The sequence below is a fragment of the Streptomyces rectiverticillatus genome (genome assembly GCF_013394065.1).
Taxonomy (GTDB): domain Bacteria; phylum Actinomycetota; class Actinomycetes; order Streptomycetales; family Streptomycetaceae; genus Streptomyces; species Streptomyces rectiverticillatus.
The window spans coordinates 5,019,594-5,075,336 of sequence record NZ_CP040752.1 but is presented as its reverse complement, the minus strand read 5'-3'; the positions used below and the strand labels follow the sequence as shown (position 1 = coordinate 5,075,336).

Sequence of the window (55,743 nt, the reverse complement as noted above, 5' to 3'; positions counted from 1 at the left end):
GTGGTGCCGGCCCAGATGGAGACGACCTGGTCCTCGGTGGAGTACGGGGCGTACTGGGCCTGCTTCAGCAGCTCGACCATGCGCTTGCCGCGCTCCAGCGAGGCCTTCGACGCGGCGTCCAGGTCGGAACCGAAGGCGGCGAACGCCTCCAGCTCACGGAACTGGGCGAGGTCCACGCGGAGCCGGCCGGAGACCTGCTTCATGGCCTTGTGCTGGGCGGAGCCACCGACTCGGGAGACCGAGATACCGACGTTCAGGGCCGGGCGCTGGCCGGCGTTGAACAGGTCGGACTCCAGGAAGCACTGGCCGTCGGTGATGGAGATGACGTTGGTCGGGATGAACGCCGAGACGTCGTTGGCCTTGGTCTCGACGATCGGCAGACCGGTCATGGAACCGGAGCCCATGTCGTCGGAGAGCTTGGCGCAGCGCTCCAGCAGACGCGAGTGCAGGTAGAAGACGTCACCCGGGTAGGCCTCACGGCCCGGCGGGCGGCGCAGCAGCAGGGACACGGCGCGGTAGGCGTCGGCCTGCTTCGACAGGTCGTCGAAGACGATCAGGACGTGCTTGCCCTGGTACATCCAGTGCTGACCGATGGCCGAGCCGGTGTAGGGGGCGAGGAACTTGAAGCCCGCCGGGTCGGACGCGGGGGCCGCGACGATCGTCGTGTACTCCAGCGCACCGGCCTCCTCCAGCGCGGCGCGCACGGAGGCGATGGTCGAGCCCTTCTGGCCGATGGCGACGTAGATGCAGCGGACCTGCTTCTTCGGGTCGCCGGTGCGCCAGTTGTCGCGCTGGTTGATGATCGTGTCGACGGCCAGCGCGGTCTTGCCGGTCTGGCGGTCACCGATGATCAGCTGACGCTGGCCGCGGCCGACCGGGGTCATCGCGTCGACGGCCTTGTAGCCGGTCTCCATCGGCTCGTGGACCGACTTGCGCTGCATGACCGTGGGGGCCTGCAGCTCAAGGGCGCGCCGGCCCTCGGTCGCGATCTCGCCGAGGCCGTCGATCGGGTTGCCCAGCGGGTCGACGACGCGGCCGAGGTAGCCCTCGCCGACCGCGACGGAGAGCACCTCACCGGTGCGCTGCACCGGCTGGCCCTCCTCGATGCCGCTGAACTCGCCGAGGACGACCGCACCGATCTCGCGCTCCTCGAGGTTGAGGGCGAGACCGAGGGTTCCGTCCTCGAACCGCAGCAGCTCGTTCGCCATGGCCGAGGGAAGGCCCTCGACCTTAGCGATGCCGTCGCCGGCAACGCTGACCGTACCGACCTCCTCGCGCGAGGCCGCGTCCGGCTTGTACGCCTGGACAAAGTTCTCCAGCGCGTCCCGGATCTCCTCCGGCCGGATCGTGAGCTCCGCCATCTGGGTTCCCTGCTCTCCTTGTTGGGCCCGAAGTATTTCTTCTCCGGAGGCTGGGTTCCGCAGCGGTGCTGCGGGCCCCCGGAGGACACCGTCGGCCCAACTCGGGCCGTCAGTCATGCTCTTGAGTTGGTGGCTGTCAGCCGGCCATCCGCCGGTCCGCCTCGGCGAGACGGTCCGCGATGCTGCCGTTGATGACCTCGTCGCCGATCCGCACCTGCACACCACCGATGAGCTCGGGGTCGATGTCCAGGTTGAGGTGGACACGGCGCCCGTACAGCTTGGCGAGCGCGTCGCCGAGGCGCTGCTTCTGGGCGTCGCTCATCGGCACCGCGGACGTGACCACTGCGACCACACGGTCCCGGCGGTCCGCGGCCAGCTTGGAGAGGGCGTTGAGCCCCGCCTCCAGGCTACGGCCCCGCGGCTGTGCCACAAGACGGACGACAAGACGCTCGGTGACCGGATTGGCCCGGCCCCCCAGCAGCTCCCGCACCAGCGCGGCCTTGGCCGAGCGGTTCGCGACCTTGTCCGTCAGCGCGGCCCGCAGCTCGGAGCTGGAGGCGACGATGCGGCCGAAGCGGAACAGCTCGTCCTCGACGTCGTCCAGGACACCGGCGCGCTCGGCGGCGATGAACTCGGCGCCGGAGGCCAGCTCCTCGATCGCGTCCACCAGGTCGCGCGAGCGCGACCAGCGGGAACGGACCATCCCGGAGACCAGGTCGGCGCACTCGCCGCCCACCTGGCCGCCGAGCAGACGCCCGGCCAGCTGGGACTTGGCCTCGCCCGGCTGGGCGGGGTCGGTCAGGACCCGGCGCAGCGACACCTCGCGGTCCAGCAGCGAGGTGACCGCGGCGAGGTCCTCGGCGAGCTTCACCGCGTCCACGGCGGTGTTGTCCGCCAGCGCGTCGAGGCGCTCACGTGCGGAGGCCTGTGCCTCCCGGCTCGCTCCGCTCATCGGTTCGCCTCTGCCTTCGTCGCACCGGCCGCCGCCTTGGCCTCGAGGTCGTCGAGGAAGCGGTCGATGGTCCGGCTCTGCCGGGCCGCGTCGGCGAGGGACTCACCGACGATCCGGCCGGCCAGGTCGCCGGCGAGCTTGCCCACGTCCTGGCGGAGCGAGGCCGAAGCGGCCTTGCGGTCGGCCTCGATCTGGGCGTGACCGGCAGCGATGATCTCCTCGCGCTGACGCTCACCCTCGGACCGCATCTCTGCGATCATCGACGCACCCTGCTCCTGCGCCTCCTGGCGCATGCGGGCGGCCTCATGGCGGGCGTCGGCGAGCTGGGCCCGGTAGTCCTCGAGCACCTGCTGCGCCTCGGCCTGGGCGGCCTCGGCCTTCTCCATGCCGCCTTCGATGGCCTCGCGGCGCTCGTCCAGAGTCGAGTTGATCTTCGGGAGGAGCTTCTTGCCGAGGAAGATGAAGACGATGGCGAAGGCGATCAGGCCGATGACGAGCTCTGGGAGCGGGGGCAGGAGCGGGCTTTCCAGCTCCCCCTCGCTCGCCAGGACTGCCAGGGGATTCACATCAATGCCTTCCGTCGAAAACAGTGGTCGTCAGGCTGTGATCAGGCGGACGGGTAGACGAACGGCATGACCAGACCGATCAGGGCGAGCGCCTCACAGAAGGCGAAGCCGAGGATCTGGTTGGCGCGGATCAGGCCGGCGGCCTCGGGCTGGCGGGCCAGGGCCTGGGTGCCGTTACCGAAGACGATGCCGACGCCGACGCCGGGGCCGATCGCGGCGAGGCCGTAGCCGATCGAGCCGAGGTTGCCCTTGATCTCGACACCAGCGGCGATGGTCTGGAGAGCAGCAGACATGCTCGTTCTTCCTTCTCTTTCACGGACCGGTGGGGGTTGGCCACCGGACGACTGTTGGTCTGGGGAGCGGGGGTGCTCAGTGGTGCTCTGCGAGCGCGCCCTGGACGTAGTTGGTGGCCAGCAGCACGAAGACGTACGCCTGGACGGCCTGGATGAACAGCTCGAAGGCGGTCATCACGACGGTCATCACGAAGGAGACGCCGGCGTAGGCGATGCCGATCCCGTTCAGCAGGTACCAGCTGGCGATGGTGAACATCAGGATCAGCAGGTGACCGGCGAACATGTTGGCGAAGAGCCGCACCGCGTGGGTGAAGGGCCGGATGATCACGTTCGAGAAGAACTCGAGGACCACGGCGAGCGGGAGGATCGGGCCGAGCGACTTGTCGTAGCCGACGATGTTCTTCAGGCCGCCGACGAAACCGTGCTTCTTGAACGTCAGGTACATCCACAGGACGTAGACGATCAGGGCGAGCGCCGCCGGGAAGGCGATGATCGACGTCACCGGGAACTGGGCGACCGGAATGATCGACCAGAGGTTCATGATCCAGACGAAGAAGAACAGCGAGACCATGAAGGGGACGTACTTCTCGCCCTCCTTCTTGCCGAGCGAGTCGTAGACGATGCCGCGGCGCACGAAGTCGTAGCCCGCCTCACCGACCATCTGCAGCTTGCCGGGGACCACCTTGGCCCGGCCGAAGGCCGCCCAGAAGAAGCCGATGACGATGACCGTGGTCAGCACGGCCAGCAGCATGGGCTTGTTGAACTCGATGCCGCCGACGGTGAAGAGCGGCTCGAACAGGAACGAGTGGAGGCCCGGGGCTGGGAAGCCGCACCCATCGAAGATGTGGCAATCGGTCTCGAAGGCGAGCATCTGGTCAGCACTCACCGCGAGCTCCTTCAGCGTGGCGCATAGGTACGGCAACCTCGTTGTGTCGGCGCGGCGCACAGCCGCGGAACGGCACTGGACTGGTCTTGCGGATGGGGGGGCGGGTGATCGGCGCGGGGCCGGTCGCGGGCATCAGCTGCATGGACTGCCGATTCCGTCCCGGGAAACTCGGGTGTTCAGCTGCCTGCGCCCACTGTGCCTCAGATGGCACCGGACGATAGCAGGTGAGCGTCGGCACCTTTATCGCGGCCCTACCGGTCACGTCGGAGACCCGGCGGGCGCGGACTTCTTCGCCTCGGCGGATTCCGGATCGACATAAAGGATCTTGGCCTTCAGATACGCCCGGGTCTGCGCGGCAGTCCACACGAGGACCGCGCCGAGCAGCGCGAAGGCGAACGCCCGGGTGTTGAACAGCGACGTGTCCCGGAAGACCGCGAGAACGACCGCGGAGATCAGGAACTGCGTCACGTAGAGCACCAGACCCATGGCCTGGAACAAGTGCGGGAAGGACTTCGCCGTGCGCTGGAGAACGAACAGGCCCAAGGCCATCACGCCGCCCGCCACGAGGGTGCCGACGACGGCGCCGACCGCACCCTTGCCGCCGGCGAGCACACCGCTCACGGCGGCGGCGACGATGCCGGCCACGGCGGTCGGGACGGCGCACTGGAAGAGTGTTCGGGCGTCGTTGGACTGCATGAAGGGTTTCTCCGGCGATGAGGTCGGAAGCAACGATTCGTCGTGGACGAGCGTATCCCCGGAAATGCTCGTGACTTGCGACGGAGGACCGCCGCACTACGGTCCTTCGGCTCCAGCACCGGGTTTCGTGAACGGTATCACAAACTATTTGATGAGGTCTTTACCTACATCGTGTGCCCGACGTCACACGCAAGGGTCACGTCGCTGGTCATAGCGCTGACGAGCCGAAAGATCTCTGATAGAGACACCGGCTCGCATTTTCGCCCGGATGCTTCTCCCGACCCCCGGAATGGATGCCTCCGGATGGGCTCAGCGGTTGCTGCTGATCCTCCGGGCGTGCGCGAAGCGCGAGCGGTCGCCGATGGCCGTGGCCCCGTGCACCCCGGCCGGCACGGGCTCGCGCCCCGCCCCTTCCTCCACGGGTTCCGCATCGGCCGGCACGGCCTCCGCCGCCGGCTCCGCCCCGGCCGCCTCCGCACCGGCCGCCTCCGGCTCCGCGGCGGTCACCTTGCGGCGGCGGTAGCGCGGCGGCACGAACGCCTCGGCCCAGCGGGGGGCGCGCGGCTTGAAGCGCGGCAGCAGCAGGAGGACGAGTCCGGCCGCGCTCAGCGCGACGATCAGCAGCAGGATCCAGGTGCTGGCCGAGTGCACGGAATAGGCGACCGTGCCGAAGGCGATGAGCCCCGACCAGAAATACATGATCAATACCGCACGGCTGTGCGAATGGCCGATTTCCAGCAGCCGGTGGTGCAGGTGGCCGCGGTCCGCGGCGAACGGCGACTGCCCGTTCCAGGTGCGCCGCACGATGGCGAGCAGCAGATCCGCCACCGGCACCGCGATCACCGTCAGCGGCAGCAGCAGCGGGATGTAGACCGGCACCGTGGCGTGCACGACCGCACGCTCCGAACCGCCCGTGAACGCATTGAGCACATCGGGGTCGACCTGGCCGGTGATGGAGATGGCGCCCGCGGCGAGCACGAGCCCGATGAGCATCGAGCCCGAATCACCCATAAAGATACGTGCAGGGTGCATATTGTGCGGGAGGAATCCCAGGCACATGCCCATCAGGATCGCGGCGAACAGCGTCGCGGGCGCGGCCGCCTCCACGTTGTGGCCGAACCACAGGCGGTAGGCGTAGAGGAAGAACGCGGCGGCGGCGATGCACACCATTCCGGAGGCCAGGCCGTCCAGGCCGTCGACGAAATTGACCGCGTTGATGGTGATGACCACGAGGGCGACCGTCAGCAGCGTGCCCTGCATGGGGGTGAGCCCGACCGTGCCCACGCCGGGCACCGGGATCCACAGGATCGTCAGGCCCTGGAGCACCATCACACCGGCGGCGATCATCTGCCCGCCCAGCTTGACCAGGGCGTCCACGCCCCACTTGTCGTCCAGCACGCCGAGGATCCAGATCAGCCCGGCGCCGGACAGCAGCGCCCGCGGCTCGCTGTGCAGCTCGAAGACCTTGCCCAGGTTCGACAGGTGGGCCGCCACCAGCAGGCCCGCGCACAGGCCGCCGAACATCGCGATACCGCCGAGCCGCGGCGTCGGTTCCCGGTGCACGTCGCGCGCGCGGATCTCCGGCATCGCGCCGGCCACGATCGCGAACTTCCGCACCGGTCCCGTCAGCAGATAGGTGACTGCCGCGGTGACGCACAGCGTCAGCAGGTATTCACGCACGGGCTGCCCCAGAGGTCGCGCTGGACATCACAGCCCCACACCATATTCGGGTCCGCCCCCGATCCGTGAATACAGCTGTAGACGTACGGCCACCCGCGATGGTTGCAGCCGTCAGATGTGCGCGGGATAAGGAGCGTAGAGCGGGAAGCTCCCCGCGAGCCGGGCGACCTCCCCGCGCAGGCCCCCGCCCGGCCCCGCGCCCCGCAGCGCCGCCCCGATCAGCGCGCCGATCCGGGCCATCTCCGGCTCCCGCATGCCCTGCGTCGTCACGGCCGCGGTGCCCAGCCGCAGGCCGTGCGCCGTGCCGTGGGGCAGCCCGCAGACGTCCAGGACGATGCCGGCGGACGCGAGCCTGCCGCGGGCCGTGGCGGCCTCCTGAGCGAGCCCGGAGACATCGGCGGTGATGATGTGCGTGTCGGTGCCGCCCGTGGTCACAGCGAGGCCCTCAGCGGCCAGGACGGCGGCAAGGGCGCGGGCGTTGGCCACCACCTGATGGGTGTACGCGGTGAAGGCCGGCGTCGCCGCCTCCCCGAAGGCCACCGCCTTCGCCGCGACGGTGTGCATCTGCGCGCCGCCCTGGGAGAAGGGGAAGACCGCGCGGTCGACCCGGCCCGCGAGCTCGGCGCGGCAGAGGATCAGGCCGCCGCGGGGGCCGCGCAGCACCTTGTGGGTGGTCGCGCACACCACGTCGGCGTACGGCACGGGGTTCGGCGCCGCTCCCCCGGCGACCAGGCCGATGGGGTGGGCGGCGTCCACGATCAGGTGGGCGCCCGTCTCGTCGGCGATCTCCCGGAAGGCCGCGTAGTCGGGGTGGCGCGGATACGAGATCGAGCCGCAGACGATCGCCCTGGGCCGGTGCTCGCGCGCCAGCGCCCGGACCTCGTCGTAGTCGATCAGGCCGGTGTCGCGGCGCACGCCGTAGCCGGTGAAGTCGAACCAGCGGCCGGAGAAGTTCGCGGGCGAGCCGTGTGTGAGGTGCCCGCCGTGCCGCAGGCCCATGGCCAGCACCTTGTCGCCCGGCCGCAGCAGGGCGGCGTAGGCGGCGAGCACCGCGGCGGAGCCGGAGTGGGGCTGGACGTTGGCGTGCGCGGCGCCGAAGAGGGCCTTGGCGCGGTCGACGGCGATGCGCTCGGCGAGGTCGACCAGCTCGCAGCCGCCGTGGTGGCGGGCGCCGGGATAGCCCTCGGCGTACTTGTTGGCGAGCGGGGAGCCGAGGGCCGCGAGGACGGCGGGCGAGGTGAAGTTCTCGGCGGCGATCAGCTGGAGGCCCGTGGACTGCCGCTCGATCTCGGCGAGCACCAGGCCCGCCAGCTCCGGGTCCTGACGGCGCAGCGCGTCGAAGTCGGGACTCCAGTGGGTGTGGGGTGCTGCTGCGGTGACCGGCATGGCGCGCGCTCCGGACCTCGGTGGTGCACAGGGCATCGGAAGATGCGGTGTGTCACCCAATGTAGGCCCGCGCCCGCGCCGGCGCAGGCGGTCAGGACCGGGCGGAGCGCCCGGTGAGTGCGGTGAGGACCGGGTCGAGGGCCTGGTTGATCTCGTCGCCGATGGAGCGGAAGAAGGTGATCGGGGCGCCGTAGGGGTCGTGGACCTCGTCGGCCTCCGCGTTCGGGGCGAGCAGCCAGCCGCGCAGGGCGGCGGCGGCCTGCACCAGGGCGCGGGCCCGCTCGACCACGCCGCCGGCCCGCTCGGGGTCCGGGAGGGTCGCGGGGTCTATGGCCCGCACCAGCCGGGTGAACTCCTTCAGCGTGAAGGTGCGCAGCCCGGCCGAGTGGCCCATGGAGATGACCTGGGCGCGGTGGTCGCGGGTGGCGGTCAGGACGAGGTCGGCGCGGATGACGTGCTCGTCGAGCAGCTCGCGGCCGGTGAACCCGTCCGGGTCGGCGCCGAGGTCGGCGAGGACCGTGGCGGCGTGCGCCTCCATCGGGGCCCCCTCGTGGCCCCAGGTGCCGGCGCTCTCCACCACCAGGCCGCCCCCGAAGGGGTCGCCGAGCCGGTCGGTGAGGGCATGGCGGGTCAGCCGCTCGGTGATGGGCGAGCGGCAGACGTTGCCGGTGCTGACGTGGAGGATGCGGAAGGTGTCGGCCTTGGCCGCCGTGTCCGGTCCCGCTATGCCACGCCCCTGCGGGGCGATCAATTCGCCACCTCGAGGTCGGGTACCACCTCGCGCAGCTGCTCGGCGCTGATCGCACCGGCGCGCAGCAGCACGGGGACCTTGCCGGTGACGTCCACGATGGAGGACGGCACGTCGGCGGGGGTGGGGCCGCCGTCGAGGTAGACGGAGACGGAGTCGCCGAGCATCTCCTGGGCGGCGTCGCAGTCCTGCGGCGCCGGGTGGCCGGTGAGGTTGGCGCTGGAGACGGCCATCGGGCCGAACTCGGTGAGCAGCTCGATGGCGACCGGGTGCAGCGGCATCCGGACGGCGACGGTGCCGTGGGTCTCGCCCAGGTCCCAGGTCAGGGACGGCTGGTGGTTGGCGACGAGGGTGAGCGCGCCGGGCCAGAAGGCGTCGACGAGCTCCCAGGCCTGCTCGGAGAAGTCCGTGACGAGGCCGTGCAGGGTGTTCGGGGAGCCGACGAGGACGGGCGAGGGCATGCCGCGGCCGCGGCCCTTGGCCTGCAGGAGATCGCCGACGGCCTCGCGGCTGAAGGCGTCCGCACCGATGCCGTACACGGTGTCGGTGGGCAGCACGACCAGCTCACCGCGGCGCACCGCGGCGACGGCCTCGCGCAGGCCGGTCTTGCGGTCGGTCGCGTCGCTGCAGTCGTATCGCCGTGCCATTAACGGACCTCCTCGAACGGGGTGAACAGGGCAGATGTCAGGGGTGCCGTCGTCACGGCATGGCCTTCCGCGCGGTGGCGAAGCGGGGGCGGTTGTTCAGGTCGGGGTGGTCGGCGGCGTCGGCCCAGCCGCGCTCCTCGGTGAAGATCCACGGGACCTGGCCGCCCTGGGTGTCGGCGTGCTCGATGACGACGACGCCGCCCGGGCGCAGCAGCCGGTGGGCGGTGCGCTCGATGCCGCGGATGGTGTCGAGGCCGTCCTCGCCGGAGAAGAGGGCGAGCTGCGGGTCGTGGTCGCGGGCCTCGGGGGCGACGTACTCCCATTCGGTGAGCGGGATGTACGGGGGGTTGCTGACGACGAGGTCGACCTGGCCGTCGAGCTCGGGCAGCGCGGTGAGGGCGTCGCCGTGGTGGAGGGTCACGCGGGAGCCCTCGGTGTTCTTGCGGGCCCAGCCGAGGGCGGTCTCGTCCAGCTCGACGGCGTGCACGCGCGAGCGGGGCACCTCCTGGGCGAGGGCGAGGGCGATGGCGCCGGAGCCGGTGCACAGGTCGACGATCAGGGGCTCGACGACGTCCATGGCCCGTACGGCGTCTATGGCCCAGCCGACGACCGACTCGGTCTCGGGGCGGGGGACGAAGACGCCGGGGCCGACCTGGAGCTCCAGGTAGCGGAAGAAGGCGCGGCCGGTGATGTGCTGGAGCGGCTCCCGGGCCTCGCGGCGGGCGACGGCCTCCCAGTAGCGGGCGTCGAAGTCGGCGTCCGCGACCTGGTGCAGCTCACCCCGCTTGACGCCGTGCACGAAGGCGGCGAGCTCCTCCGCGTCGAAGCGCGGAGAAGGTACGCCGGCGTCGGCCAGCCGCTGAGTGGCTTGCGCCACTTCGGCGAGCAGCAGATTCACAGTGGTCCTCTCGCGTCTTCGTATCGTCGTCCCCGGCCCGTGGGCGGCCCCGGGCGGGGCCGTTCCGGCGGTCGCGGACGGGCTTGCGGTCTGCGGTCAGCCCGCGGCGGCGAGCTTGGCGGCGGAGTCGGCGTCCACGCACGCCTGGATCACCGGGTCCAGCTCGCCGTCGAGCACCTGGTCCAAGTTGTACGCCTTGAAGCCGACGCGGTGGTCCGAGATGCGGTTTTCCGGGAAGTTGTACGTCCGGATCTTCTCGGAGCGGTCGACGGTGCGCACCTGGCTGCGGCGGGCGTCGGCGGCCTCGGCCTCGGCCTTCTCCTGGGCCGCGGCGAGCAGCCGCGAGCGCAGGATGCGCAGGGCCTGCTCCTTGTTCTGGAGCTGGCTCTTCTCGTTCTGGCAGGAGGCGACGACGCCGGTCGGCAGGTGGGTGATGCGGACGGCGGAGTCGGTGGTGTTGACGGACTGGCCGCCGGGGCCGGAGGAGCGGTAGACGTCGATGCGCAGATCGTTCATGTTGATCTCGACGTCGACCTCCTCGGCCTCGGGCGTGACGAGCACGCCGGCGGCGGAGGTGTGGATGCGGCCCTGGGACTCGGTGGCCGGCACGCGCTGGACGCGGTGGACGCCGCCCTCGTACTTCAGCCGGGCCCACACACCCTGGCCGGGCTCGGTGGCGCCGTTGCCGCCCTTGGTCTTCACCGCGACCTGGACGTCCTTGTAGCCGCCGAGCTCGGACTCGGTGGTGTCGATGATCTCGGTCTTCCAGCCGACGCGCTCGGCGTAGCGCAGGTACATCCGCAGCAGGTCACCGGCGAACAGCGCGGACTCGTCGCCGCCCGCACCGGCCTTGATCTCGAGGATGACGTCCTTGTCGTCGCTGGGGTCGCGCGGGACGAGGAGCAGGCGGAGCTTCTCGGTGAGCTCCTCGCGCTGCTTCTCCAGGTCCTTGACCTCGGCGGCGAAGTCGGGGTCGTCGGCGGCGAACTCGCGAGCGGTCTCGATGTCGTCCCCGGCCTGCTTCCAGGAGCGGTAGGTCCCGACGATCGGCGTCAGCTCGGCGTAGCGCTTGTTGAGCTTGCGGGCGTTGGCCTGATCCGCGTGCACGGCGGGGTCGGCGAGCCGCTTCTCGAGGTCGGCGTGCTCGCCGATCAGTTCCTCGACTGCCTCGAACATGGGGTTTCCCTAGCTGCTGGAAGTGACGGGCCTGCTGGACGACAAAGCGCCGGTCCGGTCGCCCTCGCACGCGGAGGGCGACCGAGGACCGGCGCCTGCGGGTCGCTACTTCTTGGCAGCGGCGGCCTTGCCGAAGCGGGCCTCGAAGCGGGCCACGCGGCCACCGGTGTCGAGGATCTTCTGCTTGCCCGTGTAGAACGGGTGGCACTCGGAGCACACGTCGGCACGGATGGTGCCGTCGGCGACGGTGCTACGGGTGGTGAACGAGGCGCCACAGGTGCAGCTGACCTGCGTCTCGACGTACTCCGGGTGGATGTCGCGCTTCAAGGGGTCTCCTAGGTTCGGGAGGGCTCCGGGTCGTAGAGGCGGGATTGCCTTACGTGAACCGGGGCCGACGGACCAGTTTGCCAGTACTGGCCGCATCCCCCAAAACGGGAGGTCGCGGCCGGTTATTCCCAAGGGGTCCGGTGCCTGGTCAGCGGGGGTCCGGCGGCCGGACGGCTCGGGTGCCGTGCGGCCGCAGGGCTCACTTGACGACGTCCTCGGCGCCCGTCTTCGCGCCCGCGCCGTCCTGGAGCGCGGACTGCGGGATGGGCCGGTCGGAGCGGAGCGCGGTCCAGATCTGCTCGCTCGCCTCCGTCAGCGGGATCACCCGGTTGCGGTCGGCGGGGTCGTCGCCCACCGGCAGCGTCACCATGTGCATGTCGCCGGAGCCGATCCCCTTGAGACCGCTTGCGAAGGAGTACAGCTTGTCGACCGAGGCCAGCTCGCGGTCGGTGGTGAGCGCCTTGGTGGCGGTGTCGGCGATCCCGTAGAGCTTGGTGGGGCTGGTGAACAGCCCGACCTGCTTGACCTGGTCCAGCAGCGCCTTGATGAACGCCTGCTGGAGCTTGATCCGGCCGAGGTCGCTGCCGTCGCCGACGGCCTTGCGGGTACGGACGAGGCCGAGGGACTGCTCGCCGTTCAGCTTGTGACTGCCGGCGTCGAGGTCGAGGTGGCTCGACTTGTCGTGGATGGCCTTGGTGGTGGTGACCTCCACGCCGCCCAGCTTGTCGATGAGCTTCTGGAAGCCGGCGAAGTCGACCTCGAGGTAGTGATCCATGCGGATCTTGGTCATCGTCTCGACGGTCTTGACCGCGCACACCGCCCCGCCGATGGAGTACGCCTCATTGAACTGGCCGCGCTGGACCGCCGGGCTGGTCTTGCCGTCGGGGGTGGTGCACGCGGGGCGGGCGACGATGGTGTCGCGCGGGATCGAGACGACGCTGGCCTTCTTGTGACCCGCGTAGACGTGCACGATCATCGCCGTGTCGGAGCGGGAGCTGCCCTCGTCCCTGCCGTACTTGCCGTTGTCGCCGGCCCGGGAGTCGGAGCCGAGGACGAGGATGTCCTGCGAGCCGTTGTCGACGTTCTGCGGCCGGTTCTTGCCCAGGGCCGCGTTGATGTCGACGCTGCTGAGGTTCCCGTTGAACTTGTAGTAGAGGAACCCCGCTCCGGCACCGCCGGCGAGGACCACACCGGTGGCCGTCCAGGCAGCTATTCGCCAGCCCTTGCGGCGGGGGCGGGCCTTGCGGCGCCGGCCGCGGGTCCCCCCGGCACGGCGGCGGTGCGAACCCGCTGACGTGCCCCTGCTCTCGTCGGCCATGCGCTCCTCAGTCCTCCACGGTCCCCGGGCCTCGCCCCGGCTTGTCCCCCCTGCGCTGATTGACGGGGAAGTCTGCGACAGGGTTGCACAGCGTTTTCTGAGGACCGTCTTAGAAATGCTCCTCCGGGCGGAGCGGCCGGCGATCACTACTACCCCTCGCCACCTGCGATTTCGGCCAAATGTGAGGCGATGATTCCGGCCAGTGCGGAGCCGTAGGGCTGTGGCGCAGATCTCAGAATGTCACAGGAAGATCACGGCGGAGGCCCCCCGCCACCGAGGTGACGAGGGGCCTCCTGGAGCCGCTGGGATGCGGATCAGTCGTTGCCGTTGCCCGAGGAGGGCGTGGTCTTCGCGATCTGCATCAGGAACTCGGCGTTCGACTTGGTCTGCTTCATCTTGTCGAGAAGCAGCTCGATGGCCTGCTGCGAGTCGAGCGCGTGCAGCACCCGGCGCAGCTTCCAGACGATCGCCAGCTCCTCGCCGCCCAGGAGGATCTCCTCCTTGCGCGTACCCGAGGGGTCCACGTCGACGGCGGGGAAGATGCGCTTGTCGGCGAGCTTCCGGTCGAGCTTGAGCTCCATGTTGCCGGTGCCCTTGAACTCCTCGAAGATCACCTCGTCCATGCGCGAGCCGGTCTCGACCAGCGCGGTGGCCAGGATGGTCAGCGAGCCGCCGTCCTCGATGTTGCGCGCGGCACCGAAGAACTTCTTCGGCGGGTAGAGCGCAGTCGAGTCGACACCACCGGAGAGGATGCGGCCCGAGGCCGGGGCGGCCAGGTTGTAGGCGCGGCCCAGACGGGTGATCGAGTCCAGCAGGACGACCACGTCGTGACCCAGCTCCACGAGGCGCTTGGCGCGCTCGATGGCCAGCTCGGCGACGGTGGTGTGGTCCTCGGCCGGGCGGTCGAAGGTCGAGGAGATGACCTCGCCCTTGACCGACCGCTGCATGTCGGTGACCTCTTCCGGACGCTCGTCGACCAGGACGACCATCAGGTGGCACTCGGGGTTGTTGGTGGTGATCGCGTTGGCGATCGCCTGCATGATCATGGTCTTACCGGTCTTCGGCGGGGCCACGATCAGACCGCGCTGGCCCTTGCCGATGGGGGCGACCAGATCGATGATCCGGGTCGTCAGCACGCCCGGGTCGGTCTCCAACCGCAGGCGGTCCTGCGGGTAGAGCGGGGTGAGCTTGTTGAACTCGGGGCGGCCGCGGCCGGTTTCGGGCGCCATGCCGTTCACCGAGTCGAGGCGGACGAGGGCGTTGAACTTCTCGCGGCGCTCGCCGTCCTTCGGCTGACGCACGGCACCGGTGACGTGGTCACCCTTGCGCAGGCCGTTCTTGCGGACCTGGGCGAGGGAGACGTAGACGTCGTTCGGGCCCGGCAGGTAACCGGAGGTACGGATGAACGCGTAGTTGTCGAGGATGTCCAGGATGCCCGCGACGGGGATCAGGACGTCGTCGTCGGAGACCTGCGGCTCGTTGCCGAAGTCGTCGCGGCCACGGCGGCCACGGCGGTCGCGGTAGCGGCCACGGCGGCCACGGCGGCCGCCCTCGAAGTCGTCCTCGTCCTGCGGGCCGCCCTGGGGGCCCTGGGGCGCGCCGCGGCCGTCGCGCTGCTGGCGGCCGGCGCCCTGCTGGCCGGCGTCGTCGCGGTTGCCGCGCTCACGGCGGTCGCGCTGACCGCGCTCGCCGCGCTCGCCACGCTCGCCGCGCTCACGGCGGTCGCCCTTCTGGCCGCGCTCGGCGCGGTCCTGGCGGTCGCCCTTGGCGGCCTTGCCCTCGGCGGTGTCCAGCGCGGTCTCGGCCTTGGCCTCGGTGCGCTCCTCGGCGCGGGCCTCGGTCTTGACCTCGGCGCCCTCGGGGCTGCCGGCGGGCGCGGTGGCCCGGCGGCGGCGGCGCTCGGCGGCCGGCTGCTCGTCACTGCTCGGCTGGCCCGGGATCTCGATCTGCTGCTGCGCGGCAGCAGCCTTCTCGGCGGGCTTGGCCTCGGCCTTCTCGGCCACCTCACCCGTACGGGCCTTGGAGGTGGCGCGGCGCTTCGGCTTGGTCTCGGCATCCGCGGAGGATGCCGCCGCCTCGGTCTTGGCGGGCGCGGCGGAAGAGCCGGCCTGCCTCTCCTTGATGACCTCGATCAGCTGGCCTTTACGCATCCGCGCGGTGCCCTTGATACCGAGGCTCGAGGCGAGCTGCTGGAGCTCGGCCAGGACCATGGCGTCGAGGCCCGTGCCCGAGCGGCGCCGCTTGGGGGCGGTGGCAGCACCGGTGGCAGGCGCGGCGGGAGCGTCCGTAGCGGGCGCGGAGGCATTGCCGGTGGCGCCGGCGTTCACGCCCATCAGATCGGTGGTGTCGCTCACGAAGGGGTCCTTCCCTGGAGCGGGCGTCGGCCTGTCTGGCTCGGCGACCGGTTGTGCTGTCCGGCTACGGTCTGGCGGTTTGCGGACCGGGCCGGGGCGGTGGTCCGCCGGTACGGCTGGTACGGCGGAAGAATCAGTTCATTGGTCCGGCGTGAAGAATGAGGTGAAGACATGGAGTATCGGCTTCACTCATGTCACCCACGCCGATTCCGGAGCGTGCTCGAAGCTGCTCAGGCAGGCTGCTCAGGCAGTTTGGGAGGCTCCCGGAAGAAAAGCGGCCCCTGATCGGGACACAGAGCACCGAGCCGATGTGGCGTCGAGTGCAGACTTGAGGTTAACACTACCGGATCCCACAAACATTCCCCCTCTCCAAGACCGGCAACCGCTATTTTTCGCGGGGCCGGGTTTCGCCCGGATTCCGCTGTCAGGCGAGCGGCAGCACGCTCGTCCCCCCGGCGTCGAGAGCCAGCCGGTTGGCCGCCCACCCCTCGCCCGCCAGTCGTGCGACCTTGTCGGCCGCACCGCTCTCGGCCAGCGCGAGGACCGTGGGTCCCGCGCCGGAGATGACCGCGGGGACGCCGTCCGCGCGCAGTCGGTTGACCAGGGCCACGCTCTCCGGCATCGCCGGGGCGCGGTATTCCTGGTGGAGCCGGTCCTCGGTGGCCGCCAGCAGCAGCTCGGGGCGCCTGGTGAGCGCCTCGACCAGCAGGGCGGCCCGGCCGGCGTTGGCCGCGGCGTCCACATGGGGGACGCTGCGCGGCAGCAGCCCGCGGGCGGTCTCGGTCAGCACCGGCCGGGACGGCACGAAGACCACCGGAACGATGGAATCCGCAGGGTCCATCCGAATGGCCCGCGCCACTCCGGCGTCCATCCACGCCAGGGTGAAACCGCCCATCAGACACGCGGCGACGTTGTCGGGGTGTCCCTCGATCTCGGTGGCCAGCTCGAGCAGCGCCGCGTCGTCGAGCTTTTCGGCCCCGCCTATGGTCACGGCGCGGGCCGCGACTATCCCCGCGCAGATGGCGGCCGAGGAGGAGCCGAGGCCTCTCCCGTGCGGGATGCGGTTGGCACAGACGACCTCCAGGCCGCGCGGCTGGCCGCCGAGCAGGTCGAAGGCCGTGCGCAGGGCCCGTACGAGGAGATGGCTCTCATCGCGCGGGAGGGTGTCGGCGCCCTCCCCGGCGATGTCGATGTGCAGCCCGGATTCGGCCACCCGGACCACGACGTCGTCGTACAGCCCCAGCGCGAGGCCCAGGGCGTCGAAGCCGGGGCCGAGGTTTGCGCTGGTGGCAGGGGTGCGCACGCGGACAGCGGCGGCGCGGAACGCGGGACCGGCCATCGCTCGATGACTCTCCTTGGTCTGGCCTTGGTGGGCGTGCAACATCCGCAAGGGCCGCGACGGCGATGCCGTGGGTCACGGCAGCGGTCTGCGACGGGGCGGAGTGAGTACAGCCTATCGAAGGAAGGTTCTGCGGCGACATAGGGCGCACGGGAGGCGCACGATGCGTGTCGCCTGCGGCGGGCTTGCGGGCGGTGGGGCAGGCGGGCTCGGGGCCGCCCGGTCCCCCGCACCCGGTTGTGGGCAATCGTCCCGCAGGGCGGGACGGGTGGGCACAACCTGACGGCGTACCCGCACCCGTCCCGCCCCACTGGCGGACGCCTGGAAGGTCAGGCGAGCCCGAGCTGCTGCGCGGCAGCGACCGCGTCCACCGGAACGGTAATCGGCTGGGGCGCACCCGCCACCGCCCAGTCCGGGTCCTTGAGGCCGTTGCCGGTGACCGTACAGACGATGCGCTGCCCGGGGTCGACCAGGCCGAGTTCGGCGGCCTTGAGGAGACCGGCCACGCTCGCGGCCGAGGCCGGCTCGACGAAGACGCCCTCCTGCGAGGCCAACAGACGGTACGCGGCGAGGATCTGGCGGTCGGTCACCTCGTCGATGAGGCCGCCCGATTCGTCGCGCGCCTGCTCGGCGAACCGCCACGAGGCCGGGTTGCCGATGCGGATGGCGGTGGCGATGGTGTGCGGGTCCTTGACCGGCTCGCCGCGCACGATCGGCGCCGAACCGGAGGCCTGGAAGCCCCACATGCGGGGCGTGCGGGAGGCGATCCCGTCCCCGGCGTACTCTCGGTAACCGCGCCAGTAGGCGGTGATGTTGCCGGCGTTGCCGACGGGGAGGACGTGGATGTCGGGCGCGTCGCCGAGCGCGTCGACGATCTCGAACGCGGCGGTCTTCTGGCCCTCGATGCGCACCGGGTTGACCGAGTTGACCAGCGCCACGGGGTACTGCTCGGACAGGCCTCGGGCCAGCGTCAGGCAGTCGTCGAAGTTGCCGTCGACCTGCAGGATGCGGGCGCCGTGGACCAGGGCCTGGCCCATCTTGCCCAGCGCGATCTTGCCCTGCGGGACCAGGACGGCGCAGACCATGCCGGCGCGCACGGCGTAGGCCGCGGCGGAGGCGGAGGTGTTGCCGGTGGAGGCGCAGATGACGGCCTTGGCGCCCTCCTCCTTCGCCCGGGTGATGGCCATGGTCATGCCACGGTCCTTGAAGGAGCCGGTGGGGTTCGCGCCCTCGACCTTGAGGTGGACCTCACAGCCCGTGCGCTCGGAGAGCACCTGTGCGGGGACGAGCGGCGTGCCGCCCTCGCGGAGGGTGACCACCGGGGTGTCCGCGGTGACCGGGAGCCGGTCGCGGTACTCCTCGATGATGCCGCGCCACTGGTGGGTACGGGAGGCCGGACGGCCGTTGTTGTCGGACATTGCTTTTGTTACTCCCCTTCAACCCGCATGATGCTCGCGACACCGCGGACCGTATCCAGCTTGCGCAGCGCCTCGACCGTCGCCGTGAGGGCGGCGTCGGCGGCGCGGTGGGTGACCACGACGAGGGAGGCCTCGCCGTCCTTGCCCGTCTGGCGGACGGTGTCGATCGACACCCCGTGCGCGGCGAAGACCGTGGCGACCTGGGCGAGGACGCCCGGCTTGTCGGCCACGTCGAGGCTGATGTGGTAGCGCGTGACCACCTCGCCCATCGGGCTCACGGGCAGTCGCGTGTAGGCGGACTCACCGGGGCCGGTGGACCCGGCGAGCTTGTTGCGGCAGACGGCGACGAGGTCGCCGAGGACCGCCGAGGCGGTGGGCGAGCCGCCCGCGCCGGGGCCGTAGAACATCAGCTGCCCGGCCGCCTCGGCCTCCACGAAGACCGCGTTGTACGCCTCGCGCACCGAGGCCAGCGGGTGGCTGAGCGGGATCATCGCCGGGTGCACCCGGGCGGTGACCGACTGCCCGTCCGCGGCCCGCTCGCAGATGGCCAGCAGCTTGATCGTGCAGCCCATCTGTTTTGCGGAAGCAAAGTCCGCCGCGGTGACCTCCGTCATGCCCTCGCGATAGACGTCGTCGAGGCGGACGCGGGTGTGGAAGGCGATCCCGGCGAGGATCGCGGCCTTCGCCGCGGCGTCGAAGCCCTCGACGTCGGCGGTCGGGTCGGCCTCGGCGTAGCCCAGCGCGGTGGCCTCGTCCAGCGCCTCGGAGTAGCCGGCGCCGCTGGAGTCCATCTTGTCGAGGATGAAGTTGGTCGTGCCGTTGACGATGCCCAGCACCCGGTTGACCTTGTCACCGGCGAGCGATTCGCGCAGCGGCCGGACCAGCGGGATGGCACCGGCGACGGCGGCCTCGTAGTAGAGGTCCGCGCCGTACTTCTCGGCGGCGGCGTGCAGGGCCGCGCCGTCATCCGCGAGCAGCGCCTTGTTGGCCGAAACGACGCTTGCGCCGTGCTCGAAGGCCGTGGTGATCAGGGAGCGGGCGGGCTCGATGCCGCCGATGACCTCGATGATCACGTCGATGTCACCGCGCTTGACCAGTGCGGTGGCGTCGGTGGTGATGAGCTCCTCGGGCACCCCCGCGCGGACCCGGCCGGGCCGGCGGACGGCGATGCCGGCGAGCTCGACGGGCGCACCGATGCGGGCCGCGAGGTCGTCGGCGTGCGTCGTCATGATGCGCGTCACCTCAGAGCCGACGACTCCACAGCCCAGCAGCGCCACCTTCAGCGGACGCGTACGCATCATCCGACCCCTGCTTCTCATCGATACAGCCTCATACATCTTGGGTTGTGCACCAGTCTCACTCACTGGACGAGGGATTCCGCCCCCCGTCCAGTATCCGAGACTTATGTTTCCGTTGTTTCCGTCAGCCGACGTCGAGACGAAGAAGGTCCTCTTCGGTCTCGCGCCGGACGATCACACGGGCCGCGCCGTCGGCCACCGCCACCACCGGCGGCCGCAGCGCGTGGTTGTAGTTGCTGGCCATCGAGCGGCAGTAGGCGCCGGTGGCGGGCACCGCGAGCAGGTCGCCCGGCGCCACGTCGGCGGGGAGGAAGGCGTCCCGGACGACGATGTCGCCGGACTCGCAGTGCTTGCCGACCACGCGCGAGAGCATCGGCGCGGCGGTGGACGCCCGGGAGACCAGCGCGACGGTGTACTCGGCGTCGTAGAGGGCGGTGCGGATGTTGTCCGACATACCGCCGTCGACGCTGACGTACGTGCGCAGGCCCGGCAGCTCCTTGACCGTGCCCACCTCGTAGAGCGTGAAGGCGGTCGGGCCGACGATGGCGCGCCCCGGCTCGACGGAGATGCGCGGCACGGCGAGACCGGCGGCCGCGCACTCGCGCGTGACGATCTCGCGCAGGCCCGTGGCGATCTCCTGCGGCTCGCGCGGGTCGTCGTCGGCGGTGTAGGCGATGCCGAGGCCGCCGCCGAGGTCGATCTCGGGCAGTTCGACGCCGTGTTCGTCGCGGATCTCCTTGAGCAGGCCGACGACGCGGTGGGCGGCGACCTCGAAGCCGGAGGTGTCGAAGATCTGCGAACCGATGTGGGAGTGGATGCCGACGAGCTCCAGGCCGTCGAGCTTCAGCGCCCGGCGGACGGCCTCGGCGGCCTGCCCGCCGGCGAGCGCGAGGCCGAACTTCTGGTCCTCGTGAGCGGTGGCGATGAACTCGTGGGTGTGGGCCTCGACGCCGACGGTGACCCGGATCTGGACGCGCTGGCGCTTGCCGAGCCGCTCGGCGACGTGCGCGACGCGCACGATCTCCTGGAAGGAGTCGAGGACGATCCGTCCGACGCCGGCCTCGACGGCGCGGGTGATCTCCTCGGTGGACTTGTTGTTGCCGTGCAGGGCGATGCGCTCGGCGGGCATCCCGGCGTCCAGCGCGGTGGCGAGCTCACCGGCGGAGCAGACGTCGAGGTTCAGCCCCTCCTCGTGCAGCCAGCGCACGACGGCCCGCGAGAGGAACGCCTTCCCCGCGTAGAAGACGTCGGCGTCGGCCCCGAAGGCGTCGCGCCAGGCGCGGCAGCGGGCCCGGAAGTCGCTCTCGTCGAGGAAGTAGGCGGGGGTGCCGAACTCTTCGGCGAGGCGGGTGACGGGGATGCCGCCGACGGTGACGACCCCGTCCTCGCCGCGGCCGGCCGTGCGCGACCACACCTTCGGTTCGAGGGCGTTGAGGTCGGCCGGCGGGGCGGTGTAGTGCCCCTCGGGAAGGACGTCGGCGTAGCGGGGCCCGGCGGGGTGGGCGGAACGGCTCATGGTCTCTGATCCCCTCAGAGGTGTGCAGGTGCGGTGATGCCGAGCTGGTGGAGGCCGTCGGCCAGCACGTTGCCCGTGGCCTCGGCGAGGGCCAGGCGGGCGCGGTGGACGGCCGAGGGTTTCTCGTCACCGCGGGGCAGGACGGCGCAGCCGGTCTGCCACGTCAGGAAGGCGCCGGCGGTCCGGTCGAGGTGCCGGGCGAGGCGCTCGGGGTCACGGGCGGCCGTGATGCGGGAGTGGTCGGCGAGGGCGGCGAGCAGCGGGGCGGCGCCGTCGAGGCCGGCGTCGGCGGGCTCGGCACCGAACCCGAGATCCCGTGCGTTGCGGAGCAGCCCCTGCGTACGGGCGTGGGCGTAGCGCACCCGGAAGAGGGGGTTGCTGTCGCGCTGGGCGAGGAGCTCGGCGCGGTCGAAGCCGGCGGGCCACAGCAGGCTCCAGCGGGCGGCGTCGGGGCCGAGACGGGCGAGGAGGCCGGGGTCGGGGGCGGGCAGGGGGAGCGGCGCGGCGGCGGGGGGCGCGCGCAGCACGTCCCGCACGAGCCGGACGTACGAGGTCCCCTCAAGAGTGATGTTGAGGAATCCGGGCCCGGCGATGTCGACCCGGGCGACCCCCGGCTCCGCGGCCAGCCGCTTGCGGAGCACCTCGGCGACCTCGCGGGCGGGCCGGCCGGTGTCCTGGGCCACGCGCAGGGCGACGTTGGTGGCGTAGTCACCGCACCCCGGGCGGGGCGGGACCCGCACGGTGACCCGCGTGGGCACGGCGGCGGGCAGCTCGTCGGCCTCGACGGCGCAGTGCACGGCGTGCAGCACGGTGCGGGAGAGATCGGCCGGGGTCACGGGGCCAAGCCTAGGGGAGAGGGGTGGGGCCGGGGCGAATGGGTTTCGCCGACCGAGACGGCGCGGCGTCACCGGAACCCGGATGCGGCCCGGGCGACGGAGGCGCGCGCACGAGGCCTGGGCGGATCACCAGCAGCTCGGGGGCGGACTACTCACGCCCCTGGAAGGCCTCCGCCCCGCAGACGGACTGGATCCCGCGCACGACCCCTGCATCCCCGGGGGCCGAGGCCCCCGGAACCCCGTCGCCCCGCTCCCCCTTGCGGCGCCGCATGAGCCTGCGCACGAGCCGCACCATCTCGACCGGCTCGAACGGCTTCGCCAAAAACGCATCGACCCCGGCGGAACGGCCGCTCTCGACCTCCAGCTGGGTGCAGGCGCTGATGATCGCGATCGGTATGTCGTGCGTACGGGCGTCGGCGCGCAGCCGGGCGGCCGTGTTCAGCCCGTCGAGCCGGGGCATGACGACATCCAGCGTCACCACATCAGGACGCACGCGGTGCACGATCTCCAGACACTCGGCACCATCGGCCGCGGTCACGACCTCGAAGCCTTCGAGCTCGAGGTTGACCCTGATCAGCTGCCGGATGACCTTGTTGTCGTCGACGACAAGGACCCGGCCGGACAAGCCAGGCACACCCCGAGAGTAAGCGCGCCCGCCACGCTGCGTCCGGGTTTTCCCCACTTCCACCCCGTGCGGGCGAGCTTTCCCCGACCGCCCCGCACTCCCCCACCCGGTGCGCTACCCCCGCCCGGCCCCGGCGCCCGGAACCCCGCCGAACGACGTTGCGGATCACCCTACGGAAGCTGGTAATGTTCTACCCGTCACCGCGCCACGCGGACGACACGCCCCCGTAGCTCAGGGGATAGAGCAACGGCCTCCGGAGCCGTGTGCGCAGGTTCGAATCCTGCCGGGGGCACTCGCCAAGGAGCAGCAGAGATAGTGCGCTGATCAGGGCGGATGCCGACATTAGAGGGCGAGGGACAGTCTCACTGTCCCTCGCCCTCTCTCGTTGTCGCTCGCTGTTTGCGACACACCTCCGACACACTCATCAGCCGTAAGCCGCGGCCACGCCGCGCTCAACCGCGGGATGAGGATGGTGCGATGGATGAAGGGCTGGCGGTCCTGATCGCCGGAGGCTGTGGACTGCTCGGCGCTTTGGCTGCAGCTGTCGGCGCCATGCGGGGTGCCCGCCTAGGCGCTACGAAGGCACTCGAAACCACCCTCGCTCAGGTTGCGGGACAAGAGTCGGCCGAGCATCGCCATTGGGCCCGTGAGCAACGCATGTCGACCTTGATGGACGCCGTTGATCAACTCACAACCATGGATCGAGCCCTGGGGGCCGCTGGCGTAAAGCTCGCCCTCGGAAATATGCCGTCGGCTTCATTGCACGAAGAGTTCATGACATCGAACGAAACGTTCGTTCGAGCTATCTTTCGCCTGGGAGTCTGGGGGCCTGATCAAGCCCGGGTCCTCGGCCAGCGCATCCATGATCTGATCAGGCATGTCTACGAATCATGGGCCATGTGGGAGGCAGCGGTGAATTCTGGGACTCCAACAGACATTCACCAGGAGACATTTCGCGCTCGCCGGGCAGAGCTTCATGCGCCCTGGTCAGATTTCCTGAACCTTGCTGCACGAGCCCTCAGAGAACCTGAGCAGGCCTCCTAGGGAAGCGTCTTTTAGGGCCGCCCCAGGAGGCCACCTCTATCGCTAGGTCGTATCGCCCTCCTCCTCCAACGCTTTTGTGATCTTTACGTTGGCCGCTTCCTCATGGCCGTCGATGCAGCCGTGGTACCGGCGATGGATCACCTCCGGGGAGTTACCGACCCGCCGGGCCACTTCGGCGATCGGGACGCCAGCATTCAGCCACCGTGTGATGCACGCGTGCCGCAGGTCGTACGGGCGGCCGGCCAACGGCGAATCGACACGGTCCGGCGGCAGCGCGTAAACCCGTGCTTCCTCCCACACACGCCAATAGGTCGACGAGCCGACCACTCCCCCGCGCTCATTGCCGAAGACGCGCCCCTCTTTGGCCGTCCCGAACGTCTCCAGATGCGCTTGAAGGATCGTGACCAGGACGGGCGGGATGGGGACGGGCCGGTCGGTAGATGCCTCGCGGGCCTTCAGGCCCCGGCGGTCGTGCCGCTCCCCGGAGTCGGTCCATTGCTTGCCGGAGACGGGGCGTGTCTCCCGCAGCGTCAGCGTGCCCCAGCCTGTTTCCGGAAGGTGGCAGTCCGACAACCGGAGTCCTACGGCCTCGGCAGGCCGCAGCCCGGCGTAGTACTGGACCGCGTAGAACGCCACCAGGCGGCGCCCACGGCTGCGGTCCCATGAGCCGACATAGGAGACGGCGGTGAGTAACTGCCGGCCCTGGACGGCGTTCACGAGAACCCTCGGGTCCACCACGTCGCTGGAGCCCACCTGCTTCTTGCGGATCTTCTGGAGTGGGTTCTCCGAAAGCTCTCCCGTGGCCACCGCGTGTTCGAGAGCGGTGTTCAGGGCACGGCGGCGCCGCTTGTACGTCTCTCGGGCCGCCGGCTTTCCGTCCAGCAAGTAGCCGAGGCGATATGCCACGCCCTCGAAGACCTCGGGATCAAGCAGGTCAGTGACGGGCCGATCCGCCGTGAGGCACTCGTAGGCGGACTTCAGTTCCGCCGGCGGGTCCTGCCCTGCGTTCGCGGGCACGATGCCCCATCGGAAGGCCAGTCGCAGGCGTGCGTCCTCGGGAGTGTCTGACCCGCGGATCACCATGGCCAGCGCCACGGCTGCAAGACCGTCTGCCATGCCCTCGCGGGTCTTGGCCGCGCTGGTACGCCACCGCCCAGCAACGTACTTCCGGCAGAATTCGAACCACCGCAACGCCGGCTTGACCGCAGCCGCTTCAGCCACTTCAGCCGCTGCCCGCACCTCGGACTCAGGCAGACCCGAGGCGATCTCAAATGCCTCACCCCGCCGCATGGCCTGTCGTAGCTCAGCTCGCCGGCTGTCAGCGAGCGCGGACGTGGTGAACGTGCCGCCATGCACCTGTCCGCCGACCACCCAACGCAGGCGGTAGGGGCTCGACTTCCGGCCTGTCTTGGTGACCTTCCACAGCTTGATGTCGAAGGAGTACCCCGGTCGGGCGGATCCACGAGCCCGCCCAACCGGAGTGCCGTTCTCCCCGCTCACGCAGCGTCCTCCCGCTCCGCGAGCCACCGGTCGTACTCGGACCGCCGAATTCGGACATCTCCGTTCGGCAGCTTGATCGCGCGAGGGGCCTTGCCGAGTTGGCGCCACCGGTAGAAAGTCGACGGGGCTATCTTGAGGTCAACGATGACCTCCTTGACGGTCAGCTTCTCGTCCCGCACTCGGGCCGCCGTACCGTCGTCCTCTCTCCTATTACGGGGCCCGGGCAGCGGGCGCGTGTCGCCGTGGTGCATGCTGATGGCACCTCCTGGATCCTGTACGGGATGGGGAGGCCGGGGCAGCGGGACTCTTTGCCGGATGACCGCTGCCCCGGGCGAAGTCAGAGGAGCTGGGTGCGGCTCCACTCGCGGTACTGGCGGCGGACGTACCTGCGGCAGTCCTCGTCGGTGACCACGTCGGAGCCCCTGAGGCTCAGTCCGGTGTGCGTGACGTCGTACTCGACCAGCTGCCGCGCGGCGTTGGCTGCGGCATCAACCGCGGGAGCAGCAACGTCCGGCGCGTACGTCGCCGCTTCCTCGATCGCGATGCGGTCGAAGACGGCGGCTTTGCGCAGCCAGAACTCCCGGCCCTGCTCCGTGCCGAAGCGTCGGCGGCTCTGAGCCTGCCTGAGCACGCAGACGATCTCCGAGAGAATGCGGGGAGCTCCTGCGTACGCGGCGGCGGGATCCGTGGTGTGTGCTGCGTCCGTCACTGCTCCCCCTCCGGCTCCTGGTCCGCCCGGGCGGTGAGGAGTACGTGGTGGAGGGCCATCTCGGCTTGCTCGCCGTATGCGTATGCGCAGTCCGCCAGGCCGAGCAGGGCGCCTTCGCTGCGTCCCGTGAACCGTGCCACCCGGCGTGCGCCGACGTGTGAGCGCAGCAGGGCCAAACGCCGTTGCCCGGGCCAGTGCCCGAGGTCGCCGCGGAAGTCAGGCAGCGGCTCGTCGGGGAGTTCGTAGTGGTCGGTCTGGTCGCGCTGGAGCTCGACGTACCGGGGGCGGTATCCCTTGATGACCGTCAGCAGGGCGCCTGCCGTCCCGTAGGCGTACGCGAGAGCGAGGTTCTCGTACAGGTCAGTGGTCACGTGCTGGTGGGCCCTGCTCAGGGCGCGGATCTGGCTCAGGACGACGTCACGGGGGCTGATCTTGTACTCCCCGCTGATGTTCACGTCACCGCTCACCGTCTGCAGACGTGCCGGCTCGATCTGCCACGCGGCGACCGCGGCGGCCTGGTGCGCGAGCCGGCCCTCCCGGGCCGCGGCGCCGAGGGCGAACACGCTCGCCGTTAAGTCGTCGAACCACGCGATGGTGGGGTTGGGCATGGGCTTCCTCCACTGTCGGAGTTCGGACCGGGCTGTCCGGCCCTCCGCACGCCTCCACGCTCCTCACGGAGCTGGAGCCGCACGGGGAGCCGTCAGACGATGGCCGACGCTGCCGAGCCGCCCTCGCGGCACTGGAATAAGAGCGCGCGGAGATCGCTGCCCACCACCGCCTTCAACCGCTGCTCGATCGCCTGCCAGGAAACGGGGTCGATGGCCATCAGCGCGGCAATGGCCGCCGGCCCTTCGCCCTCCTCGATGGCCGTGAGCGCATCGCGGAGTTCGCCCGAGGCCATCAGCGAGATGGGCTGCGGGGCGGAGCAGTTCTGCTCGGTCATGGGTGATCCCTTCGAGTTACTTGCCGATTACTTGCCGATGCTGGGAATCGCGTGGCCGATGGACGACATGACTTGGTCGATGGAGCCGGCAGCGCCGGTGCGGCTGAGGTAGTAGCCGAAGAGGATGGCGACCGTGGCGCCGCCGATGCCGACGGACTTCGAGCGGATGAACATCGCCAGGAGAAGGCCGAACAGCACGAGCGCGGAGATGGAGAAGGACATGGTGAGGCTCCTCGGATAAGTCAGCGTCGGGCTTTGCCGGTGCCATCGCGGTGGAGCTCGACGATGGAGTTGTAGAGGCGCCGCCCGACACGCAGACGCATGCCGTATCCCTCGCAACGGCGGCATGCGCGGCCTCGCTTGAGCCGGCCGCTGCGGGTCCGCCGGATCATGGCGCCCCAGCCCTCGCACTTGCGGCACGCGCCGAACGGGCTGGCGAGGCAGAGAAGGGCATAGCAGAGCGTGATGAATATGAGGCCGGGCATAGCGTTGAGCAGAGAACTCATCAGACCTCTCCAGATGGATTTCGGGCAGCCCTCGGCGAGCACCGCTAGGCGCTAGGGCGCAGGTCGTTGGCACTTTCGTGCGCTAGTGGGGGTGCTAGACCTAGCGGGGCTGCCGCTAGGTCTAGCGGCGCGGCCGGCTAGGCGGCTGAGGCCGTTCCGTCACGTTCAGCAATCGCTTTGAGGACGTCGGCTCGCTTGATCCCGCGGCGGCTGGAGCCCTTACCGTGCTCGGTGATCCCCCACACCTGGTCCGTACGGACGCCGTAGGGCTTCAGTGCGGAGGTGAGCTGCTCCCCCGCCCATGCCCCGTACACATCCGGCCGGAGTTCCGCGAGCCGGGAGACGATGACTTCGTTCCACAGCTTCGGCTTATCGGCGGAAAGAACGGCCAGAACGTCCGCGAGCAGGTCGTACGACGCGGTGGTGACGCTTTCCGGCTGCTCGCCGAGCGCATGCCCGGCGAGTGTGCCGAGGCGCTCGCGCGCCTTCCGGGCTCGCTGGGCGATGCGTTCGGCCGCCACGGCATCGATCTCGACCGCGCGGACGATCCGGGCGTCCGCGCCTTCGCCGAGGAAGTAGCAGATGCCCTTGTCCGTCCAAGCGAGCATCGTTGCGCGGACGCCCCGCTTGTACGCCCCGGTGCCGAGGACCATGTCGTTTTCGACGTGGCTCATGACCTTCAAGCACCAGCGGGCCGAAGCGTTCGCCGAGATCCCCTTCGGCAGGCTGTCATCGTCCGGCCGCTGCGTGGCCAGCAGCAGCACGATCCCGGTGGCCGGACCGCGCTTGACGATGTCGGTGCAGATCTCTTCGAGTTCCTTGCCGTACTTCGGGTGCTCGAACCACTTCTGGCACTCGTCCACCCCGACCACGATCGGGTGCAGACGCAGGGACCTCTTCGAGGCCAGTTCAGAGGTCACCTTCGACTCAGGGCAGATATCCCTGGGCAACATACGGATGACCTTCGTCCGCCGCCTCAACTCCGCTTGCAGCTCGCGCATGGCGGTCAGGGCATAGAGGAGATCCTCCTCGTCATCGCCCGCCCGGTGCCGGAAGCCGACAGCATTGCCGACAGGGTCGAGATCACCCGTGCCTTTGAGGTCGTAGCTGTGCACTTCGGCGCGTGGGTCGAGGGCCGCGATAAGCAGCAGAAGACGCAGGAGGAAGGTCTTCCCCATCCTCGGAATGGCACCGATCACGCCTGCGAGGTACATGGGGGTGATCTCCACCCACCGCCCCCGCTGGTCGGTCCCCCATGTCACCGGCTTGAAGAGATCCACGACGCCGGACTTGGCGAGAGGCCATGCCGGCTGCTTCGCCCTGGACATGTCCTGGTCGCCGACCCACAGCTTCAGCCGGCCGGTGTGCTCATCCTGAACAGCCTCGGGCCATACGGTCCCCAACGGCCGGCGGAGGCCAGAGGCCAGTCTGTCTCGCCGGTTGATCACGTCAGGCGCCGTCACGCCGTGCGGAAGGTCGCCCTCGGCCAGCCAACCGGGGCCGTCGCGAGTGATAGGGGCGGTGAAGACGAACCCGTCTCCGCCCTTCGACTGCGCCTGAGTGATCGCCGAGATGCCGATGGAGCCAAGGGCCCGAAGCACGATGTCACTGGTGAGCTTGGTGACCTTCGGGATCTCCACCGCCCTGTGGATGACCGGGGCGTCGGCCGACTGACCAAGCCAGCCCATCGCCATCGTCGCGGCGAACCCCGAGAGAGCCAACAGCCACTCCGGCGCCATGACGAACAGCGCCAGCGCCAGCGTAAGACCGGACATCAACGCCACGACGGCAACCACCGCCCGCCACCGCACGCGACGATCCCTCTGACGCGAGAGCTGCAGGTATTTGCCGATGTCCTCGTGAGCCGCCGCTGACTGCCGGAACGGCTCGCCCTCGGCGTCCGACAGCCACCGCAACGCGCCACCGACGAACCGTGCGACGCCGTGGGGCGCCTGTACCGCGAGACGGACCGTGTACCAGGGGGTTCGTACCGCGTGATACGCGGCGATGTGCCAGGCGTACGCAGCGACGCCCTTGCTCACCGCGGCGAACTCCTGCCGCGACTTCGCCCACACCGGTATGACTGGACGGCGCTTCGCGTCGCGCACCCAGTCCGTCAGGCCGGGGCCGGAGGGCCCGCCAGGGCGATCGACAACCACGGTCTCGTCGAGGCCGGCGGCGGATGCAGCGGGGATTTCGGCAGCCGGTTCGGCGGGAGAGACCTGCTCCGGTGCCTGTTCGCCTGTCGGCTGGTCGGTCACGGATGCCGGTGCTGTCACGCCGCCCTCCCAGCCCGGGCTTCCCGCCGCACGCTCGCGGCGCTCTTCATCGCCGCGACGCTGCTCAGCTTCGCCGCGCGCTCCTCGGCCGGTTCTCCGGGGCGGCCGAGGAACAGTTCCCTGAAGTCCTCGGTCTCCGGCCCTTGGAGTCCCTCGAACTCGTAGGCGCTGTCCTCGAACTCGAACTCCAACGCCTCGCCGACAGGCCGGTGGACGACGTACGTACGCATGATCTCTCCGGGTCCGGAACGGGATGGGAAGAGTCAGCGGCAGCAGGACCGTCTACCCCTGCGTCCGCTGCCCTGACCGGAGCGCGGTCAGACGCGGAAGCGGCGCGGGCCCGTGAGGCGGAGCAGGCACTGGTACGGGATCACCACGGCCGTGCAGCCGCCGAGGCCCGCGAGCAGGATCAGCAACCAGTCGGCGCCGAGTTCCCCGACCGAGCGGGAGCTGACGAAGCCGGCGAAGAGCGCGACGGCGAGGACGAGCAGGGCCAGGACGCTACGAACGGGCGTGGAGGGTGCGGAGCAGCGGGCGACGACGGATAAGGCGCTCGGTTCGAGGAGGCGAAAGCCCCCGCCGGGCATCCACACCACGACGAGCCTGCCGTCGGTGTGCTCATTGATCCCGGCAACGGTGCCGAGAGCTACGTCGTGACGACCTCGAACGACGTCGCCGATGGCCAGCTTCATTGATCCCCCTTCGGGAGTGGAGGCAGGAGACCGGCGACGGGCGCGAGCGCGCCCGCTCCCGACGCAGAAGCCGCCGAGAGGCCGGCCCTTCGGAACGAGCGGTCATCACCTCCGACGCGGCCAACGGCTCGTAGCGGCGTCGGAGATCAAAAACACTCGTTCGTCCAGGCACTCTGTGCAGTTCTCAAGGGTCTGGCGCGTCCTTCGAGCTGGGGCTCCCAGGGCGATGCAACTCCTAAAGAGGTCTTCTCCTCAAGTCCTCTTTAGGAGTTGCCGAGACTATGACGCAGCTCTCATCAAGTCGTCAAGACCTCTTGAGGAGTCGTATGCTGAGCGCCGTCAGCGCAACAGGACGGTGAGCACCGATGGCCAAGGCGTACGAGCGGATCGCGGACGGCATCCGAGAGTCCATCCGTGCAGGTCAGCTGGAACCTGGTCAGCGTCTCCCCTCGGAGACCACGTTGGCCGCGGAGTACGGGCGGAGCGTTCCGACCATCCGTGAAGCACTCCGTCTTCTGCGCGATGAAGGCTTGATCGAGAAGCAGCACGGCCGCGGCAACTTCGTCCGTCAGCCCCGCACGACGGTGCTGCGTACGAACTCCCGGCACCAGTGGGAGAAGAACCGTGCTCGCGAGCCGGAGCCCCTGCGGGCGAAGACCGGGGCCACCGAGCACGACACCGGCCTTCAGGTGAACGACCTCGTCTTCCACGCGTCCTACCGCGAGATCAAGGCCGGCAAGAGCCTCGCGGAAGCCTTCGGCATCTCCGAGGGTGACGTCCTCGTCGAGCGCACGTATCGCACGCGGTACGCCGCCGAGCGCGCCCCGTTCGCCCTGGTGACCTCCTACCTCGTCCGCGACATCGTCGCGGAGAACCCGGATCTCTTGGACGCGTCCAAGGAGCCGTGGCCGGGCGGTACACAGAACCAGCTGTTCACCGTCGGAATCGAGCTGGACCGCATCGAAGAGCACGTGACGGCCCGCCCGCCGGCGCCGGAAGAGGCCGAGGAGCTGGAACTGCCCCCGGGCACCGCCGTGCTTCTGCTCCGGAAGATCTCGTACGACACCAACGACCGCGTTGTGGAGCTCTCCGACATCACGCTGCCCGGTGATCGCACGGAAATGCTCTTCACCACTCCCCTGGAAAGGTGGTGAGTGCCGTGCGTCGGCGCATCATCATCGTCACCGCTGTCCACGCACCGTCCGCTCACCACCTGCACGACGCCTACAAGTCGCTGTGCGACCAGGAGCTCCCCGAGGGCTGGGAGTGGCACTGGGTCATCCAGGAGGACGGGAAGACCGACGACGTCGCTCCGTTCGTCCCCGACGACGAGCGGGTGACCTTCCGGCAGGGCCGCAGCGGCGGCCCCGGAGTGGCCAGGACCATGGCCCTGGCCCACGCTGACGGCGACTACGTCAAGATCCTGGATGCCGACGACCAGCTCCCCCCGGGCGCCCTGGCACGCGACATCGCCGTCCTCGAACGCGACCCCAGCATCGGCTGGACGACTTCGCGCGTCCTGGACCTGCTACCCGACGGATCAACGGTCGGATTCGACCAGGACCCGGAAGGCGGGCCGATCGAGCCGGGCTCCGTTCTCGCGCACTGGCAGGAGCACAACTACCGTGCCCAGGTGCACCCGGCGACGCTCTGCGTCCGCCGTGACCTGCTTCTCGCCCTGGGCGGCTGGATGGCGCTTCCCGCCTCGGAGGACACGGGGCTTCTGCTCGCCCTGGACGCGGTGAGCCGCGGCTGGTTCACCCGCGAGGTGGGCCTCCTGTACCGCAAGTGGCCCGGACAGGCCACGGGTCAGGCCGCCCACACTGATGCGGCGGAGCGCGATGCGCGCATGGCCGTCGTCGAGGCTCGGGCTCAGGCCCTCGCGTACAACCGCTGGCACTACCCGGTCACGGTCTGACCGACACCTCGTAAACGACCACACCGGAAGCGGCGGGCAGCACAATGTCCGCCGTTTCGACCGGCCGGCCGTCGTCGCTGTAGTAGGTCCGCTGGATGCGAGTGACGAGCGCGCTCCGCTGCACGCCGAGGAGGGTCGCCTCCTCGGCACTCGCACGCCCGGGTTCCACCTGCTCGACCGCGCGGTCGACCGTGATCCCGATGTCGGCCATCCGGCCGACCACCCCTCTGCCCGCGTGCGGGCCGCCTTCCGGGAGCACGACCAACGTCCCCATGGTGAGGCTGTACGACTCCCAACTCGTCACAAGCTGGACGGGCTTGCCGTCGACCAAGCACTCGTAGCGGGTCCGGACGCACAGGTCGCCCTTGGCGATCTGCAGACGGGCTGCGATGTCGGCCGAGGCGGGAACCTTCGCGACCGTGCTGCTCTCCCAGGTCCCTTCCGGGCCGATGGCAGCGGGATCCGTACCGAACGGCGACCACTTGGCGCCTACCTGCTCCCCGCCTGACGCGCGCAGCATCCGCATCCGCTCGCGCGGCTCGGCAACGTACGTACCCGAGCCTGCCCGCCCCTCCAACACGCCCTGCGAAATCAGGAGTTCTTGGGCACGGCGGATGACGTTCTCACCCACACCACCACATTCCGCCGCAAGCTGGGTGCGGGAGGGCAGCCGATCCCCTGGGGACCATTCCCGATCCGCGATTCGCTGTTTGAGCAGGTCAGCGACACGGAGATAGGGCGGCTGCTCACGCATATGGAAAACCTAACCCAGAAGCCAGTACGCTAGTGAACTAGCTTCACTCGCTGTGATCTCGTGGCGACGGAGGAACGTCTGTGTGCGCACGCAGAACCCGCGCCGAGCACATGGCCGAACGCCTCTCCGCCGCGGGTTTCACTCCTCGCGTGAAGCACCGGAACGACCATGTCCGCGTCGAGACGGAGGTCCCGTCACCGGTCTCGGCCGAGGCATGGCAAGAGCTCTTAGAGGTGCTGACGACGGCCGACTCGTTCGGACTCGTCAACAGCGCGAGCGGCTGCATCGCTTGGGCCGCTGTCGCAAAGGAAACCCCCGCGACAGGCGAATCTGTCCGGGGGCACGGCTTTCAGCTGTAAGGAGCTGATCAGCGTGCAGGAGCTTATCCGCCGAGCCGTCTCGTGGGCTAGGCGACATTTTGTTCACTCTGCGGGCGGCTTCCCCGAACCCGCGCCGGCCGAGCGCCCCGCCGACGGCGCCGCGACGGCGCCGACCGCATTCCCTCGGCTGACCGGACACCGACGGTCGCGATGCACGAAGCGGAGCCAGGGCGAAGAGGCCGCCCTCGTGCGCCTGTACGTGCTGGCCGGCGACGAACGCGCCCAACTGCGGTTGCAGGCGCGTTGGCAGCCGCGCGGCATCAGTCAGCGCTGGACTGCGGTGGAGGTGCACTGATGCGCGAGGATCTCGTCACCTCCAACAAGACACATCGGTACGTCGCCGTTCAGATCAACGGAGAGACGGTCCGACGAGGGGACGTCATCGACCTCGACGGCCGGGGCTTCGGGGTCGTCGACACGCTTGACGCACCCGACAATGTCCGGTGGCTGCGGTCCCGCACGGGGGAAACGATGGCCGTGCACGCGACGACTCGGCTGTCCGCTGTGCGGGCCGTCAAGAGGCGGTGAGCGAGCGACCATGGTGGCTCACTACCAGTCCGTCGCCGATGACCTGCGGCGGCGCATCGAGTCCGGGGAGTTCCGGGTCGGCGATCGGCTGCCGGCGGAGACGCAGCTCGCGACGCGGTACAGGGTCAGCGTGCCGACTCTGAGGCTCTCGCTGGAGCTGCTCCAGGCGGAAGGCAGGGTCGAGAAGCAGCAAGGCCGGGGGAACTTCGTCCGGCACCCCCGTGCGCGCACGGTCTACGACAGCGAGCGGCAGGCGACGCAGTCCCCGCCCCTTCAGGTCAGCGTCGAAGTCGACACGGTGAACGCGACCAGCCTCCTCTCCACACTCCTGAAGGTGCGCCGCGGTGCCCTGCTGACGGAGTTCGACTTCATCAGCGTCGTGGGGACTTCGGTACAGGGCATGGTCCGCCTCTACGTCCCTCAAACGGTGGCGAGGCTCGGGCCCCCTGAGGGGGAGCTGTCGCCGTGGGGCGACAACGTCCGGGAGTCGCTCGCCGCGGCCGGCGTGCACGTGGCGTCGACGGTCGAGCGCGTCACGTCCCGACTGCCGAGCGTCGAGGAGAAAGAGGTCTTCCGCAGCACGACCCCGGTGCTGGCCGTAGAACGGACGTCGACTGATGACAGCGGCCGGGTCGTCGAAGTAGCACTCCTGACGCTCCCCGGAGACCGCGCAGAGGCCGTCTTCACCGCGCAGACCCGCGCAGAGGCCCTGGAGGAGGCCCGATGACACCCCACCTGAGAGGCCGAGCCATCCAGCCGAAGTCGGACGGCAGCGACCACGACCTCCGTCTCCTGCCGTGGAGCTCGCCGGACGACAAGCCGTGCTTCCTGAGCACATCCGACGGTCAAGGAGTGCTGTCTCGATACGCCGATGGCGTGGAAGCAGCGCAGCTGGCCATCGGCGCAGAAGCACTGACCGATGCAGCGGACCTGCTCGCGGACCCCGCGGCGTGCCGATACCACCTTCGAATCGCCCTTCAGCAGACGGCTCGATCACTGAGCGATGCTCTGCGGATCGCGGAAAGCCGAGGCGCTCGCCTGTACGCGGCGGACCCCGAGGAAGAGCGGGCAGAAGAGACCGCGCACCAGCCGCAGGAATGACGCCCACACCGGCCGCCCTCCGGCACCCAGGAAGGTAGGCCCATATCCACGGTCCGGCCCTGCGGGGCCGGACCGTTCGCGTCTCAGGGAAGCGTCTCAGCATCCACCCGGGAGAAGATGAGGTCGCTCTCCCCCACGACGGGCCCGCGCCATCGCACAGGGGCTAAGGGAGCACGACGCAGGGCTGCCGGATAGCTCGCCGCGGCGTAATCATTGGCGATCCGGTACGTGTGGAAGCCGTACTCGCGCATCGTGGCAAGCAACTCGTCGGCGGAGTCCCCCAGCTGCGCCATGCGCTCGGGGGTCACCTCGATTGCGATCTCAGCCTCGGGCCGAAGCCGATCGAGCAGAGGAACCATGCCCCGGACGACACTGCCCTCGGCCCCCTCAACATCAACCTTGATCACCCGAGCCGCGGCAATCTCCACCGCGGTGAGCACCTCCGGCAGCGGCTTCGCCTGGATCTCAAAGCGGGATTCCGCCGGCCCGTCGTACGAGACGATGCTGTTCGCCCCGATGTTGCGGGAACTGGCGAGGGTGAAGGTCAGCGCTCCAGGAGAGTCCGAAACTGCGGTATTCACCGCGCGAACGTTCCGGCAGCCATTGAGCCGAGCCTGCGCCGCGCCCCTTTCGTGAACCGCCGGAGATGCCTCGACGGCCACCACGCACCCCTCCTCGCCCACCAGCCGTGAGGCGAGCACGCTGAAGTACCCGATATTGGCGCCGACGTCGACGAAGGCGTCGCCGGGCCGGAGTCGTCGACTCAGCCAGCAGGTCAGGTGCGGTTCCCAGACCCCGAACATGTAGATGTACCGCTGGATGAGGTCCTGGGTCTCGACAGCGAAGCTGGCCCCTAATCGGGATCGGGTGACCCGACGGCGAGGATGATCCCGCAGGTAGGGGTTCAGGTACTGCGCAGCGAGCGGAGCCTTACCGAACGAGCCGGGGGCATGACGCACGTACCAGCGGCTTAGGGAGACCAGGGACTCTGCAGTATGGAGCTTCACCATCCGACGACTGCCCCTTCACCGAGCTCCCAGGCGAGCCCGAACGCTCACGCAGGAGCGGGCCCAGCTTTCCACGGGGCCGAGACTCGGCGCATCAGGTCATGGGGTGACGTTCCGGCCGACATCGAAGGGCAATCCCAGCATCCGAATCGCGTTACCCCGCAAGATCTTGTACGCCACGTCCTCAGGCAGGCCGGCCACGTGCTCGGCCGCCACCCGCTTGGTGTGCGGCCAGGTCGAGTCGACGTGCGGATAGTCGGTCTCGAACGTGGCGTTGTCGACCCCCACGGCCTCGATGGAGTCGATGCCGTGCCTGTCGCGGAAGAAACAGCAGAAGACCTGCCGGTAGTAGTAGGTCGAGGGGGGCTCGGGGATCAGGTCACGAACACCGCCCCACGCGCGGTGCTCCCGCCAGACGTCGTCGGCCCGCTCCAGGGCGTACGGGATCCAGCCCATCTGTCCTTCGCTGTAGGCCAAGGTCAGTCGGGGGAAACGGACGAGGACACCGCTGAAGAGGAAGTCCGCCAGGGACGACATCGCGTTGTTGAAGCTCAGCGTCGCCTGCACCGCCGGCGGCGCATCCGGCGAGGCTGCCGGCATCTGCGACGACGACCCGATGTGCATGTTGACCACCGTGCCGGTCTCCTCGCAGGCGGCGAAGAACGGATCCCAGTAGCCGGAGTGGATCGAGGGGAGGCCGAGGTACGTCGGGATCTCGCTGAAGGTCACCGCACGCACGCCGCGGGCAGCATTGCGCTTGATCTCGGCGACGGCGAGATCAACGTCCCACAGCGGGATCAGGCACAGCGGGATGAGCCGGCCGCTGCTGTCCCCGCACCACTCCTCAACCATCCAGTCGTTGTAGGCCCGCACGCAGGCGAGAGCGACCTCCTTGTCCTGTGCCTCGGCGAAGGTCTGCCCACAGAAGCGGGGGAAGGTCGGGAAGCAGAGGGACGCCTCGACATGGTTAAGGTCCATGTCCTGAAGCCGGGCCTTCGGATCCCAGCACCCCCGCCGCATCTGCTCCCGGGTGATGCCATCAAGGGTCATCTCGTCCCGCGAGAACCCAACGGCGGCGATGATGCGCTTGTACGGGAACAGGAGCCCCTCGTACTCCCACCAGTCCGTGACCTGACCGCGAGGGTCGGTGGTGAACCGGTACTTGCCTCCGACGTACTGCAGATCTCCGATACCGGCGGTGAACGGCTTCGGGCCGCGAACGCGGTACTTCTGCGGCAACCACGCTTCAAAGAGGTGGGCGGGCTCGATCACGTGGTCATCCACGCTGATGACCTTGGGGATCGCCTGAGCAGTGTGCTTCTCACCAGCCACAGCAGGCCCCTCGCCATATCAAGAATTTCTGACGGACAGTCAGATTTACAGTATGGCGGTGACCTCTATACGGCAAGGGAGGTCAGAGGTCCAGGGAAAGATACAGAGGGACCGGAACAGGCCATGACCGCAGGTGAAACCAGACCCAATGCCAGCCCGTGAACGGTGCAGGGGGCCGCCTGTCGCGTCAGACGGCCCCCTGGGACATCAGAGAGAACCCTTCCGATCCCGCCATCGTCGGCGAAGGACGAAGAACCCGAAGAGGACGACCAGCGGTGACAGCGAGAGCACCGTCGGCGCTCCGGCCGGCAGATCGCCACCGACCGGCATGGCGTAGGTGAGCGCCAGGATGAGGGGCGGGCAGGTGTAGAGAGCAGACCCTGCCCACCGCCACGCCTTCTCGACCCTGGGCCACCACGGCCGCACCTGCATCCTCGGCTCGCTGTAGACGATGGCTATCGAGATCGGCCACACGACGACTGCAGCCAGAAGAGGTGAGATGGCCAGGCCGCCCCAGCCCAGAAGTTCTCTGATCAAGGACGCCCCGGGGTACGAGATCATCAGGAAGAACAGCACGTTGAACGCGCCGTACCCGACAGCCTCCGTCACCGTGCCGGGCCCGTCCTCACTGCTGGGCTTATCGATCACCCCTGACACCTTCCCATTCTCCCCCTCGTACAGCCGATCAGCTAGCACTCAACAACGCTTGTCAGCCACAAGCGTTAGCCACGCCACCGAGGCCGCTCACGGACATCACGAACTCTGCGAACTCCTCGCCGGCCTCGGCCGGGGCGTAGCCGTCCTTCAGGTAGCGCCAGGCGTACTTGGCGAACTTCGTGAAGCCGCCGACCTTGCCGATGATGCGGCTCACCTTGGCCACCGGAATGGCGTTCTCGGCTGCGAACACGGCGATAGCAGCCGTGCAGCTGAACCAGTTGGGCGCGACCAGGCCCGAGACGGAAGCCGGGTTTACGCCCCTTCGCTCCATGTCCTTGGTCAGCTGCTGTACGACCTCCGGGTCGTTGAGCGTCTTGCTCTGGAGGCGTTCCGGCAGGTTCTGGATGGCCTGCGCCAAGGCCTCCAGCGCCCGGATGCCCTCGGCGTCGCCGACCGTCGCTCTGGCGAGCGGACGCGCGTCGATGGTGGCCGTAGCAGAGGTCTGCGCACGGTTGAACTCAGCAGCCGAGGCAGCCGGCGCAGCGACGCCGAAGGCAAGGGCGGCCAGCGCAGAGACTCCGGCGATGCGCAGGGTGCGACGATTCATTACACTCCTAGGTGCGTATGCCGGGAAGGCGGCGTGCGGACTGCCGGATTCGGTTGCGAGCCCACCCGGCCCCGCGCGCCGTCGATCCCGTACCAATTCCCTCCCAGCCGCAGCACGTTGGTGCGACGGAGGCGGTCGAACAGGACGTTAACGGGCCGGAAACAAAGGCTCAACGCAAGATCCAGTGACAAGCGTCACGCACCCGTTGGCAAAAATCCTGGTTGCATCGAGCGGGGCCGAGCCCCCTTTATCGGCGTTCATAGATACCGATCGGTGAACCTGTTTTGAGGCCAATCCGACCAAGCTTGCTTGCTTAGGCATCAAGCACCAGAACAACGACGGCCATGCACGGTGGAATTAAGCCTTCGTTGAGGGATACTTGAGCTTCCGGGTGGTTGCTACTCCCGGAGCTCCACCTCGGGAGTAGCAACCTGACGCACCCACCCGGGGCCACGCACGCTGTCGACACTGCCCGTATGTATCAGCCACACCCACAGTGCGCATGCCGCCTTCACGGGGTGATTTACGGGCGATAAAAAACGCATACCAGCCATTCGCTGACTGGAATCAGCCAGCCCACCTCAGAGCCCGCAGGTCTCACCGTGTGATGTCGCGCAGCGCTCCACCGATAGACAGCCGGCCGGAGACGGGCCACTAGGTCCAACTGTCCTGTTCCGAACGCATGGTGACCGAAAACGATAGGTCTAGCCTCGCAACCCACTCCTAAGATCCTCTGGACATCTTTAAGAGTTCGTGACTGGAGGCGCAGGTGGGAGCGGCTGAACAGCTCGTGACAGTCGCCGCAGTGATCCTCGGCGGACTCACCACACACTTAACCAACGCTCTAGCAGAGCGGCGTCGCAAGCGGCACGAGCTGTCGACTCGGTGGGATGACAAGAAGCTCGACGCCTACGCGGGCTACGTCGAGAAGGTCAGGACGAGCATCTTCCTCGCTGTAGAGCTCTATGAGCTCAGGGAGGGCCTACGCGAGCGCCACCGAGATGACGCAGAGATCAAGGCCGACATGTCGGAAGCAGGGCACCTCCGCGGACGAGCCTTCGAGCGCATCATGCTGCTGGGCGGCGACGAGGTCGTTGAGGCGGCTCACACCCTCAACGCAGCGACGCTCGGAATTGACTGGCAGGCAGCCGGCACGACGAGGGGGACCCTTGAGGAGTGGCGCGAGCGCAACCGCGCCGCATTCCGCGCGATCAACGCCTTCCACGATGCAGCCCGAACGGACCTCGGCGTCAGCGGCAGAGTCACTGGCGAGCAGCACCCCGAACGAGACCTCTTACTCCCACCTACCTGCAGGAGCGCGGAGTAACATCCCTAGCTTCCGATCCACAGGCACACTCCCCTAGCCGCATGTCATCGCGCACGGTCCGGTTCCCGAGGACGCTATGTTCATTTATTCTGCACTCGATATGGCAGCGGACCAGCTGCAGGCTAGCGATGCCTCCGTTGACTCTCTGTAGTGGAGCCAACGTCCGGAGGATAGGGCACCAACGTGAGCCGGTCTCGCCGCAGTTCGGGCAGCGTAGCCGCACCACTAGCGCCTCGAACGGGGTACAGCGAAGAATCGCAGGTGAAAGGAGGCCAGCCAGCCCTCTGAGCAATGCGCGGCTATGTGCGCCCATGCCAGCACCGCCAAAACCTCACGTAGTTGCAGCTTCCAAATCTGAGGGCTCGGCCATCGACCGTCGTCAAGCGCTGGCCCTTGAGAATTATTCTGCTCGACGGCGTTGTCGGCCGGGCTGAGGTCAGTGGTGGTAGAGCGAGGCATACGCGTGCGTGATGGGCCAGCGTACCCGGCGCCACTGAGCAAGGAAAAACCCAGATCTCCAAGTTCTCTGGTAGGACCCAGGTTTACAAGTGGGGCAGGGGGACGGTATGAAGTCCCTCTTGATTCAGATGTCAAAGAGGGGGACTCACATGGTCAGCAGTGGAAGGACTCTGAGTAGCTTTAGGGTCGGAGACAAGGTCACGGTCAGGGCGCCAAGCGACAGGCCCTTGTACCACCATGGGTCACACGGGACTGTCGTCACCATAGGCACCAAGCGGGTCCACGTACGGATGGACAAGGCCGCGTTCGAGAGCCACGACGGAGAAGTGGCGAACTTCCTCCCCGGTGACCTGGACCCCGGGCATATGGGGACTCCCCGAAACTCTGACCGTATGAACAATGCCGTCACCGCCTACAAGCTGGCGGCTGGCACCGATCTCGTGGCCGTGGCGATGGACGCTGGGGTCATCACGGCTGAGCAGGGGGAGCGAATGAAGGCTATATGGGCCAGCCACCTGCAGAGGTGACGAGTGCGGCCCTCCTGCAGCTCAAGTCGCGCGCCGGGTGAGTGTCTAGCTGTGTGACAACGCCTGCTAACAGCAACGGACGAGCACGAACGTCTGCTGACAGCCAGCACAGATGAGAGGCACGCCGGCCCAAGGGAAACCTCACCCAGCTGACTCCGCGAGGGCCCGCCCACATCCGTCGCGGTCCCGGTGAGCAATCCGGGCATTCCCGAGAACAGGCAAACCTGCCCCCGGACCAGCATCAGCTAGATGCTTTCCTGCTGGCCACAGACTTGCAGGGTCTTCAAAACCAGGCACCTTCTAAGCACTTGGCCGCGCTTCAAGCCTTGCCAGGGTGCCATGTCTCGCTCCTGCGTTCGGAGGGCACTTCTTCTTCCTCAGGGCAAGCACCCTGGGCTACCCGCATCCCGATTGCGCCTCCGCGCGACAGGGTCCCGCGGGATACTGCCGCCCGTGCGAGCGCTGTGGTTCTCCCCAGGTATGAGCCCGTAGGCGGCCAAGCCCGCGCAGGCAGAAGCCCCCGCGTCGCCTGATCTCGGCGGGGGCCTCGATCTTGCAGGCCGGCTGACCTTTTTTGGCCAATGGGACATGATCGGGACATCCGGGTGCCGACTCGCCACATCGGACGCATCCCTCCTGGTCGCCTCGGTGCTCAGGCCCAGCGCATCTCCGCCGCCCTCCAGGGTTCGCCACAGCTCCGACACACTCCACGTCGCCACACTCCTCATGCCACAAACCGCCGCAGGTCACAGGGGCAGAGTGGAGCGATCGGCACACGGCCTCCGGAGCCGTGTGCGCAGGTTCGAATCCTGCCGGGGGCACTCGCCGAAAGTCAGCAGAAATCACGCGCTGGCCAGGGCGGATGCCGACAGAAGAGGGCGGGAGTCAGTCTCACTGACTCCCGCCCTCTTTCGTTGTCTCTCAGCGTTCGCAGCAGAGGGGCTGCTGAGCTCGACAGCCGAAGCACCTCAGTCGTCACACCGAGCAAGTCATGGGGATCCTGGTACAGCCGTCCACCAGCAGCGGTGGACGGTTCGCGCTTCAATGGGATCGTTGACGCTGTGAGCAGAACCGACTTCCTGGCGCACGCGCCGCAGTACTCAACCACTGGCGATCTCCTGGCAGCCGCTGCGCGGCGACGGGGCATGGAAGTGGAAGTGCTCCCTACCCGTGGCGGTGCAGGCGGGCTGAGGGGGAGGCAGGGTGGCCATTACTTCGGCGGGCCGCTGTTCGCCGCCGGAATCGCTGACGAACTCGAAGTCGCCCTGCTGGAGCCGACAGACGACTGGCTGACGTCCCTGCCACACGAGTACACCCTACGGAACGTCGTGTCCTCCACCTTGAGCGAGGCTCGACGCCTGACCCGGCCCGCCTTCGTGAAGCCACCGAGCGACAAAAGCTTTCCAGCCGCAGTCCATACCGATGGCAGCACACTGCCTCGCACAACGGACCTGCCGTCAGACACACCGGTTCAGATCAGTGATGTCGTCACGTGGGCCAGAGAGTTCCGCCTCTTTGTGCTGGACGGCGAATGCCGCGCAGGCAGCCAATACGCGGTATTCGGACGCATGGACTCGGCTCCGCTGCACGGCCATCCTGACGAGGAAGTCGTCCGAGAGTTCGCAAACAACCTGCTGGCTGCGCACGGCCGCACACTGCCCAGCGCGGTCGCGCTCGACGTGGGTCTCCTGTCGGCATCCGACGGCGGCACCAGCGGCTGGGCCGTGGTCGAGGCCAACATGGCTTGGTTCGCCAACTGCTACGCATCGGATCCGGATCAGGCCCTCGACGTGGTCCTGCGAGCGGCCGGCCCACGGTCACGGCTGACTGCCCGGGACCGCGGGTTCTGCCGCCACCTCAAGGACGCATGGGCGAGTCAGCCGAGAATCGACTCCAGCCAGCCGGAGTCATCTTCACTCTTCGCCACGCGAGCAGTGAACGACAACGGGATGCCCAGCTGCTGAACAAGGGCGAGGGTGCGGGCCTCCAGCTTGCACACCGAATTGGTTTTCACAAAGCCGGAGACATCGACACGGGTCTGGAATCCCTGCTCACGAAGCCTCGCCAAAGCTCCCTGCAAGGGGAGCAGCTCCCCTACCAAGTCACCGAGTTGCCGCTCAACATCCAAGGACTTCTCAGCAGGTCGGTAAACCCACATGACAGTACCGCGCGGCACCGATCCCTGCCCCGGCGCGTCCACGGCCGTGCCCTTCAGCCCGAGCGCCGTATCGACAACCTCGGGGACCAGGCCGGGCTTGGTGACGACGAGAGCCGCACACACCGATTCCCAACCATAATTCCGATCAAGCATCAGTCGACCACCTGCGTGTTGATTTCCTCTACTTTATCGCTCATTGATGTTCGGAACCACCTTGAGTGGAATCCCCAGGTGAGCAATTCGCACAAGCAGTGCGTGGGGAATCGCGAACATCGCCCCGTCGCCCGCGTACCCGCGAACCTCAAGGGAAATCTCGTGCCCGGATTGCTGGAGTGCCGCCAGTTCGGCTGATTTCGGATCGGTCAGGGCCAGCACATGAGCCAGTTGCTCGTCGGGATCCTTCGCAGTGCGCTGATCGCACTCCATCATCCACAGACCATTGGTGTCCTCAGCGGGACGCCAGCGGCTCGGCCCCGGCACACGGGTAGCGGTCGGCTCGATCCCGAGGACTGCCGTAACCGTGCCGGGATCAAGGTCAGGCTTCTCAATGGTGAGAGACACCGAGCTCAGCACCCAAGGCCCCTGAACGTCCACCGAATCACTCATTTCCTGTTCCGGGCCACCTGAAGTGGATCGATCTGCGCACATTCTAGAACTCGATTTCACGACAAGCAGCCCAGTGCACGTCACCCATGCCCGGCTTCAGCAGCTCGGACAGGAAAGTTCGCCGGCTCACTGTCGTGGACTTTTCCATGATGCTGAACCCACCGCCCACACTCGCGGCCGGCGCATCCAGCGTGTAGTCAGGAATGACTTCGCCCGGGTGGAATTTCTGCACATAACCCCCCGGGTAGATACCGGCCTCGACCGTAAGGCCGTTGAGTCCCGGCAGCAATTCGCCATGCGGGACGTAGAAGGAAATCGTGGTGCCGGACGGAACCGTCATTTCGCCGGCTCCCCTTCGCAGGTAGCCATGCCCTGAAAATACCGTTTGCCCATCAGGCCGACCTCCCTTGAAGACGCGAGTCGCGTAGTAGTGACCGTCGTCAGGCGTGTAGCGAGACTTGTCGATCATCTCCGGCCTACGATCCATGATCGCCTGCTTCACGTCCTGCGGAGCGGGCAACGCGTCACCCGCGCCCCGGTGCCCCTCGTCGTGCGGCCCACCGGAGTGGCTCGCCAAGTCACCGGGATGGACCGTCCCACTGTCGGTGCCGTGGCTTCCGTCGCCGTCGTGTGCGTCGTCCGCGCTGTCGGAGGGCGGAGCTTCCCAGGGGTCGGGAGCCTCGTCACCCGAGCCGTCGCTCGCGGGCCCGTCGCCGTATTCCGGGACCTCGGACGGGTCTTCCGTCTGCTCGGCGGGTACGGTGTCCTGCGCCTCGGACTGCTCCTGTGGCGCCGAGGCCTCCGCAGAGGCATCGGCCCCTTCCGCCTCCGCGCCACCGGAGTCCTCTGCAGCCGTCGGTTCCGGCGCATCGTCCGTCTGCTCGGCGCCCGCGTCGTGCGCATCTACCGGGCCTGTTTCGGAGTCTGCGTCCTCAGCAGTCGCCGGTTCCGGGGCGTCAGCGTCCGGCTGCTCGGCTTCCGTCTCCGGGGTGTCGGTTTCCTCGGGTGTGTCGTGGGTTTCCTCTACGGCCTCCGGCTCCGGGGCGTCGTCCGCTTGCTCGGCACCCGTTTCCTGTGAGTCCTCCGCGTCCGCCGGTTCCGGGGCGTCGGCGTCGGGCTGCTCGGACTCCGCTTCCAGGGTGTCGGTCTTCTCCGGTGCGCTGTCGGCTGCCTCTGCAGCCGCCGGTTCGGGAGCGTTGTCCGCCTGCTCGGCGTCCACGTCGCGTGCGCCCGTCGATTCCGGCGCTTCCGCCGGGCCCGTACCGGAGTCCGCGTCCGCCGCCTTCGCCGGCTCCGGGGCGTCGACGGGCTCGGAGGGCGGGGCCTCTTGGGGCGGCGGAGGCTGCTCGGGCCGGCGGTCACTCATGATCGGAATTCTGACATTGCCACATCAAAGCGCTTGAGACGCAGGCGTACGGGGAGACTTGAAACGGCCCGTGGTGCCGTAGCGCCAGACCGGCCTGTTGCCGAAGGCCGCTGCCCCGAAGCCGAGTTCATCGCCTGGTCCGCCGCCCACGGCCTCGCCGTCCTCGGCGACGGGCGGCATCTGAAGTCCTGGTCGCCTTGGTCGAAGGCCCGGACTCAGCAGTGCTGAGTCCGGGCCTTCTGCGTTGTGGGCACCATTGGCCTCACCCGTTACGGCCTCATCCGGTGCCGCCCCGGGTAGTGTGCGCCACCGAGGGGCACGGGTGATCCCGGTCCCCGTTCCAAGTTTTCCTGTAACACGCCTACTTGACGCATCTTCAGGGAAGCGGGGCGGATGAGATTTCGCCGGGGTGCCGGGCACGGGCTGGATCTGCATCAGGCCCGGGACGATCTGCCGTTACGGGCCGTGCTGGAGGACGCCGCCATGGGGCGGTGGGAAGGGCCGCGGGATCTGCTCGCGGGTACCGGGGCGGACTGGGACCGGCGGATCTTCCGGCTGCAGGTGCTGGCGCGGGCCGGGGCGCGGCTGCGGTTCGCCGATACGTGGGCGCGGGCGGAGCCGCGGTCGGGCGATGCGCTGGCGCTGCTCGCGCATGTGCAGGCCGTGCGGTCGATGATCAGCGGGGCCGGGTCGGGGCGGGCCGAGATGGAGGCGGCCTGGGCGACCTGTCTGGCGGCCGCCGAGGCGGCGCCCGCCGACCCCTCGCCGTGGGTGGTGATGCTCGCGCTCCTGCGCGTCCACGCGCCGGGCCGGAACGTGCTGGAGCAGGTGTGGGCCGAGGTCGTGCGGCGCGATCCGTACAACCGCGAGGCCCACCACGAGCTGCTCACCTATCTCTTTCCCCGCAACCACGGCTCGGGGGCGGAGATGTTCCACTGGGCCCAGGAGCAGGCCGACACCGCTCCCCGGGGGCTGCCGGTCGCCGTGCTGCCGCTGGTCGCGCTCGCCGAGTCGCACCGGCACCGGATGGAGACCGACGCCGGCAGCTACGGCAGTTACGGGCTGAGCATCCATCCCTGGATCGACTGCCCGCACATCGACCCCGTGCTGGACGGCTGGTGGCGGCACCGCTCCCCGCAGCCCCACGCCCAGTTCATGGACGATGCCAATTACCTGGCCCACGCGCTGGCCTTCGCCGGGCGGCACGACGAGGCGTACGAGGTGTTCCGGGCCGTCGGGCCGTACGCCTCCGAGGTGCCGTGGTCCTACTGCGGCGACGCCCGGGAGCTCTTCCTCCGGCACCGGGAGTGGGCCGTGCGGGCCGTCCGGGACGGGCGGCGCCAGCCCCGCGCCCGCAGGCGGTGACACAAGCACTGCCCTCCGCCGCCCGTCCAGCAGCAGCAGCAGCGTTCAGTAACACGCACATTCCTTGACCGTTCCCCACGAGAAAGAGAATCGCGTGCCACTCGATGTCCCCGGCTCCTCCGGCGTCTCCGGCGTCTCCGACGAGGAGCGCCTCCGCCAGCTCGGCTACACCCAGGTCCTCGCCCGCCACATGTCGGGGTTCGCCAACTTCGCCGTCTCGTTCACGATCATCTCCGTCCTCTCCGGCTGCATGACGCTCTACGGCTTCGGCATGCACACGGGCGGGCCCGCCATGCTCACCTGGGGCTGGATCGGCGTCGGGGCGATGTCCCTGGTCGTGGGGCTGGCGATGGCCGAGGTGTGCTCCTCGTACCCGACGTCGGCAGGCCTGTACTTCTGGGCGCACCGGATGGCCCCGGAGAAGTCGCGGGCGGCGTGGGCCTGGTTCACCGGCTGGTTCAACGTGCTCGGGCAGGTCGCGGCGACGGCGGGCATCGATTTCGGTGCGGCGTCGTTCCTGAACGCCTATCTGGACCTGCAGTTCGGGTTCGCGGCCACGCCGGGCCACACGATCCTGCTGTTCGGCGCGGTGCTCCTGCTGCACGCGGTGCTGAACACCTTCGGCGTGCGGCTGGTGGCCTTCCTCAATTCGGTGAGCGTGTGGTGGCACCTGCTGGGCGTCCTGCTCATCGTGGGCGCGCTCGCCCTCGTGCCGGACCACCACCGTCCGGCGTCGTTCGTCTTCACGCACTTCGTCAACGACACCGGCTGGGGCTCGGGCCTCTACGTGGGGCTGCTCTCGCTCCTCGTCGCGCAGTACACGTTCACCGGCTACGACGCCTCCGCCCATATGACCGAGGAGACGAACGACGCGGCGGTGGCCGGGCCGCGCGGCATCGTCCGGTCGATCTGGGCGTCCTGGATCGCCGGGTTCGTGCTGCTGGCGGGCCTGACGTACGCGATCCAGGACTGGGACGGCGCGGCGGGCACCGCGACGGGGGTCCCGCCGGCGCAGATCTTCATGGACGCGCTCGGCGCGGCCGCCGGCAAGCTGCTGCTGCTCGTCGTGATCGTCGCGCAGCTGTTCTGCGGCATGGCCTCCGTGACGGCCAACTCGCGGATGATCTACGCCTTCTCGCGCGACGGCGCGCTGCCCTTCTCCCGCGTCTGGCACCGGATCAACCCGCAGACGCGCACACCCACCAACGCCGTATGGCTGGCCGCGGCGGGGGCGTTCGCGCTGGGCCTGCCGTATCTGATCAACTCCACGGCCTACGCGGCCGTGACCTCGATCGCCACCATCGGTCTGTACCTCGCCTACGCCGCGCCGACCCTGCTGCGGCTGCGCAAGGGCGACGCCTTCGAGCGCGGGCCCTGGCACCTGGGTCGCTGGTCGAAGCCGGTCGGGGTAGTGGCCATCGGCTGGGTCGCGGTGATCACCGTGTTGTTCATGCTGCCGCAGGCGAGCCCCGTCACCGTCGACACGTTCAACTACGCGCCCATCGCGGTCGCCGCCGTCCTGGGTTTCGCCGGTGTGTGGTGGCTCGCCTCGGCCCGCCGGTGGTTCCTCGATCCGCACCACCCGCGCAACGCCGCCTCCGTCCGTGAGCCGGTCTCCCCTCCTCAGGAGACCGATGTCTTCCGTTGGTAGCCGTTGGTAGCCGATGGTTGCCGCCTCAGGGACGGCCGACCTCACGCCTTCGGGTACGCGAACGCGTATCCCTGCTCCTTGAACCACGGCAGGAGCTGCTGCAGGGCCTCGACCGTCTGGCCGCGGTTGCCGCCGCCGTCGTGGAAGAGGACCACCGGGCCCTCCTTCATGCCCTTCTTGACCGCGTCGACGATGTGGCCGACGCCGGGGTTGCGCCAGTCGTGGGTGTCGACGCTCCAGCCGAGCGGGCGCATGCCGTGCGAGGCGGCGACCTCCCGGCTGTACGGGGTGAACGCGCCGCCGGGCGCCCGGTAGTAGCGCACCGGGACGCCGGGGCCCGCCGCCTTCTCGATCATCGTGCGGGCGTCCAGGACCTGGCGCTCCTGGTAGGACTCGGGACGCTTGTCCATGGCGGTGTTGTGGTCGACGGAGTGATTGCAGAGCCGGTGGCCGGCCGCGACGACCTTCTTCACGAGGGCGGGGTACTCCTGGGCCCGCGACCCGATGATGCAGAACGTCGCCTTGGCGTCGTACTTCTCGAGCAGGTCGAGGACCTTGACCGTCCAGCCCGGCTCGGGTCCGTCGTCGATCGTCAGGTTGACCGTTTTTCCTGGGTCCTCGCTCTCGTGCGAGATCTCGGCCGAGACCCGTGCCGGCGGCGTGCTCGCGCCGCCGGGCGCGGCCGGGGACGAGGCCCCCGCCCGCCCCTTGCTCCCGTCGTCGCCGCCCCGGCCCGTGCCCGGCGTACCCGTCCCCGGGTCCTCCGTGGCCATGGCCACGCAACCGGATATCGTGGCGAAGAACGTCAGTGCCGACGCCGTCGCGATCAGGAGATGCCGACTCCTCCGAGCGGTCGGTCGTGCCATGAGCGTCCCCTCCCTCGGTGTGTGCTCCCGGTGCCCCACCTGCCTACGGATCTGCCGGGGGGCCTACCCGTAGGTGCACCCGAAGACGTCCATACCGAAAAGAAGGTTCCAGCAGGGCACAAGTCACTCAAGGCACTCAAGTGCCCCTGCCGGCCTTACGTTTCAGGCGTCCCGGAACCCCCTCCCGCACCCTGCGTGATCGCCTCCGCGACCTCGGCCCGGCGCGCCGCCTCCTCCTCCGCGAAGCGCTGTGCGTCCAGCTTCTCGGCGATCTCCTCGTCCTGGGCCATGAGCAGGTCCAGGCTCGCGTCGCCCAGCTCCAGCACGCCCATGTCGACGTACGCGCGCTGCAGCCGCTCGCCCCACAGGCCGATGTCCTTGACGCACGGCACGATGCGGGAGAACAGCAGCTGCCGGAAGGCGCGCAGGTATTCGGACTGCTCGCTGAGTTCGACGGCCTCGTCCTCCGGAATGCCGAAGTCCGTGAGCACCACGTCACCCCGCAGCCGGTCGCGCATCAAATAGCAGCCCTCGATGACGAATTCCTCGCGCTCGCGCAGTTCGGCGCGCGACAGTTGGCGGTAGTAGTCCCGCAGGGCCATGCGGCCGAAGGCGACGTGCCGGGCCTCGTCCTGCATGACGTAGGCGAGGATCTGTTTGGGCAGGGGTTTGTCGGTGGCGTCGCGCAGCATGCCGAAGGCGGCGAGGGCCAGGCCCTCGATGAGCACCTGCATGCCGAGGTAGGGCATGTCCCAGCGGGAGTCGCGCAGGGTGTCCCCCAGCAGGGACTGCAGGTTGTCGTCGATGGGGTAGACCAGGCCGATCTTCTCCTGGAGGAAGCGGCCGTAGAGCTCGGCGTGGCGGGCCTCGTCCATCGTCTGGGTGGCGGAGTAGAACTTGGCGTCGAGGTCCGGGACGGATTCCACGATGCGCGCCGCGCAGACCATGGCGCCCTGCTCGCCGTGCAGGAACTGGCTGAATTGCCAGGCGGCGAAATTGCGCCGCAGCTCGTCCTTGTCCTTCCCGCTCATCTTCCCCCAGTAGGGGGTGCCGTAGACGGGCATATTGTCGTCGGGCAGGCCGAGCGGATCGTACGGATCGACGGGAAGGGACCAGTCGATGCGCTTCTCGGCGTCCCACTGCTTGTCCTTGCCCTTTTGGTAAAGGGCGAGCAGGCGGTCGCGGCCGTCATCGTATTCCCAGCTGAAGCGGGCCGCTCCGGTCGCGGGCACCGTCCAGCCGGCGTCTCCGGGGTCATGTGCGTAGAGGTTGTGCGTCGTCATCGACGTCTCCCGTCCTCTCCCGTTCTCGTTGGCAGGCTCACACGCCGGTTACCGCCGGGTCAACGACCCTTCATCAACTCACCCCAAAGGATTGACGCCCTTGCTGACAGGCAGTCTCATAAGGGTGTGACCCCAAGTAACCCTGTAGTCAGCCCCGTCCGGGACGCCCTCGGGCCGCTCAAGGACCGCGAAGAGGTCGCACGGCGGCTGCTGGAGTCCTCCGCCAGACACTCCTTCGATCCGGACACGGCACTCAACTGGGAGGCACCGCTTGAGGAGGGCAAGTGGTTCTGGCCGCCCGAGCTGCTCTCCCTCTACGACACCCCGCTGTGGCGCACGATGTCCGAGGAGCAGCACCTCGAACTCTCCCGGCACGAGGCCGCCTCGCTCGCCTCCCTGGGCATATGGTTCGAGCTCATCCTGATGCAGCTGCTGGTCCGGCACGTCTACGACAAGCCACTGACCAGCTCCCACGTCCGCTACGCGCTCACCGAGATCGCCGACGAGTGCCGGCACTCGAAGATGTTCGCCCGGCTCATCGAGCGCGACGGCGCCCCCGCGTACCCCGTGGCGCCCCTGCACCACAACCTCGCCCGCATCCTCAAGACGGTGTCCACCACGCCCGGTTCCTTCGCCTGCACGCTGCTGGGCGAGGAGATCCTCGACCACATGCAGCGGCTCACCTTCCCCGACGAGCGGGTGCAGACGCTCGTGCGCGGCGTCACGCGCATCCACGTCGTGGAGGAGGCGCGCCACGTGCGGTACGCCCGCGAGGAGCTGCGCCGCCAGATGGTCGGCTGCCCGCGCTGGGAGGCCGGCCTGACCCGGCTCAGCTGCGGCGAGGCGGCCCGCGTCTTCTCGGTCGCCTTCGTCAACCCGGCCGTCTACACGAACGTGGGCCTGGACCGGCGCGAGGCCGTCGCCCAGGTGCGGGCCAGCGGCCACCGGCGTGAGGTGATGCAGGCGGGTGCCAAGCGGCTCACCGACTTCCTGGACGACATCGGCGTGATGCGGGGCGTGGGCCGCCGGCTGTGGCGCGCCTCCGGGCTCCTGGCCTGACCCTCCCGGAGGCTGCCCGCGCTCCCGGCCCGGTCCTTCCTGAGCAGGTCCGGTCCCCTTCCTGAGCAGGTCCGGCCCGGACGGCGGGGGCGGAGCACCCGCGGCCGCACCGTTACGCTGCCCTGCATGAACGGCAGCGGAACCGCCCCGGCAGCACCGACTCCGTCCGCCCGCCCCGCCTACCGCAGACTCAGCGTCGAGGAACGCCGCACCCAGCTGATCGCCGCCGCCCTCGTGCTCTTCGCCCACCGCGCCCCGGAGGACGTCTCCCTGGACGACGTGGCGGCGGCCGCCAAGGTGTCGAGGCCGCTCGTGTACCGCTACTTCCCCGGGGGCAAGCCCCAGCTGTACGAGACGGCGCTGCGCAGCGCCGCCGACGACATGGAGCTGTGCTTCGCCGAGCCGCAGACCGGCCCCCTCACCGGCCGCCTGGCCGCCGCCCTCGACCGCTACCTGGCGTTCGTGGACGAGCACGACGCGGGGTTCGGGGCGCTGCTGCAGGGCGGCAGCGTCGCCGAGACCTCCCGCACGGGCGCGATCGTGGACGGCGTGCGCCGGGCCGCCGCGGCGCAGATCCTCAAGCACCTGCGGGTGCCGCAGCCGAGCCCCCGGCTGCGCATGATGGTCCGCACCTGGATCACGGCCGTGGAGGCGGCCTCCCTGATCTGGCTGGACGAGGGCAAGCAGCCCCCGGTCGAGGAGCTGCGCGACTGGCTCGTCGACCACTTCGTGGCGCTGCTGACGGCCACGTCGGCGAGCGACCCGCAGACGGCCGAGGTCACCCGTGCGGCGCTGGCGCTGGAGCGTGCGGAAGGGCCCGTGGGGCGCCTGGCCCGCCAGGTCATTCCGGTGGTGTCGGATGCGGCGCACCTGCTCTGATGCGCTACGTCCGCGGGCCGACGCCCCGGCCTGACGGACACTGGACCCGTGAGAAGCGAAGATACGCCTTTCGTGGGCGGCCCCCTGGACGGGCGCGTACTGCCGGTACTGCTGGGACACACCGGGCACCCGCCCAAGGTCTACGAGGTCCCGGTGCCGGACGAGCACGGCGGGGCCCCGACGGTCCTCGTCTACCACCGGGTCCAGGCGGGCACGACGCGCCGCCTGGGGCTGCACAAGGGCTGGAAGTACGTCTACGACCCGGAGGGACGCCGCCCGGAGCGCGGCCTGAAGTGGCCGTGGACGAAGCGGCCGCGTCCCGGAGCGGACGCCTGAGCCATCCGCAAGGGCGCCCGCGGGCGGCATCCGGGGCACGCGGGCGGGCGCGGGGCCGCCGGCCGGGTGACGGCCGGCAACCCAGGGGTGAGCGGGTTAGGCGGATTCGCCCACATCGCCCACATAAATAGGACCGCACGTGGAACGATCCTCACCTGGTAAACGATCACGCCCCACACCGGAGGTGAGCTCGTGTCAGGACGGTTCGCGCGTTCTGTCTGCACGGCGGCGCTGATGGCCGGCGCCGTGTCGCTCGCACTGCCCGCGCCCCTGTCCGCGGCCGCGCCCGGCGAGCCGCCCGAACGGTCCCGCCCGTCCCGCCAGTCCGTCGGCAGCCTGCTCTCCCGGCTGCAGTCCCTCTACCGGAAGGCCGAGGAGGCCACCGAGGCCTACAACGCGACCGAGGAGAAGCTCAAGGTCCAGCAGAAGCGGGTCGACGAACTCCACGACGAGCTCGCCACCGCCCGCGTGGCCCTCACCGGCAGCCGGGACGCCGCCGGCCGGCTCGCCCGGGAGCAGTACCAGGGCATGAGCGGCACCCTCGCCCCGTACGTCTCCGTCTTCCTCAGCTCCGACCCGCAGCAGGCGCTCGACAGGGGCCACCGGATCCAGCGCGCCGCCGGGCAGCGGGCGGCCGCGGTCGGCCGCCTCACGAAGGGCGAGAAGCACGCCTCGGGCCTGGCCTCCCGGGCCCGGGAGGCCCTCGACGAGCAGCAGGTGCTCGCGGCGCGGCAGAAGCGGCAGCGCGACGCCGTCAGGAAGCGCCTCGGCGAGGTCGAGAAGATGCTCGCCTCGCTGACCGGCACGCAGCTCGCCGAGGTCCAGCGCCTGGAGCAGAAGAACATCGGCGAGGCCCAGCGCACGCTGCTCTCCTCGGGCCGGCTCAGCGGCTCGTCCAGGCCCTCCGCTGCGGGCGGCAGGGCCATCGCCTACGCCTTCCGGCAGTTCGGCAAGCCGTACGTGTGGGGTGCGGAGGGGCCGGACGCCTTCGACTGCTCCGGGCTCACCTCCCAGGCCTGGGCCCACGCGGGCGGCGCCATCCCGCGCACCAGCCAGGAGCAGTGGAGGACGCTGCCGAGGGTCCCGCTGGACGAGCTGCGCCCCGGCGACCTGGTGATCTACTTCGAAGGGGCGACGCACGTCGCGCTCTACATCGGCCACGGCCTGGTGATGCAGGCGCCGCGGCCCGGCGGCACCGTGAAGGTCTCGCCGATCGCCGCCAACCCGCTGCTCGGGGCCGTGCGGCCGGACGCGGACGAGGAGCCGCTGCGGAGGTACGTGCCGCCGCCGATGCCGGAGGGCGCCCTGTCCGGCCCGGACACCGGCTACGGATCGGCGGAGGCGCCGTCGAGGATGTGACGGTGTGACGCGGGGCGGGCGAGGCGACCGGTCAGCCGGCCGCCTCCGCCGCCTTCTCCGCCTCCGCCAGGTAGGCCGCCGCCTGCTCCGGCTCGTAGAAGTAGTCCGCGAAGTCCGCAGGGTCGTCGAAGCCGTTGGCGATGCGGTCGGCGACCGGCCGGAGGCCCGCCGCGGCCGCCAGCAGCTCCCGTACGTGCGCCGGCTGCCGCGGCGCGAGCATCGCGTGGGTCCAGGCGGTGGCGTGCCGGGCCGTGGCCCAGTGGCGGTCGAACGCCGTACGCATCCACGCGGCGTCGAAGGGCCGCTCGCCGTGCTGCACGATCGCCGCGAGGTAGGCGGCGGCGCACTTTGCGGCGGAATTGGCGCCCTGCCCGGTGACGGGGTCATCGGCGACGACCGCGTCACCGACGCCGAGGACCACGCCGCCCGACGGCAGCCGGCCGACGGGGTCGCGCACGGCCGGGGTGTAGCGGCCGGCCAGGGTGGCGTGGGCGTCCGTGAGCTCCACGCGGGTCGCGCGGGCGTACTCCCACGGGGCGTAGTGCTCCATCAGCTCCAGGGTGCGCGCCAGGTGCTCGCCCGGGCCGGGCTGGTCCTGGAAGACGTCCAGCGGGCCGTCCGGGACGGCCTCCCAGAACAGGACGTCGGCGCGGCCGGAGACGGTCAGCGTGGGCAGGACGAACAGCTCCCCCGCGCCCGGGACCAGGTTGCAGCGCACCGCCTCGGTGCCCGGGTGCTCGGGCCGGGGACCGAGCCCGTGCACGTAGGCGACGGCGAGGGCCCGCTGCGGGACGGTGTGCGGGGAGCGGGCGGGGTCGCGGTCGAAGAGCTCCGCGAGCTCGCCCTTGCCGGTGGCGACGAGCACCAGGTCGTAGTGGCCGGCGAGGGCGTCCAGGTCGGAGACGGCGGCGGCGTGGACGACCAGCCGGCCGCCGCGCTCGGCGAAGGTGTCCAGCCAGCCGGACATCTTCAGCCGCTGGTCCACGGACTGGGCGCAGCCGTCGAGCCGGCCGAGCCAGTCGACGGCGCGCCGGTGCCCGCCCGGGGCCGGCTCGGCGACGGAGACGCCGACGCCCTCGATGCGCGGTGCGGCGGCCGCCCAGAAGCCGAGCCCGAGCTCGTGCTCGTGGCGCAGGGCCGTGGCGAACATGCACTGGGTGGACGTCACCCGGCCGGAACGTATCTCTTCGGAGGTGCGGTTGGACATCAGCGTCACGTCGTAGCCGTGGAACTGCAGGCCGAGGGCCAGTTGGAGGCCGGACTGGCCGGCCCCGGCGATGAGGATCCGTCGCACGGGTCGCTCCTCACTCGGGCAGGGTCTCGAGCGCCCGGCCGACCAGGGCCAGCAGGGTGTCGACGACCGTGATCCGCTTCCGGGCGTCCATGGTCACCACCGGCACGGGCGGCGGCAGCGCGAGCGCCTCGTGCACGGCCTCGGGAGCGTAGCGGTCGGCGCCCTCGAAGTGGTTGACCGCGACGATGTAGGGCAGGCCGGCGGTCTCGAAGTAGTCGAGGGCGGCGAAGGACTCGGCGAGGCGGCGGGTGTCGGCCAGGACGACGGCGCCGATCGCGCCGCGCACCAGGTCGTCCCACATGAACCAGAATCGTTTCTGGCCCGGTGTGCCGAAGAGGTAGAGCACGAGGTCGGCGTCGAGCGTGAGGCGCCCGAAGTCCATGGCGACGGTGGTGGTCCGCTTGCCGGGGGTGGCGGTGGCGTCGTCGACGCCGGCCGCCGCGGCCGTCATCACCGCCTCCGTGCGCAGCGGTGTGATCTCGGAGACGGAGCCGACGAAGGTGGTCTTGCCGACGCCGAAGCCGCCCGCCACGACGATCTTCGTGGCGAGGGGGGCGCGGGTGCGGTCGGTCTGCCAGGCGCGCGGCGCGTCGTCGGCGGCGACGGCGCCGAGCGTGGCCGCGCGGGGCGCGGAACCGGCCGGCGCCGGGCGGCCGGCGGGCAGGAGCGCGGCGGGCGGGCGGCCCGGTACCGCGGGCAGGGCGGCCGCCGCGGGGCCGGCGGCCGGGCGGCAGACTTCCCGGCGCCAAGGTTCTGGACACAAAGATTCCGGACGCCAGGGTTCTGGACGCCAGGGTTCCGGACGCCGGGGTTCCGGGCGTTCTTCACAGTCGGTGGAGTGCATCCCGCACCCTCTCCAGCAGCGCGCGGTCGGGCCGGTCCGTGCCGTGCGCGGTGTCGAAGACGCGCACCCGGCCCTGCTCGGCCAGTT

General features: G+C 69.5%; 59 protein-coding genes and 1 tRNA gene (2 of these 60 running past the window's edge). 16 read left to right on the top strand and 44 right to left on the bottom strand.

The genetic code is table 11. The annotated features are described in order from the left end of the window. The 21 genes from atpA to FGW37_RS22245 all read right to left on the bottom strand — a co-directional run. Positions 1 to 1,361: the 5' portion of a F0F1 ATP synthase subunit alpha gene (gene atpA, locus FGW37_RS22345; protein WP_179082675.1), read on the bottom strand. 211 nt of this gene lie to the left of the window's left edge; only the first 1,361 of its 1,572 coding nucleotides appear in the window; its start codon is at positions 1,359 to 1,361; its stop codon lies beyond the left edge, outside the window. A gap of 136 nt (positions 1,362 to 1,497) precedes the next feature. After that, on the bottom strand, positions 1,498 to 2,313 hold the full coding sequence (locus FGW37_RS22340) for a F0F1 ATP synthase subunit delta (protein WP_179082674.1): 816 nt from the start codon (positions 2,311 to 2,313) through the stop codon (positions 1,498 to 1,500). Next, positions 2,310 to 2,879 carry a F0F1 ATP synthase subunit B gene (locus tag FGW37_RS22335; protein WP_179082673.1) on the bottom strand — a complete coding sequence of 190 codons (570 nt, stop codon included), beginning with the start codon at positions 2,877 to 2,879 and terminating at the stop codon, positions 2,310 to 2,312. Before FGW37_RS22335 ends, FGW37_RS22340 begins: the two co-directional genes overlap by 4 nt. A gap of 41 nt (positions 2,880 to 2,920) precedes the next feature. After that, positions 2,921 to 3,172: an ATP synthase F0 subunit C gene (gene atpE / locus FGW37_RS22330; protein WP_087926250.1), complete on the bottom strand. Its 252-nt coding sequence runs from the start codon at positions 3,170 to 3,172 to the stop codon at positions 2,921 to 2,923. 76 nt (positions 3,173 to 3,248) lie between these two features. Further along, the gene (atpB, locus tag FGW37_RS22325) at positions 3,249 to 4,058 is read right to left on the bottom strand and encodes a F0F1 ATP synthase subunit A (RefSeq protein ID WP_246430503.1); all 810 of its coding nucleotides are present in this window, start codon (positions 4,056 to 4,058) and stop codon (positions 3,249 to 3,251) included. A 258-nt stretch (positions 4,059 to 4,316) separates the two neighbouring features. Further along, a complete protein-coding gene (locus FGW37_RS22320) occupies positions 4,317 to 4,754 on the bottom strand; it encodes a Cg1360 family ATP-synthase-associated protein (protein ID WP_179082672.1) in 438 nt (145 codons plus the stop codon). 309 nt (positions 4,755 to 5,063) lie between these two features. Next, entirely contained in the window at positions 5,064 to 6,434 is a 1,371-nt protein-coding gene (locus FGW37_RS22315) for an MraY family glycosyltransferase (RefSeq protein WP_246430502.1), read from the bottom strand. A 111-nt stretch (positions 6,435 to 6,545) separates the two neighbouring features. Next, on the bottom strand, positions 6,546 to 7,820 hold the full coding sequence (locus tag FGW37_RS22310) for a serine hydroxymethyltransferase (RefSeq protein WP_179082671.1): 1,275 nt from the start codon (positions 7,818 to 7,820) through the stop codon (positions 6,546 to 6,548). A 91-nt stretch (positions 7,821 to 7,911) separates the two neighbouring features. Continuing rightward, the gene (locus FGW37_RS22305; RefSeq protein ID WP_179082670.1) at positions 7,912 to 8,571 is read right to left on the bottom strand and encodes an arsenate reductase/protein-tyrosine-phosphatase family protein; all 660 of its coding nucleotides are present in this window, start codon (positions 8,569 to 8,571) and stop codon (positions 7,912 to 7,914) included. Further along, positions 8,568 to 9,215 (bottom strand): L-threonylcarbamoyladenylate synthase, encoded by a 648-nt coding sequence (locus tag FGW37_RS22300; protein ID WP_179082669.1) that lies wholly within the window; start codon positions 9,213 to 9,215, stop codon positions 8,568 to 8,570. Before FGW37_RS22300 ends, FGW37_RS22305 begins: the two co-directional genes overlap by 4 nt. A 52-nt stretch (positions 9,216 to 9,267) precedes the next feature. Further along, entirely contained in the window at positions 9,268 to 10,113 is an 846-nt protein-coding gene (prmC, locus tag FGW37_RS22295; RefSeq protein WP_179082668.1) for a peptide chain release factor N(5)-glutamine methyltransferase, read from the bottom strand. A gap of 96 nt (positions 10,114 to 10,209) precedes the next feature. Beyond that, positions 10,210 to 11,289: a peptide chain release factor 1 gene (gene prfA, locus FGW37_RS22290; protein WP_179082667.1), complete on the bottom strand. Its 1,080-nt coding sequence runs from the start codon at positions 11,287 to 11,289 to the stop codon at positions 10,210 to 10,212. 105 nt (positions 11,290 to 11,394) lie between these two features. After that, positions 11,395 to 11,616, bottom strand: coding sequence for a 50S ribosomal protein L31 (rpmE, locus tag FGW37_RS22285; protein WP_106679164.1), 222 nt, complete (start codon positions 11,614 to 11,616; stop codon positions 11,395 to 11,397). 199 nt (positions 11,617 to 11,815) lie between these two features. Further along, a complete protein-coding gene (locus FGW37_RS22280; protein ID WP_179082666.1) occupies positions 11,816 to 12,934 on the bottom strand; it encodes an LCP family protein in 1,119 nt (372 codons plus the stop codon). A 314-nt stretch (positions 12,935 to 13,248) separates the two neighbouring features. Continuing rightward, positions 13,249 to 15,288 (bottom strand): transcription termination factor Rho, encoded by a 2,040-nt coding sequence (gene rho, locus FGW37_RS22275; RefSeq protein ID WP_179082665.1) that lies wholly within the window; start codon positions 15,286 to 15,288, stop codon positions 13,249 to 13,251. Positions 15,289 to 15,712: 424 nt separating this feature from the next. Next, positions 15,713 to 16,627: a homoserine kinase gene (gene thrB / locus FGW37_RS22270; RefSeq protein WP_179082664.1), complete on the bottom strand. Its 915-nt coding sequence runs from the start codon at positions 16,625 to 16,627 to the stop codon at positions 15,713 to 15,715. 329 nt (positions 16,628 to 16,956) lie between these two features. Beyond that, positions 16,957 to 18,045: a threonine synthase gene (gene thrC / locus FGW37_RS22265; protein ID WP_179082663.1), complete on the bottom strand. Its 1,089-nt coding sequence runs from the start codon at positions 18,043 to 18,045 to the stop codon at positions 16,957 to 16,959. Positions 18,046 to 18,053: 8 nt separating this feature from the next. Further along, positions 18,054 to 19,346, bottom strand: a complete 1,293-nt coding sequence (locus tag FGW37_RS22260) for a homoserine dehydrogenase (RefSeq protein ID WP_179082662.1) — start codon at positions 19,344 to 19,346, stop codon at positions 18,054 to 18,056. 121 nt (positions 19,347 to 19,467) lie between these two features. Further along, complete coding sequence (lysA, locus tag FGW37_RS22255; protein WP_179082661.1) at positions 19,468 to 20,859, bottom strand: diaminopimelate decarboxylase; 1,392 nt, start codon at positions 20,857 to 20,859, stop codon at positions 19,468 to 19,470. Positions 20,860 to 20,873: 14 nt separating this feature from the next. Beyond that, positions 20,874 to 21,695, bottom strand: coding sequence for an ArgS-related anticodon-binding protein NrtL (nrtL, locus tag FGW37_RS22250; protein ID WP_179082660.1), 822 nt, complete (start codon positions 21,693 to 21,695; stop codon positions 20,874 to 20,876). Between the two features lie 148 nt (positions 21,696 to 21,843). Then, positions 21,844 to 22,377 carry a response regulator gene (locus FGW37_RS22245; RefSeq protein WP_179082659.1) on the bottom strand — a complete coding sequence of 178 codons (534 nt, stop codon included), beginning with the start codon at positions 22,375 to 22,377 and terminating at the stop codon, positions 21,844 to 21,846. Between the two features lie 163 nt (positions 22,378 to 22,540). On the opposite strand from FGW37_RS22245, the gene FGW37_RS22240 reads away from it, so the two are divergent. Beyond that, positions 22,541 to 22,612, top strand: a tRNA-Arg gene (locus FGW37_RS22240). Positions 22,613 to 22,797: 185 nt separating this feature from the next. Further along, positions 22,798 to 23,364: a hypothetical protein gene (locus tag FGW37_RS22235; protein ID WP_179082658.1), complete on the top strand. Its 567-nt coding sequence runs from the start codon at positions 22,798 to 22,800 to the stop codon at positions 23,362 to 23,364. A 42-nt stretch (positions 23,365 to 23,406) separates the two neighbouring features. Here FGW37_RS22235 and FGW37_RS22230 read toward each other — a convergent pair whose 3' ends face one another. From FGW37_RS22230 to FGW37_RS22185, 10 genes are all read right to left on the bottom strand, one after another. Further along, complete coding sequence (locus FGW37_RS22230) at positions 23,407 to 24,864, bottom strand: tyrosine-type recombinase/integrase (protein WP_179082657.1); 1,458 nt, start codon at positions 24,862 to 24,864, stop codon at positions 23,407 to 23,409. Beyond that, positions 24,861 to 25,043, bottom strand: a complete 183-nt coding sequence (locus FGW37_RS22225; RefSeq protein WP_246430839.1) for a helix-turn-helix transcriptional regulator — start codon at positions 25,041 to 25,043, stop codon at positions 24,861 to 24,863. Before FGW37_RS22225 ends, FGW37_RS22230 begins: the two co-directional genes overlap by 4 nt. Positions 25,044 to 25,201: 158 nt before the next feature. Continuing rightward, complete coding sequence (locus FGW37_RS22220; RefSeq protein ID WP_179082656.1) at positions 25,202 to 25,573, bottom strand: hypothetical protein; 372 nt, start codon at positions 25,571 to 25,573, stop codon at positions 25,202 to 25,204. After that, on the bottom strand, positions 25,570 to 26,181 hold the full coding sequence (locus FGW37_RS22215) for a hypothetical protein (RefSeq protein ID WP_179082655.1): 612 nt from the start codon (positions 26,179 to 26,181) through the stop codon (positions 25,570 to 25,572). Before FGW37_RS22215 ends, FGW37_RS22220 begins: the two co-directional genes overlap by 4 nt. 92 nt (positions 26,182 to 26,273) lie before the next feature. Then, positions 26,274 to 26,516, bottom strand: a complete 243-nt coding sequence (locus FGW37_RS22210) for a hypothetical protein (RefSeq protein WP_179082654.1) — start codon at positions 26,514 to 26,516, stop codon at positions 26,274 to 26,276. A gap of 27 nt (positions 26,517 to 26,543) precedes the next feature. Further along, positions 26,544 to 26,738: a hypothetical protein gene (locus tag FGW37_RS22205; RefSeq protein ID WP_179082653.1), complete on the bottom strand. Its 195-nt coding sequence runs from the start codon at positions 26,736 to 26,738 to the stop codon at positions 26,544 to 26,546. Between the two features lie 20 nt (positions 26,739 to 26,758). Continuing rightward, entirely contained in the window at positions 26,759 to 27,022 is a 264-nt protein-coding gene (locus FGW37_RS22200; protein WP_179082652.1) for a hypothetical protein, read from the bottom strand. 137 nt (positions 27,023 to 27,159) lie between these two features. After that, positions 27,160 to 29,301, bottom strand: coding sequence for a cell division protein FtsK (locus FGW37_RS22195; RefSeq protein WP_425506577.1), 2,142 nt, complete (start codon positions 29,299 to 29,301; stop codon positions 27,160 to 27,162). Then, positions 29,298 to 29,531, bottom strand: a complete 234-nt coding sequence (locus FGW37_RS22190) for a hypothetical protein (RefSeq protein ID WP_179082651.1) — start codon at positions 29,529 to 29,531, stop codon at positions 29,298 to 29,300. Before FGW37_RS22190 ends, FGW37_RS22195 begins: the two co-directional genes overlap by 4 nt. Before the next feature lie 87 nt (positions 29,532 to 29,618). Further along, positions 29,619 to 29,993, bottom strand: a complete 375-nt coding sequence (locus tag FGW37_RS22185; RefSeq protein WP_179082650.1) for a hypothetical protein — start codon at positions 29,991 to 29,993, stop codon at positions 29,619 to 29,621. 365 nt (positions 29,994 to 30,358) lie between these two features. On the opposite strand from FGW37_RS22185, the gene FGW37_RS22180 reads away from it, so the two are divergent. Together FGW37_RS22180 and FGW37_RS22175 are read left to right on the top strand one after the other, a co-directional pair. After that, positions 30,359 to 31,147 carry a GntR family transcriptional regulator gene (locus tag FGW37_RS22180; protein ID WP_179082649.1) on the top strand — a complete coding sequence of 263 codons (789 nt, stop codon included), beginning with the start codon at positions 30,359 to 30,361 and terminating at the stop codon, positions 31,145 to 31,147. After that, the gene (locus FGW37_RS22175; RefSeq protein ID WP_425506576.1) at positions 31,144 to 31,911 is read left to right on the top strand and encodes a glycosyltransferase family 2 protein; all 768 of its coding nucleotides are present in this window, start codon (positions 31,144 to 31,146) and stop codon (positions 31,909 to 31,911) included. The genes FGW37_RS22180 and FGW37_RS22175 overlap by 4 nt, the downstream gene beginning before the upstream one ends. Here the strand turns inward: FGW37_RS22175 and FGW37_RS22170 are convergent. Then, a complete protein-coding gene (locus FGW37_RS22170) occupies positions 31,901 to 32,665 on the bottom strand; it encodes a GntR family transcriptional regulator (RefSeq protein WP_179082647.1) in 765 nt (254 codons plus the stop codon). The two genes, FGW37_RS22175 and FGW37_RS22170, sit on opposite strands and share 11 nt — an antisense overlap. Before the next feature lie 674 nt (positions 32,666 to 33,339). On the opposite strand from FGW37_RS22170, the gene FGW37_RS22165 reads away from it, so the two are divergent. The 3 genes from FGW37_RS22165 to FGW37_RS22155 are packed head-to-tail and all read left to right on the top strand — an operon-like array spanning position 33,340 to position 34,674. Next, entirely contained in the window at positions 33,340 to 33,573 is a 234-nt protein-coding gene (locus FGW37_RS22165) for a hypothetical protein (RefSeq protein ID WP_179082646.1), read from the top strand. Positions 33,574 to 33,583: 10 nt separating this feature from the next. Beyond that, complete coding sequence (locus FGW37_RS22160) at positions 33,584 to 34,300, top strand: GntR family transcriptional regulator (RefSeq protein ID WP_179082645.1); 717 nt, start codon at positions 33,584 to 33,586, stop codon at positions 34,298 to 34,300. Continuing rightward, positions 34,297 to 34,674, top strand: coding sequence for a hypothetical protein (locus FGW37_RS22155; RefSeq protein WP_179082644.1), 378 nt, complete (start codon positions 34,297 to 34,299; stop codon positions 34,672 to 34,674). The genes FGW37_RS22160 and FGW37_RS22155 overlap by 4 nt, the downstream gene beginning before the upstream one ends. A gap of 83 nt (positions 34,675 to 34,757) precedes the next feature. Here the strand turns inward: FGW37_RS22155 and FGW37_RS22150 are convergent, their stop codons facing one another. From FGW37_RS22150 to FGW37_RS22135, 4 genes are all read right to left on the bottom strand, one after another. Beyond that, complete coding sequence (locus FGW37_RS22150) at positions 34,758 to 35,684, bottom strand: FkbM family methyltransferase (protein ID WP_179082643.1); 927 nt, start codon at positions 35,682 to 35,684, stop codon at positions 34,758 to 34,760. A gap of 96 nt (positions 35,685 to 35,780) precedes the next feature. Beyond that, on the bottom strand, positions 35,781 to 37,013 hold the full coding sequence (locus FGW37_RS22145) for an amidohydrolase family protein (protein WP_179082642.1): 1,233 nt from the start codon (positions 37,011 to 37,013) through the stop codon (positions 35,781 to 35,783). Between the two features lie 207 nt (positions 37,014 to 37,220). Next, positions 37,221 to 37,661, bottom strand: coding sequence for a hypothetical protein (locus FGW37_RS22140; protein ID WP_179082641.1), 441 nt, complete (start codon positions 37,659 to 37,661; stop codon positions 37,221 to 37,223). A gap of 61 nt (positions 37,662 to 37,722) precedes the next feature. Continuing rightward, positions 37,723 to 38,277 (bottom strand): hypothetical protein, encoded by a 555-nt coding sequence (locus FGW37_RS22135; RefSeq protein ID WP_179082640.1) that lies wholly within the window; start codon positions 38,275 to 38,277, stop codon positions 37,723 to 37,725. Positions 38,278 to 39,046: 769 nt separating this feature from the next. On the opposite strand from FGW37_RS22135, the gene FGW37_RS22130 reads away from it, so the two are divergent. From FGW37_RS22130 to FGW37_RS22120, 3 genes are all read left to right on the top strand, one after another. Continuing rightward, entirely contained in the window at positions 39,047 to 39,604 is a 558-nt protein-coding gene (locus tag FGW37_RS22130; protein ID WP_179082639.1) for a hypothetical protein, read from the top strand. Between the two features lie 566 nt (positions 39,605 to 40,170). After that, a complete protein-coding gene (locus tag FGW37_RS22125) occupies positions 40,171 to 40,590 on the top strand; it encodes a hypothetical protein (protein WP_179082638.1) in 420 nt (139 codons plus the stop codon). A 1,061-nt stretch (positions 40,591 to 41,651) separates the two neighbouring features. Continuing rightward, complete coding sequence (locus FGW37_RS22120; protein WP_246430501.1) at positions 41,652 to 42,554, top strand: ATP-grasp domain-containing protein; 903 nt, start codon at positions 41,652 to 41,654, stop codon at positions 42,552 to 42,554. Here the strand turns inward: FGW37_RS22120 and FGW37_RS22115 are convergent. The 3 genes from FGW37_RS22115 to FGW37_RS22105 are packed head-to-tail and all read right to left on the bottom strand — an operon-like array spanning position 42,467 to position 44,720. Further along, positions 42,467 to 42,901, bottom strand: coding sequence for a DUF4279 domain-containing protein (locus FGW37_RS22115; protein WP_179082637.1), 435 nt, complete (start codon positions 42,899 to 42,901; stop codon positions 42,467 to 42,469). The two genes, FGW37_RS22120 and FGW37_RS22115, sit on opposite strands and share 88 nt — an antisense overlap. Positions 42,902 to 42,934: 33 nt before the next feature. Next, positions 42,935 to 43,354 carry a DUF4279 domain-containing protein gene (locus FGW37_RS22110; protein WP_179082636.1) on the bottom strand — a complete coding sequence of 140 codons (420 nt, stop codon included), beginning with the start codon at positions 43,352 to 43,354 and terminating at the stop codon, positions 42,935 to 42,937. A 43-nt stretch (positions 43,355 to 43,397) separates the two neighbouring features. Continuing rightward, positions 43,398 to 44,720, bottom strand: coding sequence for a putative adhesin (locus tag FGW37_RS22105; protein ID WP_179082635.1), 1,323 nt, complete (start codon positions 44,718 to 44,720; stop codon positions 43,398 to 43,400). Between the two features lie 393 nt (positions 44,721 to 45,113). Here FGW37_RS22105 and FGW37_RS22100 point away from each other — a divergent pair, with 393 nt between their 5' ends. Both FGW37_RS22100 and FGW37_RS22095 read left to right on the top strand, forming a co-directional pair. Beyond that, positions 45,114 to 46,085 (top strand): hypothetical protein, encoded by a 972-nt coding sequence (locus tag FGW37_RS22100; protein ID WP_246430500.1) that lies wholly within the window; start codon positions 45,114 to 45,116, stop codon positions 46,083 to 46,085. A gap of 94 nt (positions 46,086 to 46,179) precedes the next feature. After that, the gene (locus FGW37_RS22095; protein WP_246430499.1) at positions 46,180 to 47,736 is read left to right on the top strand and encodes an amino acid permease; all 1,557 of its coding nucleotides are present in this window, start codon (positions 46,180 to 46,182) and stop codon (positions 47,734 to 47,736) included. A gap of 41 nt (positions 47,737 to 47,777) precedes the next feature. Here FGW37_RS22095 and FGW37_RS22090 read toward each other — a convergent pair whose 3' ends face one another. Both FGW37_RS22090 and FGW37_RS22085 read right to left on the bottom strand, forming a co-directional pair. Continuing rightward, positions 47,778 to 48,602 carry a polysaccharide deacetylase family protein gene (locus FGW37_RS22090; protein ID WP_246430498.1) on the bottom strand — a complete coding sequence of 275 codons (825 nt, stop codon included), beginning with the start codon at positions 48,600 to 48,602 and terminating at the stop codon, positions 47,778 to 47,780. Between the two features lie 155 nt (positions 48,603 to 48,757). Further along, the gene (locus tag FGW37_RS22085) at positions 48,758 to 49,885 is read right to left on the bottom strand and encodes a ferritin-like domain-containing protein (protein WP_179082634.1); all 1,128 of its coding nucleotides are present in this window, start codon (positions 49,883 to 49,885) and stop codon (positions 48,758 to 48,760) included. Between the two features lie 126 nt (positions 49,886 to 50,011). On the opposite strand from FGW37_RS22085, the gene FGW37_RS22080 reads away from it, so the two are divergent. The 4 genes from FGW37_RS22080 to FGW37_RS22065 all read left to right on the top strand — a co-directional run bounded on the left by FGW37_RS22080 (position 50,012) and on the right by FGW37_RS22065 (position 53,518). Further along, positions 50,012 to 50,944, top strand: a complete 933-nt coding sequence (locus tag FGW37_RS22080; protein ID WP_179082633.1) for an AurF N-oxygenase family protein — start codon at positions 50,012 to 50,014, stop codon at positions 50,942 to 50,944. Between the two features lie 126 nt (positions 50,945 to 51,070). Next, positions 51,071 to 51,823 (top strand): TetR/AcrR family transcriptional regulator, encoded by a 753-nt coding sequence (locus FGW37_RS22075; protein ID WP_179082632.1) that lies wholly within the window; start codon positions 51,071 to 51,073, stop codon positions 51,821 to 51,823. A 48-nt stretch (positions 51,824 to 51,871) separates the two neighbouring features. After that, complete coding sequence (locus tag FGW37_RS22070; protein WP_246430497.1) at positions 51,872 to 52,159, top strand: hypothetical protein; 288 nt, start codon at positions 51,872 to 51,874, stop codon at positions 52,157 to 52,159. Between the two features lie 192 nt (positions 52,160 to 52,351). Further along, on the top strand, positions 52,352 to 53,518 hold the full coding sequence (locus FGW37_RS22065) for a C40 family peptidase (RefSeq protein ID WP_179082631.1): 1,167 nt from the start codon (positions 52,352 to 52,354) through the stop codon (positions 53,516 to 53,518). Between the two features lie 31 nt (positions 53,519 to 53,549). Here the strand turns inward: FGW37_RS22065 and FGW37_RS22060 are convergent, their stop codons facing one another. From FGW37_RS22060 to FGW37_RS22050, 3 genes are all read right to left on the bottom strand, one after another. Continuing rightward, complete coding sequence (locus FGW37_RS22060) at positions 53,550 to 54,812, bottom strand: styrene monooxygenase/indole monooxygenase family protein (RefSeq protein ID WP_179082630.1); 1,263 nt, start codon at positions 54,810 to 54,812, stop codon at positions 53,550 to 53,552. Between the two features lie 10 nt (positions 54,813 to 54,822). Next, entirely contained in the window at positions 54,823 to 55,476 is a 654-nt protein-coding gene (locus FGW37_RS22055) for a GTP-binding protein (protein ID WP_425506659.1), read from the bottom strand. 160 nt (positions 55,477 to 55,636) lie between these two features. Next, positions 55,637 to 55,743, bottom strand: partial view of a DUF742 domain-containing protein gene (locus tag FGW37_RS22050; protein ID WP_058046245.1) — the final stretch only. It continues 289 nt past the right edge of the window; the window shows 107 of its 396 coding nt (coding positions 290-396); the start codon falls outside the window, past its right edge — the gene reads right to left on this strand; the stop codon is at positions 55,637 to 55,639.

Coding starts and splice junctions, on each gene's coding strand:
- FGW37_RS22185 (WP_179082650.1), bottom strand. CDS start 29,993: ATGAAGCTGGCCATCGGCGACGTCGTTCGAGGTCGTCACGACGTAGCT.
- FGW37_RS22280 (WP_179082666.1), bottom strand. CDS start 12,934: ATGGCCGACGAGAGCAGGGGCACGTCAGCGGGTTCGCACCGCCGCCGT.
- FGW37_RS22105 (WP_179082635.1), bottom strand. CDS start 44,720: ATGAGTGACCGCCGGCCCGAGCAGCCTCCGCCGCCCCAAGAGGCCCCG.
- FGW37_RS22320 (WP_179082672.1), bottom strand. CDS start 4,754: ATGCAGTCCAACGACGCCCGAACACTCTTCCAGTGCGCCGTCCCGACC.
- atpE (WP_087926250.1), bottom strand. CDS start 3,172: ATGTCTGCTGCTCTCCAGACCATCGCCGCTGGTGTCGAGATCAAGGGC.
- FGW37_RS22235 (WP_179082658.1), top strand. CDS start 22,798: ATGGATGAAGGGCTGGCGGTCCTGATCGCCGGAGGCTGTGGACTGCTC.
- FGW37_RS22085 (WP_179082634.1), bottom strand. CDS start 49,885: ATGACGACGCACAACCTCTACGCACATGACCCCGGAGACGCCGGCTGG.
- lysA (WP_179082661.1), bottom strand. CDS start 20,859: ATGAGCCGTTCCGCCCACCCCGCCGGGCCCCGCTACGCCGACGTCCTT.
- FGW37_RS22205 (WP_179082653.1), bottom strand. CDS start 26,738: ATGTCCTTCTCCATCTCCGCGCTCGTGCTGTTCGGCCTTCTCCTGGCG.
- FGW37_RS22155 (WP_179082644.1), top strand. CDS start 34,297: ATGACACCCCACCTGAGAGGCCGAGCCATCCAGCCGAAGTCGGACGGC.
- FGW37_RS22135 (WP_179082640.1), bottom strand. CDS start 38,277: ATGAATCGTCGCACCCTGCGCATCGCCGGAGTCTCTGCGCTGGCCGCC.
- FGW37_RS22180 (WP_179082649.1), top strand. CDS start 30,359: ATGGCCAAGGCGTACGAGCGGATCGCGGACGGCATCCGAGAGTCCATC.
- FGW37_RS22150 (WP_179082643.1), bottom strand. CDS start 35,684: ATGGTGAAGCTCCATACTGCAGAGTCCCTGGTCTCCCTAAGCCGCTGG.
- FGW37_RS22215 (WP_179082655.1), bottom strand. CDS start 26,181: ATGCCCAACCCCACCATCGCGTGGTTCGACGACTTAACGGCGAGCGTG.
- FGW37_RS22340 (WP_179082674.1), bottom strand. CDS start 2,313: ATGAGCGGAGCGAGCCGGGAGGCACAGGCCTCCGCACGTGAGCGCCTC.
- FGW37_RS22075 (WP_179082632.1), top strand. CDS start 51,071: ATGAACGGCAGCGGAACCGCCCCGGCAGCACCGACTCCGTCCGCCCGC.
- FGW37_RS22165 (WP_179082646.1), top strand. CDS start 33,340: ATGCGCGAGGATCTCGTCACCTCCAACAAGACACATCGGTACGTCGCC.
- FGW37_RS22125 (WP_179082638.1), top strand. CDS start 40,171: ATGAAGTCCCTCTTGATTCAGATGTCAAAGAGGGGGACTCACATGGTC.
- thrC (WP_179082663.1), bottom strand. CDS start 18,045: ATGTCCGACAACAACGGCCGTCCGGCCTCCCGTACCCACCAGTGGCGC.
- FGW37_RS22210 (WP_179082654.1), bottom strand. CDS start 26,516: ATGACCGAGCAGAACTGCTCCGCCCCGCAGCCCATCTCGCTGATGGCC.
- FGW37_RS22170 (WP_179082647.1), bottom strand. CDS start 32,665: ATGCGTGAGCAGCCGCCCTATCTCCGTGTCGCTGACCTGCTCAAACAG.
- FGW37_RS22100 (WP_246430500.1), top strand. CDS start 45,114: ATGAGATTTCGCCGGGGTGCCGGGCACGGGCTGGATCTGCATCAGGCC.
- FGW37_RS22115 (WP_179082637.1), bottom strand. CDS start 42,901: ATGCTTGATCGGAATTATGGTTGGGAATCGGTGTGTGCGGCTCTCGTC.
- FGW37_RS22300 (WP_179082669.1), bottom strand. CDS start 9,215: ATGGCACGGCGATACGACTGCAGCGACGCGACCGACCGCAAGACCGGC.
- FGW37_RS22310 (WP_179082671.1), bottom strand. CDS start 7,820: ATGCCGGTCACCGCAGCAGCACCCCACACCCACTGGAGTCCCGACTTC.
- FGW37_RS22190 (WP_179082651.1), bottom strand. CDS start 29,531: ATGCGTACGTACGTCGTCCACCGGCCTGTCGGCGAGGCGTTGGAGTTC.
- FGW37_RS22200 (WP_179082652.1), bottom strand. CDS start 27,022: ATGAGTTCTCTGCTCAACGCTATGCCCGGCCTCATATTCATCACGCTC.
- FGW37_RS22090 (WP_246430498.1), bottom strand. CDS start 48,602: ATGGCACGACCGACCGCTCGGAGGAGTCGGCATCTCCTGATCGCGACG.
- FGW37_RS22260 (WP_179082662.1), bottom strand. CDS start 19,346: ATGATGCGTACGCGTCCGCTGAAGGTGGCGCTGCTGGGCTGTGGAGTC.
- thrB (WP_179082664.1), bottom strand. CDS start 16,627: ATGGCCGGTCCCGCGTTCCGCGCCGCCGCTGTCCGCGTGCGCACCCCT.
- prfA (WP_179082667.1), bottom strand. CDS start 11,289: ATGTTCGAGGCAGTCGAGGAACTGATCGGCGAGCACGCCGACCTCGAG.
- FGW37_RS22110 (WP_179082636.1), bottom strand. CDS start 43,354: ATGAGTGATTCGGTGGACGTTCAGGGGCCTTGGGTGCTGAGCTCGGTG.
- FGW37_RS22160 (WP_179082645.1), top strand. CDS start 33,584: ATGGTGGCTCACTACCAGTCCGTCGCCGATGACCTGCGGCGGCGCATC.